Genomic DNA, 57,671 nt, shown 5'->3' on the forward strand with positions numbered 1-57,671 from the left:
AGAACTCGGCGCCACGTTCGTGCGGGTACACCGCAATACCCTGGTGGCGCGCAAGGCGATCATTGGCGTGGAGCGCGGCGCGCCGGTTGCGGACAGCGACGTGGAGAGTGACAAGGCGCCGGATTCATGGCAGGTGATTCTTCGCGATGTGGAAGAGCGCTTGCCAATCTCCCGCAGGCAGTGGCCAGTGGTGAAGGCGCTGGTGCGTTAGAAGCCTGACGAACGCACCCAGTATGTCCGATGGAAGGCACGGAAAGTTTTCATCGGTGTAGCTGCTGCAGGGCGTCACCAATGACCAACTTCCGTGTCTCTTGCATGTTCCGTGGACCGATAACAATCAGCCGGTATTCCGCAACCCGGCAGCAATGCCGTTGATGGACAGGTGGATGCCGCGCCGCACGCGCTCATCGCTCTTGCGTCCTTCACCAGAAGCGGCGCGGTGGCGCTTGATCAGTTCAACCTGCAGGTGGTTCAGCGGGTCAAGGTAGGCGAAGCGGTTCTTGATCGAGCGAGCCAGCAGCGGATTGCCGGCCAGCCGTTCCTTCATGCCGGTGATGCTGGTCAGGCACGCGGTCGTGCGCTCATGCTCTTCGACGATGCGCTTGAAGATGCTGTTGCGTAGACGCTTGTCGGGCACCAGTTCGGCGTAACGCGACGCGACGGCCAGGTCTGTCTTGGACAGCACCATGTCCATGTTCGAAAGCAGCGTGGCGAAGAACGGCCACTCCTTGAACATGGTCCGCAGCAGCGCGATACGCTTCTTCTGCTCCTTGCTGTCGCTGTCTTCGTGCAGCCAGGAAGACACGGCACTGCCGAATCCATACCAGCCGGGGAACAGCAGGCGGCATTGGCCCCAGGAGAAGCCCCAGGGAATCGCGCGCAGATCTTCGATGCGGCGTGTCGATTTGCGCGAAGCGGGGCGCGAGCCGATGTTGAGCTCCGCGATTTCCGCGATTGGCGTCGCCGAGAAGAAGTAATCGGTGAAGCCCGGTGTTTCGTACACGAGGTTGCGATACGCGCGGTAGGCGCGGCCCGACAGCTCTTCCATCACGCTCTCGAATTCGGCCAGTCTCTTGGCGCGACGACCGTGCGTGGTGCCAGGCATCAGGCTTGCTTCCAGTGTCGCGGAAACCAGCAGTTCAAGGTTGCGGCGGCCGATTTCCGGGTTGGAAAATTTTGATGCGATGATCTCGCCCTGCTCGGTCAGACGGATCTGGCCGTTCACGGTGCCCGCAGGTTGCGCCAGGATGGCTTCGTAGCTCGGGCCGCCGCCGCGTCCTACCGTGCCGCCGCGGCCATGGAACAGCCGCAGCTTCACGCCGGCGCGGTCGAACAGTCCCACCAATTGCGTCTCTGCCTTGTACAGCTCCCAGTTGGAGGTGAGGAAGCCGCCGTCCTTGTTGGAGTCGGAATAGCCAAGCATGACTTCTTGCAGGTCGCCCTGTTTCGTGATCAGTTGGCGCACATGCGGCAGCGCCATGAAGCTTTCCATGATGCTGGCGGCGCAGCGCAGATCGGGAATGGTTTCGAACAGCGGGATGACCATCAGGTCCATCCGTGCATCAAGCATCTGCCCCGAGGCATGGTCCCATTCCACGTGCAGCAGGCCGGTTTCCTTCTGCAATAGCAGGACTTCCAGCAGGTCGGACACGGTTTCCGTGTGGGAGATGATGTAGTTGCGGATTGCGCGATCGCCATAGTGCTGACGGATCTCGCGCGCGGCGCGCAGGATAGCCAGTTCGGATGTGGTTTCTGCCGAGTAGTCTAGGTAGGGCGAGTACAGCAGGCGCGGCTTGCCAAGTTCCTCCAGCAACAGTTCAACCTTCGCTTCCTCGGACAGGCCGCTGTAGTTCGGATGTGTTTTTGCCCGTGCGAACAGTTCACCGAGCACGCGCTCGTGCACATCGGAGCTCTGCCGCATGTCGAGCGTGGCCAGGTGAAAGCCGAAAATTTCTGATGCGCGTTTCAGGCTGGCAAGGCGTGGCTTGATCAGTACGGAACCATGGTGCGCCCTGAGCGAATCGACCAGGACATGCAGGTCGCGCGTGAATTCGGCGGCGGAGGCATAAGGCGCCGCAGTGCCGACTTCCTGGCGCAGCACATGCGCGGCGCCGAGCTGGCGGGCGGTGGCTGCGAGGCGTGCGTAGAGGCCGATCAGTGCGCGGCGGTAAGGTTCATCTGCACGATGGTCGGATTGGTCGGGCGAAGCATCGGCCAGGGCCTGCAACTCAGGGCTGACGCCGACCAGGAGCGTTGAAATCGAGAGTTCGGCGCCCAAGGCATGCACTTCGTCGAGGTAGAAATCGAAGATCGCGGTCGACTGCCGCACCAGTGCATGACGCATGGTGCCGTCATTAACATTCGGATTGCCGTCGCGGTCGCCGCCGATCCAGCTGCCCATCTGCACGAAGGGGGGGAATTCCTTGTCGCCCGCATTTCGTTGCGGGAATTGCGCCGCAATTTCGTTCTCGATGTCTTCGTAGAGGCCGGGCAGCTCACGCAGGAAAGTGATGCGGTAATAGGAAAGCGCGTTCTCGATTTCATCGGCAACCGTGAGCTTGGTATAGCGCAGCATACGCGTCTGCCAGAGCGTAGCGATACAGGCATGCAGCAATTGCGTGTTGCTCGCCAATTCCTTCGGCGTGAGCGGGCGGTCGCGTTCGGCCAGCAGGCGAGCGATTTCGCGTTCCGCGTCAAGCGTGCTCTTGCGCTGTACTTCCGTCGGGTGCGCGGTCAGCACAGGCGAGATGAGTGCTTCCTTGAAGAAGCTGCGGACTGCCGAACCGGGCACGCCGGCATCGTCCAGTTTCGACAGGGCATAAGCGATGCTGCCCTGCTGCGGTGCCGATCCTGCGAGCAGGTGCGCGCGGCGGCGGCGGTTGTGATGCTGGTCTTCGGCAATATTCGCCAGGTGCGAGAAATAGGAAAAGGCGCGCACCACCGAGATGGTCTGATCGCGCGTCAGTTTTTTCAGCAGCTTGTTGAGTTCCGCGCCCGACTGCACGTCGGACTCGCGGCGGAAACGCACCGCGGTCTGGCGGATCGTCTCCACCACCTGGAACACCGACTCGCCTTCCTGTTCGCGCAGTACGTTGCCGAGCAGACGACCCAGCAGCCGGATGTCTTCCTTCAGCGGAGCGTCCTTCTCCGCCGCGTTCTTTGCGGAGGACGCCTGGTTGTTCTGTTGTCTTGTCATGTTGGTTGATTGCAATCAGCTTTACGCTAGAAAGTGATTTGTGGCCACCGGGGCACACAGGTGTGCATGATAAAATCGACGCGGTCAGCATCATTGAGATTCGAAAGAGCCCGTCGTGAAAGTATCCCCTCCAACAAAATTAGTGATTGCATCCCGCGAAAGCCGATTGGCGATGTGGCAAGCGGAACACGTTCGCACAAGGTTGTCGGCATTATATCCGCAGTGCAGCATCGAAATTCTCGGCATGACCACCCAAGGCGACCAGATCCTCGATCGCGCGCTGTCCAAGGTGGGCGGCAAGGGCTTGTTCGTCAAGGAACTGGAAGTCGCCATGGCCGAGCGGCGCGCCGACCTGGCAGTGCACTCGCTCAAGGACGTGCCGATGGAGCTGCCGGAAGGTTTTGCGCTGGCTGCTGTGCTGGAGCGCGAAGATCCGCGCGACGCGTTTGTGTCGAATCAGCATGCTTCGCTCGACGATCTGCCGGACGGCGCTGTGGTCGGCACCAGCAGCCTGCGCCGCCAGGCACTGATCGCTGCGCGCTATCCGAAGCTCGTGATTCGTCCGCTGCGCGGCAACCTTGATACCCGTCTCGGCAAACTCGATCGCGGCGAATATGCAGCGATCATTCTCGCTGCGGCGGGACTGAAGCGCCTCGGCCTTTCGCAGCGCATTCGTGGATGGATCGAGCCGGAGCAAAGCCTGCCGGCGCCGGGGCAGGGTGCCATGGCAATTGAAATCCTCGATGGCCGCGACGAACTGCTGCAACTGCTGGCACCGCTAAACCATGAGCCGACCGCGCAGGCAGTGAGCGCCGAGCGCACGGTGTCTCGCATATTCGGCGGCAGCTGCCAGATTCCGCTGGCGGCATTCGGCACGGTCAATGGCCAGGAGATGCGCCTGCGCGCGATGGTCGCGACACCGGACGGCAAGCGCATTGCGACCGGCGATGCGTCCGGCCCCACCAATGCGCCTGAAGCGCTCGGCAAGCAGATTGCGCAGGCCTTGCAGGCGCAGGGCGCGGACGACATCCTGGCTGCGTGCCGCGCGATGGAGGCGGGCTGATCCGCATCGGTGTCCACCAGATTGCATGATGTATGCATGATGTTTCCGCGGCGTGCCCCTCGGGCATGTCGCAATCCGGCTCGATGCCACCATTCCTGCTGCAGATGACAAACTCACCACACCGACCCGTTGTCGTCACACGCCCTCTGGCGCAGGCCAGACCGCTTGCCGAGCGCATCGCGGCGACAGGGCGCGATGTTGTCGTGTTTCCCCTGCTGGAGATCCAGCCCTTGCCCGACCAGACGCACCTGCAAGCCGCGCTGGCCAGCCTCGAAAATTATGCAATGGTCGCTTTCGTCAGTCCGAACGCTATCGATGCGGCATTCAGGCTGCGTGCGGAATGGCCGAGGAGTGTCGCGATTGCGGTCATGGGCGCAGGCAGCAAGGCCGCGCTGGCGCAGCATGGATTGACATCGGCCAATGCGAAGATCATCAGTCCTGTTGACCCGCAGCGCACTGATTCGCAGACCCTGCTTGAAGTGCTCGAAATCGACGCGCTGCGCGACAAGCGCGTGCTGATCGTACGTGGCGAGACGGGCCGCGAGCTGCTGGCCGATGCTTTGCGGGACCGTGGCGTACTGGTTGAGCAGGTGGCCGCTTATCGCCGTTGCGCTCCTGTCCTTGACGAGACAGGGCGCGCGAAGCTGGCACGCCTGCTTGAAGCCGAGAGCGAATGGATCATCACCAGTTCCGAAGCGCTCCGCACCCTGATCGGCATGGTGCGCGACCTGGCCGGTGAACAAGCTGTTGTTAAACTGCAACGACAGCGATTCGTTGTGCCGCATGTCCGCATAGCCGAAAACGCGAAAGCGTTGGGCTTCACCAATCTTGTCCAGACAGGATCCGGCGACGAACAGGTGTTAGCCGCGTTACAATTTCGAGCATGAACGAATTGCCATCTTCTAACGACACCGGTCAATCCACGCAGTCCGGCCAGGCGCCGCAGCCGACAGAGCCGACAGCGTCGCGCCCGTATTTGCAGAGTGATAACGCATCCGGCCTGAGGCAGGCGCTTGTGCCGGTCTACGCGGGCCTGGGCCTCGTTGCGATCCTGCTGGCCGCGCAGTGGTGGTCGTCGCAGCATGAAATCAAGGGCCTGCGCGAGGAGGTTGCGCAGCGCCTGAAGGCCGACGAATCGCTCTCGACCGAAACCAAGCTGATCGCAAAATCGGTCCAGGATGGCATGAAGGAGCTGCAAGCCAAGGTCAATGTCCTGGAAAGCAAGCAGGTCGAAGCGCAGAGCCAGCAGCTGGCACTGGAACAGTTGTACCAGGAACTGTCGAAGAATCGCGACGACTGGGCGTTGGCCGAGATCGAACAGGTGTTGTCGACTGCGAGCCAGCAGCTGCAGCTCGCCGGGAACGTGCAGGGCGCGATCATTGCCCTGCAAAATGCAGACAGCCGGCTGTCGCGTTCCGACAAACCGCAGTTCATCCTTATCCGGCGCGCCATTGCCAGGGACCTGGAGCGGCTCAAGTCACTGCCCACGGTTGACCTGACCGGCATCGCCCTGCGTCTCGACAGCGTCATCAGCCAGATCGACAGCATGCCGCTGTTGTCTGACGAAAAGCCGGTAGTGCCCGCGACGCAGCCGAAGTTATCACGCCGCGCAGCGAAAGCCGCCGGGTCCAAGGCGGCAGCCGCCAAGCCGTCGCGCGCTTCCGACTGGCTGGCCGACATCGAAGAAAAGTGGAACAGCTGGTCGAGCGAGATGTGGACGGAAATCCGACAGTTGATCCGCGTGCGCAATGTCGATGTCCCCGACGCGCTGCTGTTGTCGCCGTCGCAGGCTTACTATGCGCGCGAGAATCTGAAGCTGCGCTTGCTGAATGCGCGCATGGCGCTGCTGACGCGCAACGAAGCGACGTTCCGCAATGACATGCTCGCGGCACAGGATGCGATCAGCAGGTATTTTGACACCCGCGCCAGGCAGACGCAGGCGACGCAGACACTCCTGCGCCAGATCCAGGCAAGCAATGTGTCGATCGAAATGCCGACCCTGGCCGACAGCCTGAACGCGGTGCGCAATTACAAGGCGAAGCCGTAAAGGGCAGGGACAATGCGCATCTTTCTTTCGCTCGTCATCCTGTTCGCAGCCGCCATCGGTCTGGCAGTAGGGGCGCGCTTCAACCTCGGCAACGTTGTCTTCTTTTACCCGCCTTATCGCATTGACCTTTCCCTGAATTTCTTCATCGTGCTGGTGGCGTTGCTGTTCATCGTGCTTTTCGCGATCTTCAACGCACTGCGCACCGCGCAGCAGATGCCGCAGCGGGTGGCGGCGTATCGCAGGGAAAAGCGTGAGCGTGAAGGCAACCGGGCGCTGCGCGATGCGCTCAAGGCCTTGTTCGAAGGACGGTTCGGGCACGCGGAAAAAGCCGCGGCACGTGCGGCCGAATGCGAAGAGAACGCCGGCCTGTCGGCATTGATCGCCGCTCGCGCCGCACACCGCATGGGGCAGCCCGACCGGCGCGGCATGTGGCTTGCCAAGGCACAGGACGACCAGTCGCTCAAGACGGCCCGCCTCATGACGGCGATGGAGCTGTCGATCGATGGCTATGAGCCGGAGCCGGCGCTCGAGGCGATCAAGGAATTGAATTCAAGCGGCACAAGACATATCCACGCGCTGCGCCTGGCGCTGAAAGCCAACCAGCGTGCGAAAAACTGGCCGGAAGTGTTGCGTCTCGTGCGGCTTCTCGACAAGCGCAACGCACTGCACCCCGCCTTGTCGCGACGCCTGCGCGAGATGGCCTATGAAGCATTGCTCTCGAGCGAGGCGCATGACACGGAATCGATCCGCAACGTCTGGGCGAGCATTCCAACCGAAGACCGGGTGCAGCCCTTCGTTGCCATCCGCGCCGCCAGGGCCTTCAATGCCAGGGGCTTGCACGACGATGCGCGTGGCGTCGTGGAGAAGGCGCTGGCGATGGAATGGGACGAGCGCCTGGTGCGGGCCTATGGCAACTCGGCCGCAGCGGAAGGCTCTCCGGCCCTGCTGGCGCAAATCGAACGTTGCGAGGAGTGGCTCGAGTCGCGGCCGAACGATCCTGAACTGGCGCTGACGCTCGGCACGCTCTGCCTGCGCCAGAAGCTGTGGGGCAAGGCGCAACGTCACCTGGAGCATGCGTTGTCCGAGGCAAGCGAACCGGAGACCGTACGCCAGGCACATCTGAAGCTTGCACAACTGCACGAAGCCTTGAACCAGCCAGAAGAGGCGGCCACGCATTATCGCCAGTGCGCGCTGGCGACGATCCTGTAGAAACCGCTTTCTTATCACGTCTTTCTGACGCTCTCCTGACGCGACTTCAAATCGTCCGTTTGCGCTTGCAGAGGTCTGCTGCGACGCACAAGCCGGGGATGAAAGCCGTTATAATCCCCGGATTCCAGAATTTTTTCATTTCGAGAGAGCATCATGAGTTTGAGTAATGTTCCCGCCGGGCGCAACTTGCCTGAAGACTTCAACGTTATCATCGAAATCCCGATGAATGCCGACCCGATCAAGTACGAGGTCGACAAGGAGACCGGCGCAATCTTTGTGGACCGTTTCATGGGTACTGCCATGCACTATCCGTGCAACTACGGCTACATCCCGCAAACCATTTCTGACGACGGCGACCCGGTCGACGTGCTGGTGGTAACGCCATTCCCGCTCATCCCCGGTGTGGTCGTGCGCTGCCGTCCGATCGGCGTGCTGAAGATGAAGGATGAAGCAGGCGGCGACGCCAAGCTGCTGGCGGTGCCGGTGGACAAGGTACTGCCGATTTACACCCACTGGCAAAAGCCGGAAGACATGAACGAACTGCGCCTGCAGCAGATCCAGCACTTCTTTGAGCATTACAAGGACCTCGAAAAGGGCAAGTGGGTAAAAGTCGAAGGCTGGCACGGTCCGGATGAGGCGAAGAAGGAAATCATGAATGGCGTAGCTGCCTACAATCGGGAACACAGCAAGTAAGCAGTCTCTTGCGACTGAAAGTTGAAAGCGCACTTTGCAGTGCGCTTTTTTTTCGACTGCGCGACGGGCAAATCGCTGAAGCAACCCTTAATTCCGCAACACACGCGCCGATAAAAATTGAGTGCAGCGCACATACACTACTGCATCGACAAGCCGGAATGAATCCGTCATGATAGATTGGATGGCGCCGCAGATATTCAGGAGTCTTTAGAAGTGGTCTTTGAAAACACCAGGCCGCCCAGGGCCGATACCGGGACCATGGATGCCGGCAACGATTCCACTGTGGCCGCACGCGACCGCCTTCTGCGGAAAATCAGCAGCGAAGCGGACCTTCCGACGCTCGGCAGCTCGGTTTCACGGGTGGTGCAAATGACATCATCCGACGACGAGGCGGTGCGCAATCTTGCCCATTTCATCCTGTCGGATGTCGCTCTCACGCAGAAGATCCTGCGCATCGCCAACACGGTCACCTACCGCACCGCGTCCGGCACACCGGTCACCACCGTGTCGAAGGCCATCTTCCTGCTCGGGTTCGAAGCGGTCAAGACGACGGCTCTTGCGATGCTGCTGGTCGACCGTATGTCGGGTAACCATGCGCGCGCGGTGCGCAACGAACTGGGCCATGCCCTATGCGCAAGCATTATCGGCCGCGAAATGGCCCGGCGAAGCAATTACAAGGACGCGGAAGAAGCCGCGATCGCTGCACTGTTCAAGAACATCGGCCGGCTACTGGTCGCGGCCCACGATCACGACCTGTACGCTCGCATCAACAAGCTGGTGGAAAGTGGTAGCCATTCGCCGGGCCAGGCATCGATGCAGGTCCTCGGCTGCAGCTACGAGCTGCTGGCGGATGCTGTCCTGCGTGAATGGAACATGCCGGACACAATCGTCGCATCGCTTGCTCCGCTGCCGGGCGGCGTTCTGAAACCGGCGACGACCAGGCAGGGATGGGTGCAGCAGGTAGCGGCATTCAGCTCGGCTGCGGCAAGGCTCATTCCCGCCATGAACAACCCGAGCCAGGAAGCAGCGTCCAAGGCCGTATTGGCGCGCTTCGGTGCTGCGCTCCAGCTGGACCAGACCAAGCTGAACCAGCTCTTCGGCAATGTCGCGCAGGAAGTACGCGCGCTCGCAGCCAATATCGAGCTGGCGTTGCATACCGATGAGAGCGCGGAACAAGCGGAAGGCGGCGAGGATTCGGCCGCGGAATCGGCTGCAGGTCGCGGTGAAAAGACGCGGGCGCAAGGCAAAAAGGACGAGGCCGATTTACTCAGTGACCTCACGCTCAATATTGCTGAAGATACGGAGCCACTGCAGGTCACCGAACGCCACGCCAGTGGCAAGCCCATGAACGCGCGCGATCTCCTGTTGGCAGGGGTGCAGGACGTAACCCAGATGATGGCCTCGGGCCGCTGCAAGGTCAACGACCTGATGCTGCTCGTACTGGAGACCCTGTACAACAGCATGGGGTTCCGTTTTGCGACGGTCTGCCTGAAGGACCTGCAGGCCAATCAGTTCAAGGCGCGCATTTCCATTGGCGAAAACAATGTGGAACGGCAGGCAGCCTTTGTGTTTCCGGCGCCGTTCTCGCGCGACCTGTTCCATCTGGCGCTCGAAAATGACGCCGATCTCATGATTTCCGACGCTACTGCGCAGAAGATCCGCGAGCTGCTGCCGCCCTGGTACAGGACGCAGTTCCCGGATGCGCGCAGCTTCATACTTCTCCCGCTCGTGGTCCAGAAGAAGCAGATCGGCTTGTTCTATGCCGACCGGATGCAGGCGGCACCAGAGGGCGTTCCGCCGGACGAGACTGCGCTGATCAAGACGCTCAAGGGGCAGATCCTCGGTGCGCTCAACGCGCGTTGATCCTTATCGCCATAGCGCAAAGCCTGCGAGTACTGCCGCTGCGGCGAGGGACATGTAGCCGAACCATGCCACCTTGCTGATACCTGCCATGAGGCCGTCCGGCTTGTCTTGCACCGCCGGTGGCAGTGCCAGATTCATGCGGCGCGCCCGCCTTTCCCGCAGCAGATAGCGCTTGATGTCGAGAGCCATCTGTTCCGCCGTCTGGTAACGCTTTTCCGGGCGTTTGCTCATTGCCTTCATGACGATCTGCGACAGCGCGGCGGGAACCCTGCGGTCCAGCTCGTCCGGTGCAGGCGGTGCCTTGGTGATGATCTGCTGCAGCAGCTTGTCCGCACTCTCCGCGTGAAAGGGCTTGCGGCCAACCAGCATTTCATACATGACCGCGCCGAGCGAATAGATGTCGGTGCGCTCGTCGATCGGCTTTCCCGATGCCTGCTCGGGGGACATGTAGTTGGGCGTCCCGACGAGGTTGGTGCCATGGAGTAGTGTCGCTGGGTCATCCGCATCGGTGAACTTGTCCGCAAGCCGGTTTGGTGCCCGCGCGATGCCGAAGTCGATCAGCTTCGGCTGGTCGTCCTTGATCATGAAGATGTTCGCCGGCTTGATGTCGCGATGAATCACCTGGTTCTGGTGCGCGTGGTTCAGGGCGTCGGCGATCCGCCAGACGATCGATGCCACTTCGTCCGGCTTGAAGCGGTGCCCGGTGTCGAGCGCCTTGTTCAGTCCACGACCCTGCAGATATTCCATCGCAATATAAGCGGTCCCGTTCTCCACCGAAGCGTCGTAAATGGTGATGATATGCGGGTGCGACAGGCGACCCGCAGCCCGTGCTTCATTGATGAACTGGGGTTCGAACCTGTTCCGGTCGGATGGCGTCAGGCGCGGATTGAAGGTCTTGATGGCGACGTCGCGCCCGATGACCGGATCGTGGCCGAGGTAGACGCAGCCGACGGTACCGCGGCCCAGTTCACGTGTGATGTAGAAACGGCCCGCCCGGCTGATCGCCGGACTGGCGGGGCTGGTTGGACTGGCCGGATCTGTGGACAGGGCTGACATGATGCCAAGAGCATGCCGGGAAGTGTTGAATTTGGCAAGGCATTAGGGTAGGGCTTCAGCAATTCTTCAGGTGCCAGTCACGCGGAAATCCCTTTCAGTTCTGTTGTCCGCGCTGACTGTCGTTGATTGCGCCCGGCCTGAACGGATTGCGTTCGCCCAGCTCGTCGATATAGACATCGATGCCGCCGCTTTCCTGTTCGAGGAACCGTTCGATCGCCTGCGCAAACGCAGGATGGGCGAGCCAGTGCGCGGACCATGTTTTCTGGGGCAGGAACCCGCGTGCCATCTTGTGCTCGCCTTGCGCGCCGCCTTCAAAGGTCTGGATCTTCCGCTCGATGCAATACTCCAGCGGCTGGTAATAGGATGTCTCGAAGTGCAGGCATGGCACCTCTTCGATCGCGCCCCAGTAGCGGCCGTACAGGCTGTGTTCGTCATGGATGACCAGCGAACTGGCAATCGGCTTGCCGTCGCGTTCGGCCACGATGATCAGGATATTCTGCGGCATGCTGTGGCCGATGCGGTGGAAGAAATCGAGATTCAGGTAAGGGGTCGAATAGTGGGCTGCGTAGGTGCGGTCGTAGCAACGCTTGAAGAAGCGCCAGTCTTTCTCGGTTGCCTGCGCGCCAGTCACGAAGCGAAAGCGCACTCCAGCCTCCTGCACCTTGCGGCGTTCGGCCCGGATATTCTTGCGCTTCTTGCGGTCGAGCGACGACAGGAATTCTTCGAAATTCCGATAGCCCTGGTTGAGCCAGTGGAACTGCACGCCGGTGCGCAGCATGAAGCCGGCCGCCTCAAGCGTCCGGGCCTGCTCCTCCGGCGGGAAGAGAATATGGGTCGAGGAAAGGCCATTGCTTTCCTGGAGTGCGCACAGCGCATCAACCAGCCTTGCCCGGGCCGCTGCGTCACGCGCCAGCAACCGGCTGCCGGTCACGGGCGTGAAGGGGATTGCCGACAGCAGCTTCGGGTAATAGTCGAGGCCATTGCGGCGATAGGCATCGGCCCAGGCCCAGTCGAAGACATACTCGCCGTACGAATGGGATTTCACGTACAGCGGAAGCGCGGCATCGAGCCGGGTTCCGTTCCACAGCGTCAGGAATTGCGGTTGCCAGCCGCTGTCCGGTGAGGCGCATCCGGCCTCATGCAAGGCGTCGAGGAAGGCGAAGGACAGGAAAGGGTTGGCGTCGGCTTGTGTTGCGACAAGTTCATCCCAGCCGGCTTGCCCGATGTCGGAAAGAGAAGAGATGATTCGCGTGCGATAATTCACGTTTGTTAATACATGTTTCGGATTCGGCCGTTGCAATTTTCACCATGACAGGTTTCCCATTGCACAAATCAGCGGCGCGGTTGAGGGGGCCCGCAAGTGGCTACGGGAAAGATGGTCGCCATGCCCGGCATGTGGTGATGCAGGCTGCGGTTGCGTGCCGCTACCCGGCGATGCGCCGGAAGGCGCGACGCCGTGCTGTCCATTCTACGCAAAATGGGACGGAAGGTTTGAGGCACCGGAATGTGGTGCCCTGGGCGGAGTTGCAGCATTGCCGAGATCATCACGGCAAGGTATCGTAGCGAAGATGTGGGGCGTGCCGCATGATTGATGAAGATCAAAGAGCAGGCTCCGCCTGTCGCGCAGCGACGCATATGGCGCCATCCGGACATATCAGGATTTCGTGAGTGACATTCAATCTAAGGAGTAGTTATGAAGCTGGTTACAGCAATCATCAAACCGTTCAAACTCGATGAAGTGCGTGAAGCGCTTGGCGAAATTGGCGTGACCGGCCTGACGGTGACGGAAGTGAAGGGTTTCGGCCGTCAGAAGGGACACACCGAACTGTACCGCGGCGCCGAGTATGTGGTCGACTTCCTGCCCAAGGTCAAGATCGAAGCAGTCATCGATGACAAGGTGGTCGACCAGGCAGTCGATGCCATCATCAAGGCCGCGCGCACCGGCAAGATCGGCGACGGCAAGATCTTCGTTCGCAACGTGGAGCAGGTCATCCGCATCCGCACCGGCGAGACCGGCCCGGACGCAGTCTGACCGCGAGCGGCCCGCGCAGCAGCCGGTTCCTCGCGCTGCCGGGCCAGTCTTCCTTTTCAGCCCAGCCTGATATCTTTTACCCACGTCGCCAGACGCAAGCCGCAGATCGCCAGCGCGCTTGACCACAACGAAAAATCTGCCGGCACCCCGGCCTTTTGCATCAGCAGGTACATCCAGCAGCCCACGAAGGAACAGATCGCGTAGGGCCGGCCATCACGCAGCACCATCGGGATTTCATTGCAGATGACATCGCGCAGGATGCCGCCGAATATGCCGGTGATCACGCCCATCATGGAAGCGATGAATAGCGGCATTCCCGCGATCAGGGCTTCCGATACGCCGGCAATCGAAAACAGTCCCAGTCCGAGTGCGTCGGCAATCACGATCAGCCGCTCCGAGGCGATGTAGCGCAATGTGCGAATTAGCGGCGCGGCGACCAGCGCCAGCAGGAAAATCAGGATCGCGTATTCTTGGTGGGTGACCCAGAACAGGGGACGCTTGTCGAGCAGGATATCGCGCAGCGTTCCGCCGCCGAAGGCCGTGATGAATGCCACGGTGAACACGCCGACCACATCCATCTTTTTCCTGCGCGCCTCGACAAAGCCGGAAAACGCACTGACCAGGATGGCGAGAACTTCGATGATTTTGATCAGTGACATGCGGACGGAATAAGGATGGTTCTGCCCTGCATGATACTTGTGCGGGAGGCGAAAGCAAGCAGCGGCATTCGCCAGCAGGCTGGCGACAGGGCTTTGTCAGGCTAATGCGTCGGCCTGCCCGGCCAGGCTATGCCCGCAGCAGCACGACCAGCGCGCCGGATCCGCCGTCGGCGGCCTTTGCTTGACAAAAGGCGATGACCTCTTCCTTCTGCACCAGCCAGCTGCGCACTTTGCTCTTCAGGACCGGTTCCTTGTTGACGGAACCCAGTCCCTTGCCATGGATGATCCGCACGCAGCGCCATCCGCGCTTGACTGCATTGCGGAGGAATTCGGCAAGCGCCTCGCGCGCTTCCTCGCGCCGCATGCCATGCAGGTCGAGCTGGCCCTGGATCACCCAGTGGCCGCGGCGCAGCTTGCGCAGGATGTCGCCGCTGATGCCAGTACGCGCGTAGCTCAGCTCATGGTCGGTGTCGAGCAGGGTGTCGACATTGAATTCGTCGGACAACGACTCCTCGAGCGCAGCCTGTTCATCGGCCAGGTGCTGGCGTGCGATGGGGGGCGGGCGGGGTGTGCTGGATTCGACTTTGCCGGAAGGTCTCAGCGGGGCGACATTACCGACGGCGCGCAGGAACATGTCGCTGTCGCGCCTGTTTTCCTTCTCGCGGCGCACTCGCTCGGCTTCTGCTTCCTTGCGTGCTTCTTCCTGCGATTTGATCTTCGCGCGCAACGCTTTCAGCGAGGCGAAGTCCTTGATGGTGCCAGACATGATGAATCGTTCTGAAACTGTTCGCCCCGACGCAGGGCTGGGGCGAACGGGTTACAACCTTGCCGGATCAGCTTTCGAGGCTTTCCAGGTACTTCTGGGCGTCGAGCGCGGCCATGCAGCCGGTGCCGGCGCTGGTGACCGCCTGGCGATACACATGGTCCTGCACGTCGCCGGCGGCGAACACGCCCGGGATGTTGGTGGCCGTGGCCATGCCTTCGGAGCCGCCCTTGGTCTTGATGTAGCCGTTGTGCATCTCGATCTGGCCTTCAAAGATTCCGGTGTTGGGCTTGTGGCCGATGGCGATGAAGACACCGTGCACTGCCACTTTGCTGACCGCGCCATTGTCGGTCGACTTGATGTTGACGCCGGTGACCCCGCTTTCGTCGCCGGTCACTTCGTCCAGCGTGTGGTTCAGCTTCAGCTCGATCTTGCCTTCGGCGACCTTGGCCATCAGACGATCAACCAGGATCGGCTCGGCGCGGAACTTGTCGCGACGGTGAACCAGCGTCACCTTGTTGGCAATGTTGGCGAGGTAGAGCGCTTCCTCCACCGCCGTGTTGCCGCCGCCGATCACGGCCACGTCCTGTCCCTTGTAGAAGAAGCCATCGCAGGTGGCGCAGGCGGACACACCCTTGCCCATGAAGGCTTCTTCGGACGGCAGGCCGAGATATTGCGCGGAAGCGCCGGTGGCGATGATCAGCGCGTTGCAGGTGTATTCGCCGTTGTCGCCGACCAGGCGCAGCGGCTTTTCGTTCAGCTTCACCGTGTGGATGTAGTCGAACACGATTTCGGTGTTGAAGCGTTCCGCATGCTGCAGCAGGCGCTGCATCAGCTCCGGTCCCTGCACGCCCATCGGGTCGCCAGGCCAGTTTTCGACATCGGTGGTCGTCATCAGTTGACCGCCTTGTTCGACACCGGTGATCAGCACAGGTTTCAGGTTGGCACGCGCAGCGTAGACGGCTGCGCTATAACCGGCCGGGCCGGAACCGATAATCAGGACGTTGGCGTGTTTGGTGGTTGCCATAGCTGTATGTTGGGGAATGGTTGGAATTGGTCGGAGAGGACGCGAAAACGGGCAAATTCCTGTCTCGAGAAGTTGCATATGTCGCCAAACGGCAAAATTTCAACCGTGTCCCGAGATATTCCGTATTGCGCCCGAAAAACTGGTTAAGATTATAGACGAACAAGCCACGCAGGATCGAATGGCGAGCCAGATTAGCCTCCCTGGACGGCCCGTCCGGGCGCATCGCCGTGTTTTCAGCCAGTTATGACCCGAACAACCCAAGCCTATACCCGCAACAACAAACCGCCGGAAGCGCCGCCGCTGCCGAACCGGCTGGTACGCCTGCTGTCCGAAGCGCGCTGGTTCGCGCTGGCAGTCGCGACTGTCTACCTGATCATTGTCTTTCTGTCCTATTCCAAGGCCGATCCCGGCTGGTCGCATGCAAGTGCGGTGCCGCACCTGAACAACTGGGGCGGCCGCATCGGCGCCTGGGTCGCGGACCTGATGCTCTTCATTTTCGGCTTCTCCGCATGGTGGTGCTGCGTCTTCATGCTGCGGTCGGTCCTGGTCGGCTATCGCCGCCTGTCGCAGCGCTTCCTGCTGCAAAAGGAACCCGAGCCGGAACACCACACTGAAGTCTGGATCCGTTCGACCGGATTCGTGCTGATGTTGTTGGGAAGCGTGGCGATCGAGTACCTGCGCATGTACTCGCTGAAGGCGCAGCTTCCGCGCGCGCCGGGCGGAGTGCTGGGCGAGCTGATCGGCCGCGCGGCGCAGAACGCGCTCGGATTCACCGGGGCGACGCTGTTTCTGCTGCTGCTGTTCGGCGTTGGCTTCAGCCTATTTTTCCATGTCTCGTGGCTGGCCGTGGCGGAGCGCGTGGGTGGTGCGATCGAGGACGGCATCAACCGTATCCGCCACCTTCATGCCGCGCGCGAGGACCGAAAGGTTGGGCAGGTGGCTGCCGTCAAGCGTGAGGAAGTGGTGGTGCAGGAGCGTGCGAAAATTGTCGAAGCCAGCCCGATCCGCATCGAGCCGCAGGTGGTTGCTGTGCCGAAGTCCGAACGCGTGGAAAAGGAAAAGCAGGTTTCACTCTTCGCCGACTTGCCCGACACTAACCTGCCACCCCTGTCGCTGCTGGATGAGCCGCCGGCTTCGCAGGAAACCGTCAGCGTCGAGACGATGGAGTTCACCAGCCGCCTGATCGAGAAGAAGCTGTCCGACTTTGGCGTCGAGGTGAAGGTGGTGGCGGCCTATCCGGGTCCCGTGATCACGCGCTATGAAATCGAGCCGGCGACTGGCGTGAAGGGCAGCCAGATCGTGAACCTGGCGCGCGACCTCGCGCGTTCGCTGTCGCTAACGTCGATTCGTGTGGTCGAAACCATTCCGGGCAAGAATTACATGGGGCTGGAACTGCCGAATCCGAAACGGCAGATCGTGCGCCTGACCGAGATCCTCGGCTCCAAGATCTATAACGACAGTCACTCCTCGCTGACGGTCGCGCTGGGCAAGGACATCGCCGGCAACCCGGTCGTGGCGGACCTCGCGAAGATGCCGCACCTGCTGGTCGCGGGCACCACAGGGTCGGGCAAGTCGGTCGGCATCAATGCCACCATCCTGTCGCTGCTATACAAGTCCGATCCGAACCAGGTGCGCATGATCCTGATCGATCCGAAGATGCTGGAAATGTCGGTGTACGAAGGCATTCCGCACCTGCTCGCGCCCGTGGTGACGGACATGCGCCAGGCCGGCCACGCGCTGAACTGGTCGGTGGCGGAAATGGAGCGTCGCTATAAACTGATGTCCAAGCTTGGCGTGCGCAATCTTGCAGGCTACAACGCCAAAATCACCGAAGCCGAAAAAAAGGAAGAAAAGATCCCGAATCCGTTCAGCCTGACACCGGACGCGCCGGAACCGCTGGAGAAGCTGCCCACCATCGTCATCATCATCGATGAGCTGGCCGATCTCATGATGGTGGTCGGCAAGAAGGTGGAAGAGCTGATTGCGCGTATTGCACAGAAGGCGCGCGCCGCCGGCATTCACCTGATCCTCGCCACGCAGCGCCCGTCCGTGGACGTCATCACCGGCCTGATCAAGGCCAATATCCCGACGCGCATTGCATTCCAGGTGAGCAGCAAGATCGACTCGCGGACCATCCTCGACCAGATGGGCGCGGAGACGCTGCTCGGCATGGGCGACATGCTCTACATGCCACCGGGGAGCGGTCTGCCCAATCGTGTGCACGGTGCCTTCGTTTCCGACGATGAAGTGCACCGGGTGGTGCAGCATCTGAAGGCGCAGGGGGAACCCAATTACATTGAGGGAATCCTAGAAGGTGGCGTTGCGGAAGAGGGAGGCGATGCCGCATTTGGTGGCGAAGGCGCAGGCAACGGTGAATCCGATGCCCTGTACGACCAGGCGGTCGCCGTGGTGTTGAAGAACCGTCGGGCCTCGATCTCGCTGGTGCAGCGGCACTTGCGCATCGGCTACAATCGCGCGGCGCGCCTGCTGGAGCAGATGGAGCAGAGCGGACTGGTGTCCAGCATGCAATCCAACGGCAACCGTGAAATCCTGGTGCCGGCGAGCAATACCACTGAATAGGAAAAACATTTTGAGTCAGGCAACATTACAATCCCTGTTTCCCCTGCGATTGCGCCGTGCCGCGAACATGCTGGCAGCATGCGCGCTGGCCGTGCCGATGATAGCCAGCGCTTCCGCGCTGGACCAGTTCAAGGCGTTCGTCAGCTCGACAAAAACCGCGAAAGGTGAATTTACCCAACGCCAGGTAAAGACGGCGGACGGAACAGCCAAGGTATCCAGCCAGGCCAGCGGCATTTTCGTGTTCGCCCGGCCCGGCCGCTTCATCTGGAAATACCAGAAGCCCTACGAGCAGCTGCTGCAGGCGGACGGCGACAAGCTCTACATTTATGACAAGGACCTCAACCAGGTGACGGTCAAGCCGCTGGGCGATGCGCTCGGCTCCTCGCCCGCGGCGATCCTATTCGGCAGCAATGACCTCGAAAAGAATTTCAGGCTGAAAGAGGGCGGCACCAAGGATGGCCTCGAGTGGCTGGAAGCGACGCCGAAGACCAAGGACACTACCTTCGAGCGCATCGGCATCGGCCTGAAGGACGGCGTGCCGCAAGCGATGGAATTGCGTGATTCCTTCGGCCAGATATCGCTGCTGAGCTTCCCGAAGTTCGAGAAGAACCCGCCTTTGGGCGCGGAGCAGTTCAGGTTCGTGGTGCCCAAGGGTGCCGACGTGTTCCGGCAATGAAGCGAGGCGGGCGCAGACCCGCCCCAGCCAACAATAAGCGGGCGTGACCCGCGCTATGCAATGACCTCGATTCCCTTAGCCGAAAGGCTGCGTCCGCATTCGTTGGATGATGTCATCGGCCAGAAGCACCTGCTTGGGCCGGGAAAACCCTTGCGCGTCGCATTCGAATCCGGCGAACCGCATTCGATGATCCTGTGGGGTCCCCCAGGGGTCGGCAAGACGACGCTTGCGCGACTCATGGCCGACAGCTTCAATGCCGAGTTCATCGCCTTGTCGGCAGTCCTGTCCGGCGTAAAGGATATCCGCGAAGCGGTTGAACATGCGCAGGTGATCCGCGCCAACAGCGGCCGTCGCACCATTCTTTTCGTCGATGAAGTGCATCGCTTCAACAAGAGCCAGCAGGATGCCTTCCTACCGCACGTCGAGAGCGGATTGTTCACCTTCATCGGCGCAACCACGGAAAACCCCTCCTTCGAAGTCAATAGTGCCTTGCTGTCAAGAGCCGCGGTGTATGTGCTCAAGTCGTTGTCGGACGAGGACCTGGATGAACTGGTCGACCGTGCCTGCATCCAGGAGCTGGATGGGCTCGATTTCACGCCTGACGCCAAGGCGACGCTGATCGCCAGCGCCGACGGTGATGGGCGCAAGCTGCTGAACAATCTGGAGATCGTGGCGCGCGCGGCGGCGGCAAAGGGCATGCATGAAGTCGATGAAGCCCTGCTGTCCACCGCGCTCGCTGAAAACCTGCGCCGCTTCGACAAGGGCGGCGACGCGTTCTACGACCAGATCTCCGCATTGCACAAGTCGGTGCGCGGCTCCAATCCGGACGCGGCGCTGTACTGGTTCGTGCGCATGCTGGATGGCGGCGCCGACCCGCGCTATCTCGCACGCCGCATCGTCCGCATGGCCACCGAAGACATCGGCCTGGCCGACCCGCGCGCCCTGCGCATCGCGCTGGACGCCGCCGAAGTCTACGAGCGCCTCGGATCTCCCGAGGGCGAACTCGCGCTGGCGGAGGCCATCGTCTTCCTGTCCTGTGCCGCCAAGTCGAATGCCGTCTACAACGCCTACAATGCCGCGCGTGCCTTCGTCGCCAAGGACAAGTCGCGTCCCGTGCCGGAACACCTGCGCAATGCGCCGACCAAGCTGATGAAGGAGCTGGGTTACGGCAAGCTCTACCGTTATGCGCATGACGAACCGGATGCCTACGCTGCTGGGGAAACCTACCTGCCGGAAGGCATGAAGGAGCCAGGCTGGTACCAGCCGACGCCGCGCGGGCTGGAGGGCAAGATCGGCGAGAAACTGGCTTACCTGCGCTCGCTCGACCGTGAAGCCAGCAAGAGCGAGAAAAAGTAACATTGCGCAAAGTGGGGAAGAACCGAATCCCCCTTGATACAATGACGGTTTCGCATCCAACATTGCACCAATTTCCATGATCGATATTCAACTTCTCCGCAAAGACATCGACAGCATCGCGGCACGTCTCGCCACGCGCAAATTCCAGCTCGATGTTGCCGCCTTCAACGCACTGGAGGCAGAGCGCAAGCAGATCCAGACGCGCACCGAAGAACTGCAGGGCAAGCGCAACACGCTCTCCAAGCAGATCGGCATGCTGAAAGGCAAGGGCGAGGACACCTCGGCGGTGATGGCGGAAGTGGCCGGCATTGGCGACGAGCTGAAGGCTTCGGCCGAGCGTCTCGATGCCGTGCAGGCGAAGATGAGCGAATTCATGCTTTCCGTGCCCAACCTGCCGAACGAGTCCGTGCCGGTCGGGCAAGATGAAACGGGCAACGTCGAAGTGCGCAAGGTGGGTACGCCGCGCAACTTCGACTTCGAGATCAAGGACCATGTCGATATCGGCGAGAAGCTCGGGCTGGATTTCGACGTGGCCGCCAAGCTGACTGGCTCGCGTTTCGCCGCAATGAAGGGCGGAATGGCTCGCCTGCATCGCGCCATCGCGCAGTTCATGCTCGACACGCATACCGGCGAGCACGGCTATACCGAGTGCTACACGCCGTACATTGTCAACGCCGATTCTCTGCGTGGCACCGGTCAGCTGCCGAAATTCGAAGCCGACCTGTTCGCTGCGAAGAAGGGAGGCCAGGAAGGCGAGGGCGAGACGCTGTACCTGATTCCGACCTCCGAAGTACCGCTGACGAACATGGTGCGCGAGGAAATCGTTCCCGGCGATGCGTTGCCGATGAAGCTGACGGCCCATACGCCTTGCTTCCGATCTGAAGCGGGCAGCTATGGGCGTGACACGCGCGGCATGATCCGCCAGCACCAGTTCGACAAGGTCGAAATGGTGCAGATCGTGCATCCGGAGAAGTCGTACGAGGCGCTCGAAGAAATGGTCGGCCACGCCGAGAACATCCTGAAGAAGCTCGGCCTGCCGTATCGAGTGATCACGCTTTGCACCGGCGACATGGGCTTCGGCGCAGCCAAGACCTATGATCTGGAAGTCTGGCTGCCGGCACAAAACACCTATCGCGAGATCTCCTCGGTGTCCAATTGCGAAGCCTTCCAGGGGCGCCGCATGCAGGCGCGTTTCCGCAATGCGCAAGGCAAGCCGGAACTGGTGCACACCCTGAACGGCTCCGGCCTGGCGGTCGGCCGTACCCTGGTTGCCATTCTGGAGAATTACCAGCAGGCCGACGGCAGTGTGGATATTCCAGAGGCCTTGCAGCCGTACATGGGTGGCCTGAAGCGCCTCGTGCCGGCAACCTGAAGGACTGGCGTCCGGTTGCTTCACGGAATGCGATGTCGATGACAGGCTATTCCGTCCGCGGGCAACCTCTGATATACTTGCATGCTTTGCGGCGTGACCCGCCGCATAACGACCAGAAACGGAAAGGTGGCAGAGTGGTCGAATGCGCTGGACTCGAAATCCAGTATACGGTTATACCGTATCGAGGGTTCGAATCCCTCCCTTTCCGCCAGTGATCCTGGATGCCGAAGCCGCCTTGTGCGGCTTTTTTTCGGCTTCTTAGTCTCCCAAAAGACGCTTGGCGTTGCCTGTTACGCGTGTGTGGATCGGCTTCAGCCCGTGATGCGCCAGGCGCGCCAGCGCACTCGAAAGCTGAGACGCCATCGCCGACGACCCATCGATCGCGCCGCGCAGGAGATCCGCCTGGCCGCTGGCCGACAGCAGCGCGGCCGGACTTGCGATGAAGTTCATCAGGCCGGTGGTACTGTTCAGTAGCTGCCTAAATCCCAGCGTGCCGATCTGCGTGTAAATGATGATCGTGCGCGTGGCGACAGCCTGCGCCGATTCGACCACGGCTTCGAGCTTTTCCTGTCCCATCAACGTGAATTCGCGCCGGTCCCGCTCACTCGGAAGGGCACCTGCCGTCACAATGCGGCCGGCACGGTGATGGATGACCTGCGCCGAAGTGATCATCATCTCGCTGGTTTTCACCGCTAGCTGGGTCCAGACAATAAATGGATTGGGCGTTGCCCGGTGCGTTCTTTGTCGTTTCATAGGGATTCCCGGTGTTCTGAATGGGTGGTGGGGGTGTGAGCGTTGCGTCGGGACCGGCGGGCGTACGAAGGCGGTTCGCTCTCCTTAGCGGACGTGAGCCAGTTGGCAGAGCGGTGCAAACTTGACCCCCTTGCTGGTCGGTTGGAGTGCTTGACGCTATGTTAAGTTCGACGGGAAAGCGTGATGCCTGATGTGCCCGTCCCTGGAGGGCTGGGACGGCGGGCGCAACTTTCAGGTTTGCGCATCTTGCTTCCGATACGCCTCCAGAAACAGTGCGCCGCCAATGAAGTCGACGACGGAGATGGTGAAACTGTGCTTCGCGGACGTCAGTTGCGCTGCTTCCGTGTCTTTCCGCTCTGCCAGCGCGACGATACGCGCTGCGCCGCGCAGTCTCATGGCACGTTCCCTGAAGTGCGAGACGAAATGCCGGATCTCCTGCTTGAGACCGGTTGCCAGAACATGTCGCTGATCATGTCATCGCTGCCGCCACTTACTCCGTCTGCGTTCACCATGTCGAAACAAGTCTTGATATCGTCCCTGGCCAGCAAAGGAAAACAAGGAAGGAAACGAAGCCGCTGAGGCAGGAACTTCGTGTTCGCATGGGGCAATGACCAAGGCATGATTTTCCCCCCAACGATTCTGCCTACGGAACATGACGGGATGACGAAATGACATCTTTTCCGAGATGCCTGTTGTCATACGTGAACCAATTCCATGACAAAATGCTCGAACTGGATATCAGATCATCAGTGGAATCAGCCAATCAATGCACGAAAAAGAGCAGGCTGCTCAATTAAAGAAAACCCGTGGATTGGCCACCGGCTTGTTGGTGGCGATGGCGGTGCTTTTCGTTGTCGCGCGCTTGTTCCAGCCGCGGTTCCCTCATCTTTCATTTGTCTCGGCCTTTGCGGAGGCAGCGATGGTCGGTGGCCTGGCCGACTGGTTCGCGGTCACGGCCCTGTTCCGTTCGCCGCTCGGCTTGCCCATACCGCATACCGCGATCATTCCCAGGAACAAGGACCGGATTGGCGACAGCCTGTCCGATTTCCTCGAACATAATTTCATCACGCAGGAAATCATCCGCGAAGAATTGCGCAGGATTGATTTCGCCGGTGCTGCCGCGTCCTGGCTCGCACAACCGGAAAACAGCCGCGCGGTGTCACGGCAGATTGCCCGCAGCGTGCCGGCGATCCTGCGCGTGATCGAAGACGATGACGTGCGCCAGTTCATGCAGAATCGCCTTGCCGCGGCGCTGGAGAATACGAAGTTTGCACCCGTGGTCGCTGAAGTGTTGTCGGTACTGGTTGCCGGCCAGCACCACCAGGCTGTGTTCGATCGATTGGTGGCGATGGCTGCACGTGCGCTGGAGCAGAACAAGGATTACATCCGCTGGAAGATCCATGAAAACAGTCCGCGCTGGCTGCCCAAGGTGATCGATGACAAGTTTTATCACCGCCTGATCGAGGCCTTGCAAAGCACGCTGGACGAAATGCGCGATGAGGACAGTGAATGGCGTCTGCGCTTCCAGAACCTGACCGACGAGTTCATCGAGCAATTGCGCACTTCGCCCGAATACGAGGAAAAACTCGACGCAATACTGGGCGAAGTACTGGGGCATCCCCTCACGCGCAATTACATCGTGGAGGTGTGGCATGACATCAAGTCCCGCCTGGAAGCCGATATCGCCTCGCCCGACTCGCAGCTGATCACCAGGCTTGAGCGCGGGCTCCATTCCTTCGGGAACGAACTCCTGAATGACGCCGCGGTGCAAAAGAAGCTGAATCAGTGGATACGGATTTTTGCGACCGAAACGATTGTCGGACGCCGCGAAGTGATCGCCGACCTGGTCGCTCGCGTGATCCGGAAATGGGATGCCGACACCATGTCACGCAAGCTGGAGTTGCATGTCGGCAAAGACCTGCAGTACATCCGCATCAACGGCACCCTCGTTGGCGGCCTCGTCGGGCTCATCCTGCACGCAATTTCCCTTGCGCTATGACGCTCGTCGCCTAGACTGTTTCCATTGTAATAACAAGACAGGTGCCTTCGCTTGTCATGAGGCGTATGACATTTATGACGTTCCCGCCTGCGCATGTCATAAAGCCGTCACATTCCGCCGTTAAAGTTCGCACTGTCTAACTTTGACAACATTTCACGGAGCAGATATGCGACTGAACAAATTCTTCACGGCAGCGGCTGCTGCTGCCGGACTTGCCATCACGTTTTCTACCGCTTCGTCCGCTTTTGCCGCCGACATCACCGGCGCAGGCGCGACCTTTCCGTATCCGATCTATGCGAAATGGGCTGAAGAGTACAAGAAAGCCAGCGGCATCGGCCTGAATTACCAGTCCATCGGTTCCGGCGGCGGCATCAAGCAGATCAAGGCCAAGACCGTTGACTTCGGCGCTTCCGACATGCCGCTCAAGGCAGAAGACCTGCAGGCAGACAACCTGATGCAATTCCCCGCCATCATGGGTGGCGTGGTGCCGGTTGTGAACCTGGAGGGCATCGTACCCGGCCAGCTGAAACTGACCGGCCAGGTGCTGGCGGATATTTACCTCGGCAAAATCACCAAGTGGAACGCTCCGGAAATCGCTTCGCTCAATGCAGGCGTGAAGCTGCCGGCGCAGGACATCACCGTCGTGCATCGCGCAGATGGCTCGGGCACTTCGTTCCTGTTCACCGATTACCTGTCGAAGGCCAATCCCGACTTCAAGGCGAAGGTCGGCTCCGGCACCGCGGTGAAATGGCCGGCCGGTGTGGGTGGCAAGGGTAATGAAGGCGTAGCGGCCAACGTGCAGCGCATCAAAAATTCGATCGGTTATGTCGAATACGCCTACGCGAAGAAGAACAAGATGAGCCACACCCAGCTGAAGAACCATGACGGCCAGTTCGTGCAACCCGACGACGCTACCTTCAAGGCAGCGGCAGCGAACGCCGACTGGGCCAAGACTCCGGGCTTCGCCGTGATCCTGACCGACCAGTCGGGCAAGACCAGCTGGCCGATCACCGGCGCGTCCTTCATTCTGATGCACAAGACGCAGCCCGACGCGAACAAGGCCAAGGAAGTGCTGAAATTCTTTGATTGGGCCTATAAGAACGGCGGCACGATGGCGAACGAGCTTGATTACGTTGCCATGCCTGCACCCGTTGTGAAGCTGGTTGAAGATGCGTGGAAAGCCCAGTTGAAGGACAGCGCCGGCAAGGCGGTCTGGTAAGCGCGGAGCTTTCCTGAACAACCTTTCATGCATCGCGCATCGCGACCGCTCTCTACGGATGGCGGTCGCATGCTGTTGCAAGTGCCCGCAAGGGCAATTGAGTTTATGACTGCACATCTATCATCCACCGCGGCATCCAGGCCGGACGCAGCGCCCAAACGTATCGAGGGCAGCGAACATGGGGGCATGACCAGCAACATGGCGCGAACCATGCGCAAGCTGCGTTTTCAGGATTTCGTGTTCCACAAGCTCACGCTGTTCTTTGCGTTGAGCGTTCTGCTGGTGCTGGTCGGGATCATTGTGTCGCTCGTAATCGGTGCCTGGCCGGCGTTCAAAGAGTTCGGTCCGGGTTTTATCACGCGGATTGAATGGGATCCTCCCAATGATCAATTCGGTGCACTGATCGCCATCGTCGGTACGCTGGCCACATCCATTGTCGCGCTGCTGATCGCCTTTCCCATCAGTTTCGGCATCGCCCTCTTCCTCACCGAAATCTGCCCGTCGTCCCTGCGTCGTCCACTCGGCACGGCAGTGGAGCTGCTGGCCGGCGTGCCAAGCATTATTTACGGCATGTGGGGCCTGTTCGTTTTTGCGCCGCTGTTCGGCGACCATGTGCAGCCCCTGTTGAACGAAACGCTGGGGCAGCTGCCAGTAGTGGGCAAGCTGTTCAGCGGGCCGATGATGGGCATCGGCATCCTTACTGCCGGGCTGATCCTGTCGGTCATGATTATTCCATTCATCGCTTCCGTCATGCGCGACGTGTTCGAGGTAGTGCCGGCGGTGTTGAAGGAATCGGCCTACGGCCTCGGCTGCACCAGATGGGAAGTCGTGCGCAAGATTGTTCTGCCCTACACGCGCAACGGCGTGGTGGGCGGCGTCATGCTTGGCCTCGGACGCGCGCTGGGCGAGACGATGGCGGTCACCTTCGTGATCGGCAATGCGAACGCGCTGTCATGGTCGCTGTTCGCACCGGGCAACAGCATTGCATCCACGCTCGCCAATGAATTCGCCGAGGCTGAATCGACGCTGCACGTCTCGTCGCTGTTCGCGCTCGGCCTGATCCTGTTTGTCATTACCTTCATCGTGCTGTCCGCGGCAAAACTGATGTTGATGGGCATGTCCCGCAAGGAAGGAACCAAGACATGAATTCGGTTTACCGCAGGCGCCTGTGGGCGCACCGCATCGGCATTGCGCTCTCCGTGGCGGCGATGGCTGTCGGCCTGTTCTTCCTGATGTGGATCCTGGTGACGCTGCTGCTGAAGGGAATCGATGGGCTGAGCCTGTCCATGCTTACTGAGACCACGCCGGCACCGGGCAGCGAGGGCGGCGGGCTGATGAATGCCATCGTCGGCAGTCTGATGATGGTCGGCGCGGCAACGCTGGTCAGTACGCCGATCGGTATCCTGGCCGGCATTTATCTGGCCGAGTACGGCGAGGAAAGCTGGCTCGCACAGGTGACGCGCTTCGTTACCGACATCATGCTGTCGGCGCCTTCCATCGTGATCGGCCTGTTCGTGTATGCGATCTATGTCGCGAACGTCAAGCATTTCTCCGGCTGGGCCGGCACCTTCGCGATCTCGCTGATTGCAGTCCCCGTCGTGGTGCGCACCACCGACAACATGCTCAAGCTGGTGCCGAACAGCCTGCGCGAAGCAGCATTCTCGCTCGGCGCGCCACGCTGGAAAGTGGCGATGATGGTGCGGTTGCGCGCCGTCAAGGCCGGCGTCGTGACCGGCGTGCTGCTGGCGGTGGCGCGCATTTCCGGTGAAACCGCGCCGCTCCTGTTCACTGCGTTGAACAACCAGTTCTTCAGCGCCAACATGAATGCGCCCATGGCGAACCTGCCTGTCGTGATTTATCAGTTCGCCATGAGCCCCTACGACAACTGGCGCGCCCTCGCATGGGGCGGCGCCTTGTTGATTACTTTCAGCGTGCTCGGCCTCAATATCCTGTCGCGCACCCTGTTCAGCCAGAAAGCACCGCACTGACATGACGATGACATCGACAGCAATCGCAACGGAAAAGGCCACCCTTGAAATCGCCGACCTGAATTTCTTTTACGGAAATTTCCAGGGACTGAAGAACATCAACATGAAGATCTTTGAGCGCAAGGTCACGGCGTTCATCGGACCATCAGGCTGCGGAAAATCGACCTTGCTGCGGACCTTCAACCGCATGTTCGACCTGTATCCCGGCCAACGTGCCGACGGGAAGATCATGTACAGCGGCCGCAACATCCTCGAAGCAGGGCAGGACGTCAACCTGCTACGCGCCAAGATCGGCATGGTGTTCCAGAAGCCGACGCCGTTTCCAATGTCCGTCTACGACAACATCGCGTTCGGCATTCGCCTTTATGAAAATCTTTCCAGGGGCGAAATGGATGAACGTGTCGAAGCCGCGCTGCGCAAGGCGGCCCTGTGGGATGAGGTCAAGGACAAACTGAACAAGAGCGGCCTCAGCCTGTCGGGCGGCCAGCAGCAGCGCCTGTGCATCGCGCGCGGCATTGCGGTCAAGCCGGACGTGCTCCTGCTGGACGAACCGACCTCGGCGCTCGATCCGATCTCGACCGTCAAGATCGAGGAACTGATCCACGAACTGAAGCATGACTACACCATCGCCATTGTCACGCACAACATGCAGCAGGCGGCGCGCTGCTCCGATTACACGGCCTATATGTACCTGGGCGAACTGGTCGAATTTGGCGACACCGACCAGGTCTTCATGAACCCGGCGAAGAAGGCGACACAGGACTACATCACCGGTCGCTTCGGCTAGCCGGCACACGATAACTGATTCATCAAGGAGAACCTGATGCCAGGTGACCATTCTTCAAAACAGTACGATCTGGACCTCGAAGCGATCCGCTCGAAAGTGCTGCTCATGGGCGGGCTGGTCGAGAACCAGTTCAACGATGCCGTCGCCAGCTTCCGCACCGGGAACCTGGAGCAGGCGGAGCAGGTGATCAAGGCCGATGAAAACGTCAATCGGCTTGAAGTCACTCTCGACGACACCTGCAGCCACCTGATCGTGAAGCGCCAGCCCGCGGCAAACGACCTGCGCACCGTGATTGCCACGCTCAAGGTCATTACCGACCTGGAACGCATTGGCGACGAGGCGACCAAGATCGCACGCAGCGCGAAGAACCTGCACGAACGCGGCACCGTCGGCGTGCTCAACCATTACGAGTCGATCCGCGTGATGGCGGCCGGCACCGCAACCTTGCTGCATGACGCGCTCGACACCTTCGCCCGCCTCGACGACAAACAGGCAGCGCGCATCATCGCGCAGGACCAGGTGATCGATCATGAGTTCAGGTCCATCATCCGCACCATGATCACCTTCATGATGGAAGATCCGCGCACCATCTCCGCCGCGCTCGACGTACTTTGGGTGGCGAAGGCGATCGAGCGGATCGGCGACCACGCGAAAAACATCGCGGAATATGTGATATATGTCGTGGAGGGCAGGGACATTCGCCACACAGACTTTTTGCGTACAAAAAAGGATGACTCCACCTGAACATGGCTGTCGATAAAACAACAATTCTGATTGTCGAGGATGAGCCGGCGATTATCGAGCTGGTTACATTCACGCTGAGGGAGGCCGGCTGGAACACTTATGCCGTGCACAGCGCTTCGGAGGCCTGGGAGTTCATCCAGCGCCGCACGCCGCAACTGGTGCTGCTGGACTGGATGCTGCCGGACCAGAGCGGTCTGCGTCTGCTGTCACGTATTCGCGCCGAACGTCAGCACCAGCAACTGCCGGTGATCATGCTTACCGCCAAGAGCATGGAAGAAGACAAGATTGCCGGCCTTGACCAGGGGGCCGATGATTACATCACCAAGCCGTTCTCGCCGCGCGAGCTGACGTCGCGCATCAAGGCGCTCCTGCGGCGAAAGAGTCCCGAGCATGCGCAGAGCCTGATGACGGCGGGGCCGGTCACACTTGATCCCGTGAGTTGTACCGTCCAGCTGCACGGGCAGAAGATCGATATCGGGCATGCCGAATACAAGCTGCTGAAATTCTTCCTCGCGCATCCGGAACGCGTCTTCTCGCGCAGCCAGCTGCTCGACAAAGTGTGGGGCGATCATGTGCTGATCGAGGAACGCACGGTCGACGTGCATGTGCTGCGCCTGCGCAAGGCGCTCAAGGATGCGGAATCGCTGATCCGGACCGTGCGTAGTGTAGGCTACATGCTGTCTGAAAAATAAAATTGCCTGTTCATGAATCGACGCCTGTTATTCTGGATCCCGGTTGCCTTGCGGCTTCTGCTCGTCGTGGCCGGGGCCGGAATCGTCTGGTACTTCTTCGGTCCGGTTGTCGCTCTCGCGGCCATGCTGGGAGCGATGGTCGTGATGCTGGTGACCCAGCTACATTATCTCTATCAGCTCTCGGACTGGCTCGACAACCCGGGCAGCGCCAGGCTGCCGGACGGCTGGGGCGCGTGGACCGACATCTTCTCCCGCCTCTACAAGCTTCGCCGCGACGACGAAAAGAACCAGGCAGAACTGGCTGAATGGCTGGCCCGCTTCCGCCAGGCGATGAGTCTGCTACCTGACGGCGTCGTTATCATGGACGATGTCCTGTTCCTCGAATGGTGCAATCCTGCCGCCGAACGGCATCTCGGCCTGGAGCTGGCGCGCGACAAGGGCATGCGCGTGACAAACCTGATCCGCACGCCGTCCTTTATCGACTACGTAGTGCTCGGCCGCTATGAGCAGCCGCTGACCCTGAACCTGCGCGAGCGCAAGCTGATCGTGCAGATCATCCCCTTCGAAAGCCGACGGCAGATTCTCGTGACGCATGACGTTACGGATGCCGAGCGCGTCGACATGATGCGGCGCGACTTTATTGCCAACGCATCGCATGAATTACGCACGCCGCTCACCGTCATCAACGGCTTTCTGGAAATCGCCTATGCCCAGCCGAATCTCGAACTGCAGACACGCATGTCGCACCTGAAGCTGATGATCGAGCAGGGTCAGCGCATGCAAAACCTGGTCGAGGACATGTTGACCCTGACCCGGCTGGAATCGGTCGAACACCCGCTACGTCCGGAACGGGTCGATATCCGGACGCTGCTGGAGCAGATCCGGCAGGAAGCGCTGGCCTTGTCCGCCGGTCGGCACCAGGTCTCGCTTGAGATTGACGGACCGGATATCCGGGGCAGTGCAGACGAGTTGCGCAGCGCCTTCGGCAACCTGGCATCGAATGCAGTTCGGTACACGCCGGAACATGGCAGCATCGCGCTGACATGGAAGATGACCGAGGAAGGACCGCGCTTTACCGTCAAGGATACCGGCATCGGCATTCGCCTCGAGCACATTGCACGCCTGACGGAGCGCTTTTATCGTGTCGACAAGAGCCGCTCGCGCGAAACGCAAGGGACCGGACTCGGCCTCGCGATCGTCAAACATGTGCTGCTGCGCCATGATGCAGCGCTGGAAATCGAATCCGAGCCGGGTAAAGGAAGCACTTTTACCGTGAAGTTCCCAAAAAAGGCAGTCTTTGCGGAATGACATGGCTGAATGGATTTCTTGGGATAAACTGTGAGTATGGTAATCAGCTGCCGGAGCCCGATTCTCCGGCGGCGCACCAGGTTCATCACCATGACCTCAAACCCGGTATTGTCCCTCCGTACGATTCTGAAAACTCTCGTGGCCGGAATCATGTTTTCCCTCATCGCTGGTTGCTCAAGCCTCCTTCCGACAGCAAAACAGGAAACCCAGACGCCATGGCGCAGTTACGCGGACGCCCAGGCGGCATTCGACAAGGTTGTCATCGGAAAGACGACCGTCGTCGACCTCAAGGCGATGTCGATTGATCCGGATGTGACGCCGAACGTCGCCTACCTCAGCCACACCGATCTGCTGCGCCGGCTGTTCCCGATCTTTTCTTATGACCTCAATCTGCTCGACCCCGGCCTGAAGACGTGTGTGTCCTCGAAGGAGACATGCTATGCCTATGAGGTTGACCAGCTCACCCTCGACCGCAAGCGTTACGGCAATTTCTGGCTCGATTTCTTCAATTTCAAGCGCCAGATCGACATATCCGGCTGGCGCTTCAACGCGGTATTCGTCATCAAGGGTGATACGGTCGTATACAAGTTGTGGAACGGCAAGCCCAACGTACACCAGCGGGAGGAGGAAAGAAGCCCGCTCGGACCCTTCCAGGGATTTGGCCCGACCTTGCTGACAAGGTGAGGCAGGGAAGGTCGCCTGGAGCATTGCCCGGGAACATCAGTTAAAATACGATGTCTTCAGGCAATGTCCCGTCTTCCATTTTCCATTTTGGGGCACCCATTCACCGCCCCGTTCAATGTCTTCCCGCGCCAACGCGCGTTCCTGCCTATCCATGAAACGTTCATCCCTGCTTGTCCTGTTCTCCGCCATTCTGCTGTCCGCCTGTTCTACCGTCAGCACGCCGCCCGCAACACAAACTACGGCGCAACATGCCGCCCAGGCCAAAGCGTCACGCCAGATCAAGATCGGCCTGGCGCTGGGCGGCGGCGCGGCGCGTGGGTTTGCCCATATCGGCGTCATCAAGGAACTCGAAGCACAGGGGATCGTGCCGGACATTGTTGTCGGTACCAGCGCCGGCAGTCTGGTCGGTGCCCTGTATGCAGCGGGCAATAACGGATTTGCCTTGAACAAGATGGCGCTGGAGATGGACGAGGCAACCATTTCGGATTGGTCCGTGCCTTTCTTCAGCAAGGCGACCGGTGTGCTGAAGGGCGAGGCCTTGCAGAATTACGTCAACCGGGCAGTGAAGAATGTGCCGCTCGAAAAGCTCAAGATCCAGTTCGGTGCAGTTGCTACCGACCTGCATAACGGCCAGCCGATCCTGTTCCAGCGTGGCAATACCGGATTGGCAGTGCGGGCTTCATCGGCCGTTCCGAGCGTGTTCCAGCCGGTGACGATTGGCGGGCACTCCTATGTCGACGGTGGGCTGGTTTCGCCGGTTCCGGTGCGCTTTGCCCGGCAAATGGGCGCGGATTTCGTGATCGCAGTGAATATTTCCTCGCAACCGGATGCTCAGCCGTCGTCCAGTAATCTCGATGTCCTGCTGCAGACCTTTGCCATCATGGGGCAGAGCATCAACAGCTATGAATTGAAGGACGCGGATATCGTGATCCAGCCGCGGCTCGGCACGATGAAAGGAAATGATTTCCCCGCACGAAATACCGCAATCCTGGCAGGAGAGCAGGCCACAGCGGCGATGCTGCCGGAAATCAAGCGCAAGCTGAACGCCATGCGCGAACAATAAAAGAAGGGGAATTTTCCGGGCCGGAAAAGCTTATTCCGGCTCGTTGATGCGTCGTGCGCCGTTGAACCGCTTTTTCCAGTAGCTCAGGTCCATGCTTTCAATGCGAACCTGGCCGCCGGGAGAAGGCGAATGGATGAATTTGTTGTCACCCAGATAAATGCCGACATGGGAAAAAGCATGTCGCAGGGTGTTGTAGAAGACGAGGTCGCCCGGCTGCAGGTTCCTGGTATCGACCTTCTCGCCCACCCGGCTCATTTCTTCCGACGTCCGCGGCAGATCTGCTCCCCACGCATCCTTAAACACATAGCGGACCAGTCCGCTGCAATCCAGGCCGTTTTCCGGTGCGGTTCCACCGTACTTGTAACGAATGCCGATCATGCCCATTGCGCGGATGACCAGCTCCGATGCATGCGAGGTGGCGCGCGCGGTCAAGTCATGCAACCTGCTGAATGCCGTCACCTGCTCCGGGGCCGCAGGCTGCTCATCGGCGAACGCTACCCCCGCGAGGCAAAGGCTGATCCCGACGACGCAAACGCGGGCGCGGAGGCGGAGCCATCGACCTTGGAAAAATGTTGCCATCGAGAAAAGTTGCATGGTCAAGACACCAGCAATGTAAGTGAATTGGGCGGTACTGTCAAAATTTCCGGCTCAAGGTTATGCTTTCCGGGATGTACTGATAACCGTTCCGCATAACCACAAACACCTCGATGGACCTGCCAATCAAACCAAGGGTACTGATCGCTGACGATTCGCGCATCGTGCGAGCAACCCTGATCAAACATATCGAAGGCATGTTCGATTTCCGCGAGGCGCTTGACGGCGAGGAGGCGTGGGAGACACTGCTCCTCGATCCGGCGATACGGGTTGTCATTACCGATTTGACAATGCCAAGACTGGACGGTTATGGCCTGCTGCGGCGCATCCGTAACTCCCGTGTCAGCCGCATACGTGACATCCCCGTCGTCGTGGTTTCCGGCAGCGACGAGCGCGAGGAGCGGGACCGCGCCAAGGCGGCAGGAGCGACGGACCTGATCACCAAGGGGATCGGCACCGCGCAACTGCTGTCGCGCCTGGACATCCTGACCAGACTTGTCACCACGCAAAACGAGTTCCAGCGCGGCCTGGAAGCACTCGTCCAGCAGCATGCCGAGGCGCCCGCACCGGGTTTGCCCACGGTGGACGCGGCTCGCTCCGGCATTGAAAGCCTGCTGCTGAATTCCGTGAAGGCGAAGAAAAATTTTGTCCTGCTCAATGTCTGCATCGGCCTGAAGCACATCGGCATGGAAGAGCTTGCGACGGATCCATCGCCCAATGTGGTCAATGCGGTCGGGGACCTGTTGCGGCGAACCGTGCGCCAGAGCGACCATGTGGCCAGGAGCGGCAGGGCCGGATTCGTGCTGGCAACTGGCAGCATCAATTTCGATTCCGCGCGCTGTTTTGCGCAGCGGATATGCAGGGCGATCGCCAATGCGCAACTGGTGAAAACCGAGGGCATGGCATTCATCGCAAGCTGCGGACTGGTATCTCTCAGCGACGAGGTCATGCCATCCGGCGCGCCTGGCTTGCAAGTGATGCTCGACTTGGCGCACGCGCGCGCGATGCTGGGATTGAACCGCGGCATCACAGGAATCGTCGGCAAGGAAGAGGAAACGGCATTCCAGCGCGGCGATATTCCTGTGCTGGAGATGGTCGAGGCGGACGGGAGCCCGATGCGCAATGGGAACGATGGCGGGATTCCGGACCTGGCAACCTTGCTGCAATGGATCAAGGAAGGGCGGCAGGATGAAGTCTTGCCCCATATCGGCAAGCTTTCCGCAGACCTGCAGCCGCTGGTCCACCTGCTTCTGAAGCAAAGCAAGCATTAGCCGGTTCCCGACGTCGGGTATTTGTCAGTGCGTCTACGTACAACTGCTGACTGCGCATGCCTTATCCCCCGGCGTAGAATCCAACCTTCCATAATGACAAGGAGGGACAATGCAATCCAAGCAAATTCTTACGCTCGACGACGCAAGGAAGATTGCCACGGCAGCTGAAGCCGAAGCCAGGGCAAACAACTGGGCGGTGACCATTTCGATCGTCGATGACGGCGGCCACCTTCTGTGGTTGCACCGCCTGGACGGCGCGGCGCCGATCTCCGCGCACATCGCGCCCGCCAAGGCGAAGACCGCCGCGCTCGGCCGTCGCGAAACCAAGGTGTACGAAGACATGATCAACAACGGCCGGGTATCCTTTGTGACCGTGCCGGAAGTCGAAGGCCTGCTTGAAGGCGGCGTTCCGGTCATGGTAAATGGGCAATGCGTCGGCGCCGTCGGCGTTTCCGGCGTCAAGTCATCGGAAGATGTGCAGATTGCACGGGCGGGCATCGCCGCACTCGGTCTCTGAATCCGCACATTGCGGCGCCGTTTGCGGGCTCGCGGGCACCTTATCCCGCCGCCGCATTCGGGCTGCCGGCAAGCCTTACCGCAAGCTTACAAGTTTGCGGGGAGGGGCGTTTTCGGCTATAATCTCGGGGTTTAACTAAATCCAGTCCGCCGTAGCGCATACCCCTTCCATCTCGTCCCGAATAGACCCTCGACACCCAGCGCAAGCCGTTCGGTTGGCGGTCGTTCCGGCGCGGCGCAGCGGCGGTAACAATCTCAGGAGTTACCCTTGCTGCCATTTTTTTCTGGCCAATCAGTTCCGGCCATCCTAGCGCTTGCAGACGGGTCGATTTTCCAGGGTTTTTCCATCGGTGCCGCCGGTCATACGATCGGTGAGGTCGTGTTCAACACGGCCATTACCGGCTATCAGGAAATCCTGACCGACCCCAGCTACAGCCGTCAGATCGTGACGCTCACCTATCCGCACATCGGCAATGTCGGCGTGAATGAGGAAGACGTCGAGGCGAACAAAATCCACGCCGCCGGCCTGATCATCAAGGACCTGCCGCTGCTGACATCGAACTTCCGTTCAAAGCAAAGCCTGTCCGACTATCTCAAGGCGGAGAACGTGGTCGGCATTGCCGGCATCGATACCCGCAAGCTGACGCGCATCCTGCGCGAGAAGGGCGCACAGAACGGCGCCATCATGGCAGGCGAGGCCGCGAACACGGAGGAGGCGTTGGCGCTGGCGCGGTCCTTCCCTGGCTTGGCAGGCATGGACCTGGCAAAGGTGGTGTCCACCGCGAAGCCCTATGTCTGGGACCAGACCGAGTGGCGGCTTGGCGAGGGTTACGGCAAGCAGACCAATCCCAAATTCCACGTTGTCGCCTATGATTACGGCGTCAAGTACAACATCCTGCGCATGCTGGCCGAGCGCGGCTGCAAAGTGACCGTGCTGCCGGCGCAAGCATCCGCAGCGGAGGCTCTCGCGCTGAACCCGGACGGCATCTTCCTGTCCAACGGGCCCGGCGATCCGGAGCCTTGCGATTACGCAATCGCGGCGACTCGCGAGTTGATCGAACGCGGCATTCCGACCTTCGGCATCTGCCTCGGCCACCAGATCATGGCGCTGGCCTCTGGCGCGAAGACTCTGAAGATGAAATTCGGCCATCACGGCGCCAATCATCCCGTGCAGGACCTCGATACGAAGCAGGTGATGATCACCTCGCAGAATCACGGCTTTGCTGTGGACGTGGATACCCTGCCGTCCAACTGCCGCATTACCCACGTCTCGCTGTTTGACGGTTCGCTGCAAGGCTTTGCACGCACCGACAAGCCAGCGTTCTGCTTCCAGGGCCACCCGGAAGCGTCGCCCGGCCCGCACGACATCGCCCCCTTGTTCGATCGCTTCATTGGGCTCATGACCCGGGCGATGATGGAGAAACACACAAATGCCTAAGCGCACAGACATCAAAAGCATCCTGATCATTGGCGCCGGCCCGATCATCATCGGCCAGGCGTGCGAATTCGACTACTCCGGCGCGCAGGCCTGCAAGGCATTGCGCGAGGAAGGTTATCGCGTCATCCTCGTCAACAGCAATCCGGCGACCATCATGACTGACCCGGAGATGGCCGACGTTACCTACATTGAGCCGATCACCTGGCAGGTGGTCGAACGCATCATCGACAAGGAGCGCCCCAACGCGATCCTGCCGACGATGGGCGGCCAGACCGCGCTCAACTGCGCACTAGACCTGCATCGCCACGGTGTGCTGGACAAGTACGGTTGCGAACTGATCGGCGCCACGCCGGAAGCGATCGACAAGGCGGAAGACCGCCTGAAGTTCAAGGATGCGATGACCAAGATCGGCCTCGGTTCCGCGCGTTCGGGCATCGCTCATTCGATGGACGAGGCATGGGCGGTGCAAAAGGAGATCGGCTTCCCGGTCATCATCCGTCCGTCCTTCACCATGGGCGGTACCGGTGGCGGCATCGCCTACAACCCGGAAGAGTTCGAAACCATCTGCAAGCGCGGCCTGGAAGCATCGCCGACCAACGAACTGCTGATCGAAGAATCGCTGATCGGCTGGAAAGAGTTCGAGATGGAAGTGGTGCGCGACAAGAAGGACAACTGCATCATCGTCTGCTCGATCGAAAACCTCGATCCGATGGGCGTGCATACTGGCGATTCGATCACCGTCGCCCCGGCACAGACGCTGACCGACAAGGAATACCAGATCATGCGCAACGCCTCGCTGGCAGTGCTGCGCGAGATCGGCGTCGACACCGGCGGTTCCAATGTGCAGTTCTCCGTCAATCCGAAAGACGGTCGCATGATCGTGATCGAGATGAACCCGCGCGTGTCGCGCTCCTCGGCACTCGCATCCAAGGCAACCGGCTTCCCGATCGCGAAAGTCGCGGCCAAGCTGGCAGTCGGCTTCACGCTGGATGAGTTGCGCAACGAGATCACCGGCGGCGCGACCCCGGCATCATTCGAGCCGACCATCGACTATGTCGTGACCAAGGTGCCGCGTTTCGCGTTCGAAAAATTCCCGGCTGCCGACAGCCACCTCACCACGCAAATGAAATCGGTGGGCGAGGTGATGGCCATCGGCCGTACCTTCCAGGAATCGTTCCAGAAAGCCTTGCGCGGCCTTGAGGTCGGCGTCGACGGCATGAACGAAAAGACCACCGACCGCGAGACCATCGAGGAAGAACTCGGCGAGCCGGGCCCGGAGCGCATCTGGTATGTGGGCGACGCATTCGCGCAAGGCTTCTCGCTGGAAGAAGTGCATCAACTGACGCACATCGACCCATGGTTCCTCGTACAGATCAAGGAAATTGTCGACATCGAACTCTGGCTCGAAACCCAGACGCTCGACGCGCTCGACAAGGCCACGCTGTTCAAGCTCAAGCAGAAGGGTTTTGCTGACCGTCGCCTGGCGAAGCTGCTGAAGACCACCGACAAGGCCGTGCGCGACAAGCGCCGCGAACTTGGCGTGCGTCCGGTCTACAAGCGCGTCGATACCTGCGCTGCGGAGTTCGCGACGAAGACGGCGTACATGTACTCGACCTACGAGGAAGAGTGCGAAGCGCAGCCGACCAACAAGAAGAAGATCATGGTGCTGGGCGGCGGTCCGAACCGCATCGGCCAGGGCATCGAATTCGACTATTGCTGTGTGCACGCAGCGCTGGCAATGCGCGAAGACGGTTACGAAACCATCATGGTCAACTGCAACCCGGAAACGGTTTCCACCGACTATGACACCTCCGACCGCCTGTACTTCGAGCCGCTGACCCTGGAAGACGTGCTGGAAATCGTCGACAAGGAAAAGCCCTACGGCGTGATCGTGCAGTACGGCGGCCAGACACCGCTCAAGCTGGCACTCGACCTGGAAGCCAACGGCGTGCCGATTGTCGGCACTTCGCCGGACATGATCGATGCCGCGGAAGATCGCGAGCGTTTTCAGAAGCTGTTGCACGACCTCGACCTGCGCCAACCGCCGAACCGTACCGCGCGTACTGAGGAAGACGCACTGCGCCTTGCGCAGGAAATCGGGTATCCGCTGGTGGTGCGCCCCTCTTATGTGCTGGGCGGCCGCGCCATGGAAATCGTGCACGAACAGCGCGACCTCGAACGCTACATGCGCGAAGCGGTGAAGGTGTCCAACGATTCACCGGTGTTGCTCGACCGCTTCCTCAATGATGCGATCGAAGTCGACGTCGACTGCCTGTCGGATGGGCAGCGCACTTTCATCGGCGGCGTGATGGAACACATCGAACAGGCCGGCGTGCACTCGGGCGACTCTGCCTGCTCGCTGCCGCCGTATTCGCTGTCCAGGGAAACCGTCGATGAACTGAAGCGCCAGACTGCTCTGATGGCCAAGGGCTTGAATGTGGTCGGTCTGATGAACGTGCAGTTCGCCATTCAGCAGCAAGAGGTGGACGGCAAGTTGCAGGATATCGTCTTCGTGCTTGAAGTCAACCCGCGCGCATCGCGTACGGTACCGTTTGTATCGAAGGCTACCGGTCTGCAACTGGCGAAGATCGCTGCGCGCTGCATGGTCGGCCAATCGCTGGAGAGCCAAGGCATCAAGAACGAAGTGGTGCCGCAGTACTTCAGCGTGAAGGAAGCCGTCTTCCCATTCAACAAGTTCCCGGGCGTCGATACCATCCTCGGACCGGAAATGAAGTCGACCGGTGAAGTCATGGGCGTGGGCAAGACCTTCGGTGAAGCCTTCGTCAAATCGCAACTTGGCGCGGGTGTGAAGCTGCCGAAGTCGGGCAAAGTCTTCCTCAGCGTGAAGAACAGCGACAAGCCGCGTGCAGTGCAGGTAGCGAAAGACCTGGCAGAGCTCGGCTTCACACTGGTGGCAACCAAAGGCACCGCTTCTGCAATCAGCGCGGCTGGCATTCCGGTAACGCCAGTCAACAAGGTCGTGGAAGGCCGTCCGCACGTTGTCGACATGATTAAGAACAACGAAATTGTCATGGTGATCAACACGGTCGAGGAAAAGCGCACGGCAATTACTGACTCGCGCACCATCCGTACCTCGGCGCTGCTGGCCCGGGCGACGACCTACACCACCATCGCCGGTGCGGAAGCCGCGGTCGAAGGCATGCGTCATCTCGATGAGTTGCATGTCTACGATTTACAAGGCTTGCATAAATCTTTACACTAAGCTTTTACAGTTAAGACTTAGCCACAGAGGTCACAGACGATTCCGGGTTTCCCGGAGTTATTTGTGACCTCTGTGGTTTTCATTTCGCCTCAAGAAAATCATGAGCACAGTACCTATTACCAAGCGTGGCGCGGAACTTCTGAAAGAAGAGTTGCACCGCCTGAAAACCAAGGATCGCCCGTCCGTCATCAGCGCCATCGCGGAAGCGCGCGCGCAAGGCGACCTGTCCGAAAACGCCGAATACGATGCAGCCAAGGAACGCCAGGCGTTCATCGAAGGCCGCATCGCGGAACTGGAAGGCAAGCTGGGCGCAGCCCAGATCATCGACCCGACCGTGCTGGATGCGGAAGGCCGCATCGTGTTTGCATCGACGGTCGATCTCGAAGACCTCGAATCCGGACAAAAGGTCACCTACCAGATCGTCGGCGAGGATGAAGCCGACCTGAAAGAGAAGAAAGTGTCGATTACCTCGCCCATCGCCCGCGCCCTGATCGGCAAGTATGCCGGCGACGTGGTCGAGGTAAATGCACCTTCCGGCATTCGCGAATACGAAGTCCTCGAAGTTCGTTACATCTGACCAGCCATGCGTGCCGCGCGCATCCGCCTGCTGATTGCATCATTCTGGGTGGGAAGCATGTGGACCATCGGTTACCTGGTTGCTCCCACCCTGTTTGCGAGCCTCGCTGACAAAGGGCTGGCTGGGACGATCGCAGGAAAGCTGTTCCGGATTGAGGCGTGGCTGTCCGTCGGTGCTGTCATTGCGCTATGGGTCTTGCTGAAGACGGGCTCGGGCGAGAGCGAAGGAAGAGCTGGCAAACAGCTTCGCTGGCTCACGTTGGGAATGCTGGCCTGTACCTTGGTCGGGTATTTTGCGTTGCAGCCCTTTATGGCCGAGCTGCGTGCGGCGGCCGGGCCGGGCGGGGTGATGGACGCAGCGACGAAAGCCCGGTTTGGCCTATTGCATGGTGTGTCGAGCGTGTTCTATCTGATCCAGAGCCTGCTCGGCGCGCTGCTCATCTGGAAGCTGCGCTGAGCCGAGCGGCAGTTGTTTTCACCCTTCGGGGTGAATTCGGGCAGCAGCTTCAAGCCCTGCCTAATGCGGATTTTTTCGAACTGGATTGACGCTTCTTGGCGCGCTTGACATTACCGCCGGCGGTCACGCGTTCGTTCCCTTTCAGGACGACTTTCGTGACTGACGGGCGTTTGGTGCCGCTCGGGCTTGCCTTGACGATGGTCACTTCGCGCAGTCCCTTGCCGCGCTTTTCGCTACGCTCCCGGGACGTTTCCTTTTTTGGGCGGTACAACACCAGAAGCTTGCCGATATGCTGGACCGGCGCGGCACCCAGCTTGTCGCAGATCGTTTCATACGTTTCAATCCGCGCGTCGCGGTCGTCGCCGAAAACGCGGACCTTGATCAGGCCGTGGGCGTCCAGGCTGGTATCGATCTCTTTCAGGACGGAAGGCGTGACGCCGGCCTCGCCGATGATGACCACGGGATTCAGTGCATGGGCCTCGGAACGAAGCGCGCTGCGCTCCGCGGGTGTCAGTTTCAACATGATTAATATTCCTTAAAAGCGGTATTCTACGCGAATGGCCAAGAACAAATTCAACAAAAACTGGTTGCACGACCATATCAATGATCCTTATGTGAAGCAGGCGCAGAAGGAGGGCTACCGCGCGCGCGCCGTCTACAAGCTCAAGGAAATCGACGAGAGCGAAAAGCTGATCAGGCCGGGTCAGATCGTCGTTGACCTTGGCTGCACACCAGGAAGCTGGTCGCAATACGTGCGCAACAAGCTGGCCGGAAAGGAAGGCGGCGGCATCAACGGCACCATCATCGGGCTCGATATCCTGCCCATGGAACCGATCGCGGACGTGCATTTCATACAAGGTGACTTTCGCGAGCAGGAAGTGCTGGACCAGTTGGAAGAAGTCGTGGGCGGAAGGAAGGTCGATCTGGTCCTTTCCGATATGGCGCCCAACCTGTCGGGGGTGTCGGTCACAGATGCAGCCCGCGTCGAACACATCATTGACCTGGCGCTTGAATTTGCCAGAGCCCACCTGAAACCTTCGGGAGCCCTGCTCGTCAAATGTTTCAACGGGCCGGGCTATACCCAGCTCGTTGAAAAGTTCCGCCAGGAATTCAAAACAGTCATCCCCAAGAAGCCCAAGGCGAGCAGGGACAAGTCCTCGGAAGTCTTTTTGCTCGGCAAGGTCCTGAAAAACCCTCAATAGTTGCAAGTTGATTACTTGATAAGCCTTGATTTCCAGGATCTTAGCCACACATCTTGTAAAAGTCCGGTTTCCGCCGCAATCGTTCAGGCGTGGAGACCGAAGTTGCAGTCATTTTCCACGCGATTTGAAGCAATATTCGGGCTGGCAAGCACGGATTATTGCGGGTAGAATCAATTACAAGCTTTGTAAATAGGCGCGCCCGCGTCTAAGGAGTTCTAGTGAACAACATGTTTTCCAAGGCCGCCATCTGGGTGGTCATCGCCTTGGTGCTCTTCACCGTCTTCAAGCAGTTCGACGGACGCACTCTGGCCGGCGGCGCAACGCCGATTCCGTACTCGGACTTCCTGGACGAGGTCAAGGCCAAGCAGATCCGCGAAGCAGTCATTGAAGACCGCAGCATCGTGGCGACGACCAATGATGGCAAGCGCGTCAAGACGGCAGTGACCTATCTCGACCGCGGCCTGATCGGAGACCTCATCAACAACGGCGTCAAGTTCGACGTCAAGCAGCCGGAAGAGCAATCCTTCCTCTCCCAAGTATTCATTTCCTGGTTCCCGATGCTGTTGCTGATCGGCGTCTGGGTATTCTTCATGCGGCAGATGCAGGGCGGCGGCAAGGGTGGGGCGTTCTCGTTCGGTCGCTCCAAGGCGCGCATGCTGGATGAGGCAAGCAATACCGTGACCTTCGCCGACGTTGCCGGTTGCGACGAGGCGAAGGAAGAAGTTCAGGAGCTGGTTGACTTCCTGCGCGATCCGACCAAGTTCCAGAAACTCGGCGGACGCATTCCGCGCGGCGTGCTGATGGTCGGCCCTCCGGGTACCGGTAAGACCCTGCTGGCACGTGCTATCGCAGGCGAAGCGAAGGTGCCGTTCTTCACCATTTCCGGTTCCGACTTCGTTGAAATGTTCGTTGGCGTCGGCGCATCGCGTGTACGCGACATGTTCGAGAATGCGAAGAAGCATTCGCCCTGCATCATCTTCATCGACGAAATCGATGCCGTGGGCCGTCATCGCGGCGCAGGCATGGGCGGCGGCAACGACGAGCGTGAACAGACGCTGAACCAGTTGCTGGTCGAGATGGACGGCTTCGAAGCCAACTCCGGTGTGATCGTGATCGCTGCAACCAACCGTGCCGACGTGCTCGACAAGGCGTTGCTGCGTCCGGGCCGTTTCGACCGCCAGGTGATGGTCGGCCTGCCGGACATCCGCGGCCGCGAACAGATCCTGTATGTCCACATGCGCAAGGTGCCGATTGCGCCCGACGTCAAGGCAGACATCCTGGCGCGTGGCACACCTGGTTTCTCCGGCGCCGATCTCGCCAACCTGGTCAATGAAGCTGCATTGTTCGCCGCGCGCCGCAACAAGCGCCTGGTCGAGATGCAGGACTTCGAAGACGCCAAGGACAAGATCGTGATGGGCCCGGAACGCAAGTCGGCCGTCATGCGCGAAGAAGAGCGCCGCAACACGGCATTCCACGAGTCCGGCCACGCAGTGGTTGCCAAGCTGATGCCGAAAGCCGACCCGGTACACAAGGTCACCATCATGCCGCGCGGCTACGCACTCGGTCTGACATGGCAATTGCCCGAGCATGACCGCGTGAACATGTACAAGGATAAGATGCTCGAAGAGATCTCGATCCTGTTCGGCGGACGCATCGCTGAAGAGATCTTCATGCACCAGATGTCGACGGGTGCATCGAACGACTTCGAGCGCGCCACCAAGCTGGCCCGCGCGATGGTCACGCGTTACGGCATGTCCGAGACGCTGGGCACCATGGTGTATGAGGACAGCGAGCAGGACGCTTATTTCGGCCGCATGACATCCAAGACTGTGTCGGAAGCGACTCAGCAGAAGGTGGACGCCGAGATTCGCACCATCCTGGATGCGCAATACGCCTTGTCGCGCAGGCTGCTGGAAGAAAACAAGGAGAAGGTCGAAATCATGGCGAAGGCCTTGCTTGAGTGGGAAACCCTCGACGCCGACCAGGTCAACGACATCATGGAAGGCCGCGAGCCGCGCCCGCCGAAGGCTGGCCTGCCGGTCAAGCGCTCGCCGACTGACAGCGCATCCGGCGGCGTGTCTCCCAACGCAACCGCGCCCGCATAAGCATCACTGCCGGGGCAACGTGAACCCAAGGGTGAGGAGCGATCCTCGCCCTTTTTCTTTGTCTTCGCATCACACCAATGTCCACTCAATACTTGCAATTCGGCCGTTATCGCTTTACGGCCGGGCCAGAGGCGCATCCTCTCGTGATGGGTATCCTGAACGTCACGCCGGATTCCTTTTCCGATGGCGGAAAATTCAAATCGCTTGATCTCGCCCTGTCACACGCAGAGCAAATGATTGCAGACGGCGTCGACATCATCGATATCGGCGGGGAATCCAGCCGACCCGGCGCGGCGCCGCTGCCGCTCGACGAGGAATTGCGACGCGTCATGCCTATCCTGTACGCATTGCGCGACTGTGGAAAGCCATTGTCGCTCGATACCTACAAGCCCGAAGTGATGCGCGAGGCGATTGCCGCGGGTGTCGACATGATCAATGACATCAACGGATTTCGTGCGGAGGGGGCGTTGAGTGTCATCAAGGAAAGCGACTGCGCCTTGTGTATCATGCACATGCTCAGAGATCCGACCACGATGCAGGCCGCTCCGCACTACGAGGATGTGACTGCGGAAGTGACTGCTTTCCTCCGCGCGCGCGTGGAAGCGATGGAGCAGGAGGGCGTAGAACGCAACCGCATGTGGATCGATCCGGGCTTTGGTTTTGGCAAGACCCTCGAGCATAATCTCGCCTTGTTGAGGGATCTCGACAAGATCGCCGGTGAGCTCGGGTTGCCGGTATTGGCGGGCATGTCGCGCAAGTCGATGATCGGCGCGATCACCGGCAGGCCGGTCGAGCAGCGGATCGCGGGAAGCGTTGCCGCAGCGATTGCGGCCGTCGCGCATGGCGCACGCATTGTGCGCGTGCACGATGTCGCAGAGACTGTCGATGCGCTCAAGGTCTGGCAAGCGGTTGCGACAAATAGTTGAGGAAGAAAATGAAACGCAAATATTTCGGTACGGACGGCGTGCGCGGACGGGTTGGCTCCCTGCCGATTACGCCCGACCTGGTGATGAAGCTCGGCTATGCCGCCGGCAAGGTGTTGGCGCAAGGAGAGTCGAGCAGCAGCAAACCGGTCGTCCTCATCGGCAAGGACACGCGTATCTCGGGTTACATGCTCGAAGCTGCTCTAGAGGCTGGCTTTGCGGCCGCGGGTGTTGACGTGACGCTCGCCGGGCCGATGCCTACGCCTGCAATCGCTTATCTGACGCGCGCGCTGCGCCTGGCGGCCGGTGTCGTGATCTCGGCATCACACAATCCTTACGATGACAACGGCATCAAGTTTTTCTCTGCCTCTGGCAACAAGCTCCCCGATGCGGTTGAATCGGACATCGAAGCGATGCTGGAAGCGCCGATCGAATGCGTGCCCTCCGAAAAGCTTGGCAAGGCCAAGCGCCTGTTCGACGCGCAAGGGCGCTACATTGAATTCTGCAAGAGCACATTCCCGAGCGAGCTGGACCTGCGCGGATTGAAGATCGTGGTGGACTGCGCGCATGGCGCGGCCTACGACATTGCACCGCATGTGTTCCATGAGCTCGGCGCTGAAGTTGTCGCCATCGGCAACCAGCCGAACGGACTGAACATCAATGACGGCGTTGGGGCAACTGCCCCGGCTGCACTGTCCGCGGCAGTGAAAGAGCACAAGGCCGACATCGGCATCGCGCTCGACGGCGACGCCGATCGCCTGCTCATGGTCGATTCGACGGGGCGTGCCTACAACGGCGACGAGCTCCTGTACATCATGATCAAGGATCGGCTTTCCATTGGGCCGGTGGCGGGCGCGGTGGGCACACTGATGACGAACATGGCGCTCGAGGTCGCCTGCAAGGAGATGGGCGTCGGCTTTGCACGCGCCAAGGTGGGTGACCGCTATGTGCTGGAAGTCCTGCACGAACGCGGCTGGCTGATCGGCGGCGAAGGCTCGGGCCATTTGCTTTTCCTCGACAAGCACACCACCGGAGACGGCATCGTGTCCGCGCTGCAGGTACTGTCTGCGCTCAAGCGCAGCGGCAAGACACTGGCCGAAGCGACATTCGAACTCGTGCTCTTCCCGCAAAGTCTGATCAATGTGAGAGTCGCGCCAGGCTTCGACTGGCAGCAGAGCAGTGCGGCAGTCGAGGAAAAGAAACTCGTCGAAACCGAACTGGGCGACAGCGGTCGCGTGCTGATCCGCGCATCGGGCACCGAGCCTCTGGTGCGTGTGATGGTTGAGGCAAGGAACGAGGTCACCGCCAACAACATGGCGCGCCGTATTGCGGACAAGCTTGCGGCCTGATGGTCTCAGACGGGCGAGCGAGGATTGCTCGCTCGCAAGGGCATTTAAATTGACCGAAGCGCACAAGCCCGGTATGATGCCTGTCTCTCGGGGCGTAGCGCAGCCTGGTAGCGCACCTGATTTGGGATCAGGTGGTCGGACGTTCGAATCGTCTCGCCCCGACCAGGAAAACGTAATAAGCATGCGGGTTAGCGGCGTAATCGCCACTAACCCGTTTTTGTTTTCTGGGTTTTTCGTAAGAATTTTGGTAAGAAAAAGTTGAGATTTGGACCATGTGGTGGGGCGTTCAAATCGTCTCGACCCGACCAGAAGTCCTCCCTTCACCCGGTTTTTCAATTCAGGAAACTCCCGCGAACCCGTCGTTGGCGTCCACAATCGTCATTTTTTGGCTACTTGCGCGCTGTAGCCAATATCAACATTGCCCATTCGAAGGCGCTTTTCCTTTTTATAACTTCCTACCAGAACGACGAAGTGTCATCTGTTGCGCTCAGTTGCAGTCCATTTGCCTATCCTTGACAGTAGTGAATTTCCAACTTACTTTTAGGAAATTTTACGAAGAGAAAGTTTCGTGCATCAAAGCTGAGAAATGGCATCAGTTCACGCAACGAGACACGCCTACAAGGAGAGGTTTCCCTATGGTTTCCCGCATAAAGAGAAGGCTGTTGCCCGTACTGATCACGTCGGTGCTCGCCGCTGGCAATGCATGGGCTGCTGACGCGCAGATGGAGAAAGCCCGCGTGATGCTGCGCGATGGCAAGCCGGCCGATGCGTACACGCTGCTCGAGAAACAGGAATTCGAGCGCGCCGGCGATGTGGAGTTCGATACGCTGATCGGCGTTGCCGCGCTCGATGCGGGCAAGGCGGATAACGCAACGCTCGCATTCGAACGCGTGCTGGCCGTTGATCCCAATGCCGCCGGTGTCCGCCTCGACATGGCGCGCGCTTATTTCGCCCTCGGTGATTATCCGCGCGCAAAACAGGAGCTGGACCTGGTGGCGCAGTTCAGCCCGCCGCCGGCGGCGCGCCTGATGATCGAGAAATATCGCCGTGCCATCGAAAAGCGCGAACAGGCGAAGCGGACCATTGTGACGGGATACGTGGAGGGCTTCGGCGGTTACGATACGAACATCACTTCGGTCGTGGGCGATTTCACCAATGCGGTGCTGTCCACCTACAACCTGCCGGGCTTCCTGCCGACCGGGAATGCGGTGAAGCGCAGCTCGGGCATTCTCGGCGCGGCGGGTGGCGTGGAGGTGACCCACCAGGCGACCGATACGATTTCGCTCTCGGCGGGCGCGGATGTGCGGCATCGCGAAGTGCTGAGGGCGCACAACTATGCGAGCGATCAGATCGACCTGCGTGCGGGCATCAGCTATGCGCAGGGCGCGAACCTGTATCGCGGCGGATTGACGCTGCAGGAATATCAGCAGCGCACCGATGTGCCGAGCGCGGACCGGCATTCCATCGGTCTTAACGCCGAATGGCGCCGCACGTTCAGCCCTTCCGACCAGGGCAGCCTGTTCGGCCTGGTGACGCAGCAGCGCTATCCGGACATTGCCGTCAATGACGTAAACACGTTTGCCGCCGGTGCGGCGTGGCTGCATCAGTTCAACGGTGCGCGCAAGCCATTGCTGTATGCAAGCCTGCTGACGGGGCAGGACAATGCGCAGAATCCGCTGTCGAACGGATCGAACTACGACAAGCGTTTCGTGAATGGCCGTCTTTATGCGCAGGTATCGATGAGCGAAAGCGCGGATCTGTTCGCCAGCATCGGTCTGCTCTATCGCGGCGACCGCTCGCCGTTCGCGCGTTCGACCAATGTTTCCTACGGCGGCGACCACACCAGCGATGTCACGCTCGGCTGGAACTGGCGGCCTGCGCCGAACTGGACGGTGCGACCGCAGGTGACTTACACCGAGAATCGCTCCAATATCGCCCTCAACGAATACCGCCGCACCGAGACGCTGGTGACGGTTCGCTACGACTTGCATTGAACGACGGGAAGCATCATGACAACAACCCGATATGAATCCATTCGACTGAAGGCTTTGTGCGTCGCGCTGGTGGCAGTGTACCCCGCGCTGGCGCTGGCAGGCGTGGCTGGCCATGTGCAGTTCGTCGCCGGCGACGTGCGCGTGACTGACGAGAAGGGCAAGGAACATGCGCTGCGCAAGGGCGAGGAGGTGAGCGAAGGCGATACGCTGCGCAGCGGCGCGAACGGCTCCGCGCAGCTGAAGATGATTGACGGCGCCATGGTCGCGCTGCGGCCGGGCACGGAGCTGAAGGTGATTGATTATGTCTTCAGCGACGAAGACGGCGGCAAGGAAAAGGCTTCCTTCTCGCTGGTGAAGGGCGGCCTGCGCGCCGTGACGGGCCTGATCGGCCGCGTCAACAAGGACCGCTACAAGATCGAGACACCGACGGCGGTCATCGGCATTCGCGGCACCGACCATGAGCCGGTCGTCGTGCTGCCTTCTGCAGCAGGAGCAGGAACGCCCGCCGGCACCTATGACAAGGTGAACGTCGGCGCGACCACGCTGACGAACCAGGCGGGCATGGCGGTGGTTGCAGCTAATCAGGTGGGCTTCGCGGCATCGCCCATGAACCAGCCGGTCATCCTGCCAAAGATTCCGGATTTTTATCGCGCAACCCCTGCGCCGAAACAAGAGCAAAAACAAGAGCGCGAGGAGAAGAAGGAGCAGACAGCGGCGAAGCAGGAGAGCGGCACTGGCGGCGACAGCGCGAGCAGCGACACGAAGGCTGCATCGACATCGGCTGCGACATCTGCCACGGCTACGACGTCCACGGCATCCGCTGCAACCCTCACGGGTGCCGATGCAAACGGCAACACGCTGAATCTGTCCAGCCAGGTCCTGACAACGTCGAGCGGCCAGTCGCTGAACCTGAATGGCGACGCGCTGAACATTCCTACGCAGCCTGCCATTCCGCATACTCAGGTGATCGCAACTTTCCCGGTCGTCGTGCAGGGCAGCGGCACGCAGCCGGGGCAGAGCTTTTCCTATCCGGGGGTGTATTACTTCGGCGGGCCTGCCTCGTCTGTGCAGCGCGATGCGGCAGGCAACATCACCGGCGTGAACGACAACGGTGCAGATGTAATCGATTACCGTTCGTCGCTGTCGCAGAGCGGCAGCACCATGGCCGATCTCGGCAAGGCTGCGACGGGTGGCGTGTCATGGGGGCGCTGGCAGGGCGGGCAGGTGACGCAGACGAGTCAGTACCTTGGCATGGACGCCAGCGGCAAATTCGGGCTGGGCGCCTACGATGCCTCGGGGAACTTCGTCGTCGGCGGCACGTCCACGACGGTCTCTGCACTTGGCAGCGGCAGCCTGCACTGGATCGCGGGCGATGTGGCTGCGCCGGTTCACCTGACGCAGGTGTTGACCGGCACGGCGAACTACAGCCTCGCGGGCGGCACCCGGCCGACGGATCAGCAGGGGAATGTCGGTACGCTCAACAGCGCAAGCCTGCACGTGAACTTCGGCACGCAGCTTGCGCGCGCCAATGTGAATTTGTCCATTGCGGGTGATAGCTGGGGCATGCAAAGCGGCGACATGCTGTTGAACGGCCCGCACTTCAATGACTACAGCGTGTGCAGTAGCACCTCTTGCACTTCCGGCGTCAGTGTCACGAAGAATGGCGTGGCGATGAGCACCACCGGCACGCCGACGACTGGTTTCGCCTTCGGCCACATCGATGGCTCGCTGCTCGGCTCGGGGCTGGCGAGCGCCGCCTTGCAATATTCGATACAGACGGCGACACCGACCACGCAAGTGGACAGTGCGAGTGGGCAGAGTTACACGACCTTCACCAACAACCTGATCCAGGGCGTGGCGGGATTCACCGGTCCGGCACAGGACGTCAACACGCCGTTCCGCGCGGTCGGCCTGACGGATGGTTGGAGCAACAGCTACGGTATCAAGAGTGATTCTCTGATAATGAATGACCCGACGGTCTACCGTGGCAGCATTGAAGCCAGCGAAGCGCCCGCGTCGCGCGTGGTCATCGGCGCGGACGGGCTGAACGAATTCCTTGGCGTGGCAAGCGGCCTTACGCCGGTGGGTGGAGGCAGCGCTGCGCAAGATACGGCGGCAACCATCAAGATCGGCTCCGCCATGAATCGCGATACCGGGTCCGCGACGATTGGCGGCGCGACCGTGTCGTGGGGACGCTGGGAGGGCGGCAGCATCGACATCTACAGCCGCGATGGCGCAGTCAGGCTGGGGACGATCGATAACAGCGGGCGCAGCGTGCACTGGATTGCCTCGCCTGTGCTGACCAGCATGGACACCTTCACCAGCCTGCCGCTGACCGGCACCGCCACGTACACGCTGGCCGGTGCGACCAGCCCCACTGACTTCAAGGGCAATACCGGCACGCTGAATTCGGTCACGCTGAGCGCGGATTTCACGAATGCCAGGGTCAATGCGGGTGTGAACGTCAGCTTCAACGCGCCGACCAACTCCAGCAACTGGACCATGAACGCAACCAACGTGCCGCTCAAGCCGGGCGACGGATTCAACTCCAGCACGATGCTCAATGGCGTGAACGGCATCACGCACACTGCAAGCTGCAGCGGACCGTCATGCGGCGCCCAGACTATCGGCAGCATCGATGGCGTGCTCGTCGGCGGCGCGCAGGGTGCGGTGGTCATGTACAACATGGCAACCGGCTCGACCACGACGTCTACTACCAGTCCGGGCAGTTCTACGTTCACGCCGGTCAATGCGGTGACAGGGTTGGCGGTGATGAAGCGGTAGTGTTGGTGCGTATGGCGAATGCAGTTCAGTTGAGCAGGCATCTGAAAGGATGCCGTCCCCGCGAAGGCGTACCGGTGTCAGGCATGATTTTGTTGACAACGCTCGCATGCGGGGGGAACGGCCATGACCCGTCCACCATTCCACCCGTCGTCCCCGCGAAGGCGGGGACCCATGGGGAAGTTGCGATCCTGCGCACAGTATTCAGATAGTCGTAGTTTGAAGCGGGTTATGGATCCCCGCCTTCGCGCACTGCTGTCCGGAATAATTTTGTTGACATGTTCATGAAAACAAGCTGGGTTGGATACGTGCCATGAGCTCGGCATATTGTCGTCGCTTGCGGTATTGCGAAGCATCGATTTCCGGACGTTGAAACAACGTGGCGCGTATCAAACACAAGCACACCCACAGGCTTTGTTTGAGCCCAGGTGCCTGCCTGTACAGCGCTACCAGAAGGTAACTGATGAGCGCGGTCAGCAATTGAATCCGCACGGCGTTTTCAGTACGCCCGAAGAATTTCTTGATCTTCAAATGCTGCTTGATCCATTTGAAGAACAATTCGATATCCCACCGTGCCTTGTAACGTTGCGCGATCTCCAAGGCGTCGCTGGTCAAGTCATTGGTCGCCAGCACCAGCGGCGTTGGCTTGCCGGCACGGGCAATCGTGATGCAGCGCAGCGGCTTGTCATAGTGATTGATGCGTTTGCCACCCTGCTGCTTGTACTTGAAGCGCACAATTCGGTCTTGCAGGACGATGCCGGTGGCCTCGGCGGCAATACGCCGTTCCTGTTCGACGCGCAAGCCGGCGTTGCGCTTGAAGCGCGTGACAAACTGCGCCCCCGCCAGATCGATGCGATGCCACCAGTTATAGTCGCAATAGCCCTTATCGAACACATACACCGCATCTTCCCGCAGCGGCACCTCGCCCGCCATTTCCACGTCGTTGACGTTGGCGGCACTGATGCCGTGCCACACCGGTGCGGCGACCGGCCTGGCGTACAGCACATGCAGCTTGATCCCCTGTGTATTGCGGGTTCGATTGGCCAATGTCTAGCGGTCGAATTCGTGCCCCTTCAGGGTGACCGAAGTCGAGTCCAGCAGATACATCAACTGCCGGGTTTCCTGGCGCAGTTGCCGTGAGACTTTTTGAATCAGCCACGCCACCGTGTCAGCAAAGACCACATCCTTTCGCGTTTCGTTGGCATCGGCCAGGGTGGCGCGCTTGATGCAGTCAGTCCCCAGATGATAGTGATGCGCCACCTGGCTGTTGAAGGCCGTTTCCAATGGACGCAGACCGGTTACCCCGCTCAACTGGGCATAGATCATCGCCACGAGATGATCCCAATGACCGAAACGCTTGCAGTATTTATCGCCATTGTGTTTCTTCACCAGGCGCTCGAACGCGTCGCGCGCCAGCCCCTTCATTAATGCGTGAAAAGTGTTTATCCTGAACATGTTGCAGGTTTGGTTTTTAAGTTGGCAAACAGGGGTATACACCTCGTAAACCAATACCTGCAACCCTCTCCAGCCTTGTCAACAAAATTATTCCGGACAGCAGTGCGCCTTCGCGGGGACGACAAGAGGAAAAGTCAGCTTTAACTGATTGGCATTGCCATCGTACGGTTTCCGGCCGCCCTTGCAGATGGTAGGGTGGGTTGAGCGAAGCGAAACCCGCCAATGCCTCGACTGCCGATAATGCAGCATCGATGCCCTTGCCGACGCAGTAATGGTGCGCACGGTGCACCCTATGTAATGATTTTGTTGACGACGCTCGCACGCGGAGGAAACAGCCATGCCCCGTCCACCCTTTCCCCCGTCGTCCCCGCGAAGGCGGGGACCCATGGTGGGGTTGCGATTCTGCGCACACTATTCAGATAGCCGAACTTTGAAGTGGGTTATGGATCCCGCGCCTTCGCGGGGACGACGAAAGGGAAAGTCAGTCATAACTGAATGGCGTTGCCATCGTATGGTTGCCTCCCCTGCAGGGGGAAGAAGCTTGACGGCGCTCCGCTCAATTTTTCTATCGCTTTGAAAAAATCCCCGAGCCATTTCCTCCCCCTTAGCGCAAGAACGACACACTCTCGATTTACCGTTTGCCATGCTTTGGCGACGCTGAGATAATCAGCACTCCCCATCATGTTGCGAGCGAGGAGACTTTGGCGTCTGCATGTAATACACGAGTGGCATTCCCGTATTCCGGCGGAGCTTTTGCATGAAAAGTCTCGATGAGCTCGTTGAAGTCATCGCCAGCGAAATCGGTCTCGACGCAAACGGAATAGAGCAGCGCAAGCAGGTCCTCGGCATTTTCGAGGCCGACATCGCGCTCTTGCAAAAGATTCACGTATTGCTGGCGCCGCACCAGCGTGCGCTAGTCGATTCCTTCCATCGCTACATCTACAGGTTCCCCGAGCTTCAGCCGCTTCTCGGCGACAAAGGCAACACCGAGCGCCTGAAGTGTGCGCAGGTGGAGTACTTCGATCGCCTGACCAACGGCGTCTACGACGCGACCTATGTCAAGGATCGCCTGCGCGTCGGCGTGGTACACCAGCGCATCGGGCTGGAACCGAAATGGTACGTGGGCGCTTACCGAAAGTATGTCACCGACGCGGTACCGATTCTTGCGGCGGCGATGCGCGATGAGCCCGGGCAGTTGTTTGCCGCGCTCAACGCGTTGCTGAAGGTCGTGTGCATGGACGTGGTGCTTACGCTCGACACCTATTTCCAGGCAGACCGCAAGGAAATCCTGCGTGCCAAGAATTACACCGAACAGATCGTCGCTTCGATGCCATCCGGCTTGATGGTGATTGGGGCCGACCTGACCATCCGTACCATCAATCGCGCCATGTGCCGCATGTTCGGCGTAGCCGACGAAGCGAAGGTGGCTGGTGCGCCGATTCGCGAGCTCGTCGACAGCCCTGCGCTTGCCGAGGGATTGCAGCAGGTGCTGGCGACTGGCAAGGACCGGCACGACCTGCTGGTGACGCTGGCCGATGGCGAGGCAGTGCGTCATTTCGAATTCGACATCTCCGGCGCTCTCATGGAAGAGGAGGGCGTGTTGCTGCTGATGGCGCAGGACATCACGGAGCGCGTGCGTTCGCAGGAAGAACTGCGCCGCTTCCGGATGGCACTCGACAGCTCCATCGATGCGGTGTACATCGTCGACCGTGAGCAGATGCGCATCATCGACGCCAACGAAACCGCACTGGTCACGCTCGGCTACACCTACGAGGAACTGCTGCGACTCGGCCCGCAGGATCTCAAGCCCGACGAAGGCGAACTCGAGAGAGTCAATCACCGCTTCGATGAAATCATTCGCAGCGTGAGCAAGACCGGCATCCTGCGCAGCGTCCACCAGCGCAAGGACGGGACGCGGCTGCCGGTGGAGGTGTATCTCAGGGCAGTGGAATCGGAGGGCCGGCAATTGCTGGTGGCCGTGGTGCGCGATATTACGGAGCGCCTGAAGGGCGAGGCGGTGCTGCGCGAAAGCGAGAATCGCTTCCGCGTGGCGTTCAACCAGGCTGCGGTCGGCCTTGCGCACGTCGCACCGGACGGGCGCTGGCTGATGGTGAACAGGAAGCTGGCCGAGATCATCGGTTACACCACGCAGGAACTGCTGGAAATGAGCTTCCAGGACATCACCCACCCCGAAGACCTGATCGGGGACTGGGCAGTGGTGCGTCGCATGGTCGACGGCGAACTGGAAGAGAAGACCTGGGAGAAGCGTTACCGCCACCGGAACGGCTATTACATCTGGGTCAACCTGACCACCTCTATCGTGCGTGGCGAGGATGGCAAGCCGAGGTATTTCAGCACGGTGATCGAAGACATTTCACGACGCAAGCAGATCGAAGAGGAACTGCTGCATGTCGCCAATTATGATGCGCTGACCAACCTGCCGAACCGCTCGCTGCTGCTGGACCGCCTGTCGCAGGCGCTGGTCTTCGCGAACCGCGGGGGCAGCCAGGTGGCGGTGATGCTGATTGACCTGGACCGTTTCAAGAACATCAACGACAGCCTTGGGCACGACGTCGGCGACAGGATCATCATCGAGGTAGCGCGACGCCTTGCGTTTGCCGTGCGTGCCGGCGATACCATCGCGCGCCTCGGCGGTGACGAGTTCGTCGTGATCTGGCCCGACATCGCCCATGAGAATGCGGCGGCGATCATGGCGCAGCAGATCCTCGAAGCGCTGGCCAATCCAATGACGATGCAAGGCCATGAGTTCTATCCGACTGGCAGCATCGGCATCAGCATGTTCCCGCGCGACGGGCATGATGCCCAGACCCTCCTGAAGAATGCCGATACGGCGATGTACCGCGCGAAGGACGCTGGCCGCAACAATTTCCAGTTCTATGCGCATGAAATGAATTCCAGGGCGCTCGACCGGCTGAAGCTGGAAAGCGGATTGCGCCGCGCGCTGGAGCGCGGCGAGTTTACGCTGCACTATCAACCGCAGATGGAGCTGTCCAGCGGCCGGTTCATCGGTGTGGAGGCGCTCCTGCGGTGGGCGCCACCTGGGCAGCCTGTGGTCTTCCCGGGCAACTTCATTCCCGTGGCGGAAGATACCGGGCTCATCGTGCCGATGGGGGAATGGGTGCTGCGCACTGCCTGCGCACAGGCTCGCGCATGGCGTGAGCAGGGCGCAATGCCGCCGCTCCAGATGGCGGTCAATCTGTCGGCGCGGCAGTTCAAGCAGCAGGACATTGTCAAGACCGTGTCGCGCGTGCTCGAGGAAACCGGTTGCCGCCCGCAATGGCTGGAGCTGGAAATCACCGAGAGCGTGATCATGGACAATCCGGAAGCTGCCGCCGAAACCTTGCAAAAGTTGAGCGACATGGGAGTGCGCCTGTCGATCGATGATTTCGGCACGGGTTATTCGTCGTTGAGCTACCTGAAGCGCTTTCCGATCGACTCGCTCAAGATCGATCGATCCTTCGTCAGGGACATCACCACCGATGCAGACGATGCCGCGATCGCCAAGGCCGTGATTGCGCTTGCCCACAGCCTGAAGATGAACGTGATTGCCGAAGGCGTCGAAACCGTAGAGCAGCTCGATTTCCTGCGTGCCCAACGATGCGATCAGGTGCAGGGCTACTACCTGAGCCGGCCGGTGCCGGTTGCACAGCTCGAGCAACTGATCGCGGCGGACGGATCACAGCCCCGGCCGGATTCTCATGAATCATCACCGGATCATTGAAAGCATGCGTCATTAGATATAATATCCGCACGTTTCGCGGCACTCGTGCTGCACGCGTGGGACAGGCGTGTTGTTGTTTTGATCAGCCGTCCGCCGTACCTCTTTCAAGCACTGCCCATAGCTCAGTTGGATAGAGCATCAGCCTTCTAAGCTGAGGGTCGCAGGTTCGATTCCTGCTGGGCAGGCCACCCATTTCCCCACCTGTATTACCGAAGCACTTCTCGTCGTTCAGCTCAACGCAGGGTGTGCCCCGCGCATCATTGCGGCTGGTGGACGCACCCCGCAACATCATCTCGACGGTCTACCGCTCGACGGACAGATTCTTGTCATGCGTCACGGATTTTTGAATCCGGAGCATCGTTGCATGCGGCTTTTGCGAACATGAGTTTACGTATTGCAACAGTCAAGGCAAAATGGTCACAGGTTTCTCCCGGTTATCGCCGGATGAGTATGTGGATGCCGATCCGGCACGCCACGCTGCTGCCACGCCCTCACACAGATACACCCGATGCCTGATGACCACCTGATCAACTCGGTAAACAAACACTACCTCGACAAGGTGATGAATCTTGCCGAGGAAGCCGATATCAAGGCGACTGAAGACATCTACGATGCTCGCGGCATGAAGCTGGTGGCCAAGGGCGCGCGGATTTCGCGCAGCCTGCAGGAGCGGCTGATCATGCGCCGCCTGAGCAAACCGTTCGAATCCAGCATTGCGGTCGATTCCGGCGTTGACATCGATGCCGTCGCCACCGAGGCGCAGCGCATCGTCGATACGCTTGCTCCTGTTCGTGCCTTGCTCGGGCTGGTCGAAACCGGCCCGTCGCCATTGCAGATCCTGTCCGAGCTGAAGTTCGGCAGCGCCATGAGCACCATGCTTACCATCATCGAGCGCGGCGGCCAGGCGGCGTTGCAGCATAGCGTGATGGTCAGCCTGGTATCGATTTGCCTGGCGAGGAAATTCGGCCTTGGGAGCCAGGACCAGACGGTTGTTGCACTGGCCGGCCTGCTGCACGACATCGGCGAACTGTATATCGATCCGGAGTACCTGCATTCGAACCGGCGCCTGTTTCCGCATGAATGGCGGCATGTGGTTGTCCACCCGCGCATCGGCCAGATGCTGATCGAAGGCCTGGAGAACTATCCCGCGGCAGTCGCACAGGCCGTGTTCGAACACCATGAACGCTTCGACGGCGGTGGCTATCCGCGCCAGGTG

48 protein-coding genes and 3 tRNA genes (2 of these 51 running past the window's edge) are annotated in these 57,671 nt (G+C 60.2%); 39 read left to right on the top strand and 12 right to left on the bottom strand.

Features of this window, described 5'->3' with window-relative positions; translation table 11 throughout:
* Positions 1 to 211, top strand: the 3' end of a protein-coding gene (locus VJ698_RS08775; protein ID WP_324102362.1) for a LytTR family DNA-binding domain-containing protein. 584 nt of this gene lie to the left of the window's left edge; only the last 211 of its 795 coding nucleotides appear in the window; the start codon falls outside the window, past its left edge; the stop codon is at positions 209 to 211.
* 126 nt (positions 212 to 337) lie between these two features.
* Here VJ698_RS08775 and ppc read toward each other — a convergent pair whose 3' ends face one another.
* The gene (gene ppc, locus VJ698_RS08780; RefSeq protein ID WP_324102363.1) at positions 338 to 3,196 is read right to left on the bottom strand and encodes a phosphoenolpyruvate carboxylase; all 2,859 of its coding nucleotides are present in this window, start codon (positions 3,194 to 3,196) and stop codon (positions 338 to 340) included.
* Between the two features lie 115 nt (positions 3,197 to 3,311).
* On the opposite strand from ppc, the gene hemC reads away from it, so the two are divergent.
* From hemC to VJ698_RS08810, 6 genes are all read left to right on the top strand, one after another.
* Positions 3,312 to 4,259: a hydroxymethylbilane synthase gene (hemC, locus tag VJ698_RS08785; RefSeq protein WP_324102364.1), complete on the top strand. Its 948-nt coding sequence runs from the start codon at positions 3,312 to 3,314 to the stop codon at positions 4,257 to 4,259.
* Between the two features lie 104 nt (positions 4,260 to 4,363).
* A complete protein-coding gene (locus VJ698_RS08790) occupies positions 4,364 to 5,146 on the top strand; it encodes a uroporphyrinogen-III synthase (protein WP_324102607.1) in 783 nt (260 codons plus the stop codon).
* Positions 5,143 to 6,306, top strand: a complete 1,164-nt coding sequence (locus tag VJ698_RS08795) for a uroporphyrinogen-III C-methyltransferase (RefSeq protein WP_324102365.1) — start codon at positions 5,143 to 5,145, stop codon at positions 6,304 to 6,306. The genes VJ698_RS08790 and VJ698_RS08795 overlap by 4 nt, the downstream gene beginning before the upstream one ends.
* A gap of 12 nt (positions 6,307 to 6,318) precedes the next feature.
* Positions 6,319 to 7,515 carry a heme biosynthesis protein HemY gene (locus tag VJ698_RS08800; RefSeq protein ID WP_324102366.1) on the top strand — a complete coding sequence of 399 codons (1,197 nt, stop codon included), beginning with the start codon at positions 6,319 to 6,321 and terminating at the stop codon, positions 7,513 to 7,515.
* A gap of 153 nt (positions 7,516 to 7,668) precedes the next feature.
* Positions 7,669 to 8,208, top strand: coding sequence for an inorganic diphosphatase (gene ppa, locus VJ698_RS08805; protein ID WP_324102367.1), 540 nt, complete (start codon positions 7,669 to 7,671; stop codon positions 8,206 to 8,208).
* 213 nt (positions 8,209 to 8,421) lie between these two features.
* The gene (locus tag VJ698_RS08810; protein WP_324102368.1) at positions 8,422 to 10,071 is read left to right on the top strand and encodes an HDOD domain-containing protein; all 1,650 of its coding nucleotides are present in this window, start codon (positions 8,422 to 8,424) and stop codon (positions 10,069 to 10,071) included.
* A gap of 3 nt (positions 10,072 to 10,074) precedes the next feature.
* Here the strand turns inward: VJ698_RS08810 and VJ698_RS08815 are convergent, their stop codons facing one another.
* The gene (locus VJ698_RS08815; protein WP_324102369.1) at positions 10,075 to 11,127 is read right to left on the bottom strand and encodes a serine/threonine-protein kinase; all 1,053 of its coding nucleotides are present in this window, start codon (positions 11,125 to 11,127) and stop codon (positions 10,075 to 10,077) included.
* A 94-nt stretch (positions 11,128 to 11,221) separates the two neighbouring features.
* On the bottom strand, positions 11,222 to 12,391 hold the full coding sequence (locus VJ698_RS08820; protein WP_324102370.1) for a GNAT family N-acetyltransferase: 1,170 nt from the start codon (positions 12,389 to 12,391) through the stop codon (positions 11,222 to 11,224).
* A gap of 429 nt (positions 12,392 to 12,820) precedes the next feature.
* Between VJ698_RS08820 and VJ698_RS08825 the strand changes: the two genes are divergently transcribed.
* Positions 12,821 to 13,159: a P-II family nitrogen regulator gene (locus VJ698_RS08825; RefSeq protein WP_324102371.1), complete on the top strand. Its 339-nt coding sequence runs from the start codon at positions 12,821 to 12,823 to the stop codon at positions 13,157 to 13,159.
* Positions 13,160 to 13,215: 56 nt separating this feature from the next.
* Here the strand turns inward: VJ698_RS08825 and VJ698_RS08830 are convergent, their stop codons facing one another.
* From VJ698_RS08830 to trxB, 3 genes are all read right to left on the bottom strand, one after another.
* Positions 13,216 to 13,818: a trimeric intracellular cation channel family protein gene (locus tag VJ698_RS08830; RefSeq protein WP_324102372.1), complete on the bottom strand. Its 603-nt coding sequence runs from the start codon at positions 13,816 to 13,818 to the stop codon at positions 13,216 to 13,218.
* Positions 13,819 to 13,945: 127 nt separating this feature from the next.
* The gene (locus VJ698_RS08835; RefSeq protein ID WP_324102373.1) at positions 13,946 to 14,584 is read right to left on the bottom strand and encodes a Smr/MutS family protein; all 639 of its coding nucleotides are present in this window, start codon (positions 14,582 to 14,584) and stop codon (positions 13,946 to 13,948) included.
* A 67-nt stretch (positions 14,585 to 14,651) separates the two neighbouring features.
* The gene (gene trxB / locus VJ698_RS08840) at positions 14,652 to 15,608 is read right to left on the bottom strand and encodes a thioredoxin-disulfide reductase (protein ID WP_324102374.1); all 957 of its coding nucleotides are present in this window, start codon (positions 15,606 to 15,608) and stop codon (positions 14,652 to 14,654) included.
* A 243-nt stretch (positions 15,609 to 15,851) separates the two neighbouring features.
* Here trxB and VJ698_RS08845 point away from each other — a divergent pair, with 243 nt between their 5' ends.
* The 5 genes from VJ698_RS08845 (at position 15,852) to VJ698_RS08865 (ending at position 21,803) form a co-directional block, all read left to right on the top strand.
* Positions 15,852 to 18,188 carry a DNA translocase FtsK gene (locus tag VJ698_RS08845; RefSeq protein WP_324102375.1) on the top strand — a complete coding sequence of 779 codons (2,337 nt, stop codon included), beginning with the start codon at positions 15,852 to 15,854 and terminating at the stop codon, positions 18,186 to 18,188.
* 43 nt (positions 18,189 to 18,231) lie between these two features.
* Entirely contained in the window at positions 18,232 to 18,864 is a 633-nt protein-coding gene (lolA, locus tag VJ698_RS08850; RefSeq protein WP_324102608.1) for an outer membrane lipoprotein chaperone LolA, read from the top strand.
* 60 nt (positions 18,865 to 18,924) lie between these two features.
* Positions 18,925 to 20,220 carry a replication-associated recombination protein A gene (locus tag VJ698_RS08855; RefSeq protein ID WP_324102376.1) on the top strand — a complete coding sequence of 432 codons (1,296 nt, stop codon included), beginning with the start codon at positions 18,925 to 18,927 and terminating at the stop codon, positions 20,218 to 20,220.
* A 76-nt stretch (positions 20,221 to 20,296) separates the two neighbouring features.
* A complete protein-coding gene (gene serS, locus VJ698_RS08860) occupies positions 20,297 to 21,592 on the top strand; it encodes a serine--tRNA ligase (protein WP_324102377.1) in 1,296 nt (431 codons plus the stop codon).
* A 120-nt stretch (positions 21,593 to 21,712) separates the two neighbouring features.
* Positions 21,713 to 21,803 (top strand) — tRNA-Ser (locus tag VJ698_RS08865).
* A 47-nt stretch (positions 21,804 to 21,850) separates the two neighbouring features.
* On the opposite strand, the gene VJ698_RS08870 is transcribed toward VJ698_RS08865, so the two are convergent.
* On the bottom strand, positions 21,851 to 22,345 hold the full coding sequence (locus VJ698_RS08870) for a polyhydroxyalkanoate granule-associated phasin (RefSeq protein WP_324102378.1): 495 nt from the start codon (positions 22,343 to 22,345) through the stop codon (positions 21,851 to 21,853).
* A gap of 231 nt (positions 22,346 to 22,576) precedes the next feature.
* On the bottom strand, positions 22,577 to 22,741 hold the full coding sequence (locus VJ698_RS08875) for a hypothetical protein (protein WP_324102379.1): 165 nt from the start codon (positions 22,739 to 22,741) through the stop codon (positions 22,577 to 22,579).
* Positions 22,742 to 23,111: 370 nt separating this feature from the next.
* On the opposite strand from VJ698_RS08875, the gene VJ698_RS08880 reads away from it, so the two are divergent.
* The 10 genes from VJ698_RS08880 (at position 23,112) to VJ698_RS08925 (ending at position 32,829) form a co-directional block, all read left to right on the top strand.
* Positions 23,112 to 24,344: a DUF445 domain-containing protein gene (locus VJ698_RS08880; RefSeq protein WP_324102380.1), complete on the top strand. Its 1,233-nt coding sequence runs from the start codon at positions 23,112 to 23,114 to the stop codon at positions 24,342 to 24,344.
* A gap of 166 nt (positions 24,345 to 24,510) precedes the next feature.
* Positions 24,511 to 25,563, top strand: coding sequence for a phosphate ABC transporter substrate-binding protein PstS (gene pstS / locus VJ698_RS08885; RefSeq protein WP_324102381.1), 1,053 nt, complete (start codon positions 24,511 to 24,513; stop codon positions 25,561 to 25,563).
* 186 nt (positions 25,564 to 25,749) lie between these two features.
* Positions 25,750 to 26,709 (top strand): phosphate ABC transporter permease subunit PstC, encoded by a 960-nt coding sequence (gene pstC, locus VJ698_RS08890; RefSeq protein WP_324102609.1) that lies wholly within the window; start codon positions 25,750 to 25,752, stop codon positions 26,707 to 26,709.
* Positions 26,706 to 27,551 (top strand): phosphate ABC transporter permease PstA, encoded by an 846-nt coding sequence (pstA, locus tag VJ698_RS08895; protein ID WP_324102382.1) that lies wholly within the window; start codon positions 26,706 to 26,708, stop codon positions 27,549 to 27,551. Before pstC ends, pstA begins: the two co-directional genes overlap by 4 nt.
* A gap of 7 nt (positions 27,552 to 27,558) precedes the next feature.
* Positions 27,559 to 28,338: a phosphate ABC transporter ATP-binding protein PstB gene (gene pstB, locus VJ698_RS08900; RefSeq protein WP_414691136.1), complete on the top strand. Its 780-nt coding sequence runs from the start codon at positions 27,559 to 27,561 to the stop codon at positions 28,336 to 28,338.
* Between the two features lie 36 nt (positions 28,339 to 28,374).
* The gene (gene phoU / locus VJ698_RS08905; RefSeq protein WP_324102384.1) at positions 28,375 to 29,082 is read left to right on the top strand and encodes a phosphate signaling complex protein PhoU; all 708 of its coding nucleotides are present in this window, start codon (positions 28,375 to 28,377) and stop codon (positions 29,080 to 29,082) included.
* A gap of 2 nt (positions 29,083 to 29,084) precedes the next feature.
* Positions 29,085 to 29,774, top strand: coding sequence for a response regulator (locus VJ698_RS08910; RefSeq protein WP_324102385.1), 690 nt, complete (start codon positions 29,085 to 29,087; stop codon positions 29,772 to 29,774).
* A gap of 12 nt (positions 29,775 to 29,786) precedes the next feature.
* Positions 29,787 to 31,082, top strand: coding sequence for a phosphate regulon sensor histidine kinase PhoR (phoR, locus tag VJ698_RS08915; RefSeq protein WP_324102386.1), 1,296 nt, complete (start codon positions 29,787 to 29,789; stop codon positions 31,080 to 31,082).
* Positions 31,083 to 31,232: 150 nt separating this feature from the next.
* A complete protein-coding gene (locus VJ698_RS08920; RefSeq protein ID WP_324102387.1) occupies positions 31,233 to 31,766 on the top strand; it encodes a hypothetical protein in 534 nt (177 codons plus the stop codon).
* 151 nt (positions 31,767 to 31,917) lie between these two features.
* Positions 31,918 to 32,829 (top strand): patatin-like phospholipase family protein, encoded by a 912-nt coding sequence (locus VJ698_RS08925; protein ID WP_324102388.1) that lies wholly within the window; start codon positions 31,918 to 31,920, stop codon positions 32,827 to 32,829.
* Positions 32,830 to 32,859: 30 nt separating this feature from the next.
* Here the strand turns inward: VJ698_RS08925 and VJ698_RS08930 are convergent, their stop codons facing one another.
* Entirely contained in the window at positions 32,860 to 33,408 is a 549-nt protein-coding gene (locus VJ698_RS08930) for a C40 family peptidase (protein ID WP_324102389.1), read from the bottom strand.
* Positions 33,409 to 33,536: 128 nt separating this feature from the next.
* Here VJ698_RS08930 and VJ698_RS08935 point away from each other — a divergent pair, with 128 nt between their 5' ends.
* The 6 genes from VJ698_RS08935 (at position 33,537) to VJ698_RS08960 (ending at position 40,904) form a co-directional block, all read left to right on the top strand.
* Complete coding sequence (locus tag VJ698_RS08935) at positions 33,537 to 34,694, top strand: response regulator (RefSeq protein WP_324102390.1); 1,158 nt, start codon at positions 33,537 to 33,539, stop codon at positions 34,692 to 34,694.
* A 109-nt stretch (positions 34,695 to 34,803) separates the two neighbouring features.
* Complete coding sequence (locus VJ698_RS08940) at positions 34,804 to 35,211, top strand: heme-binding protein (protein WP_324102391.1); 408 nt, start codon at positions 34,804 to 34,806, stop codon at positions 35,209 to 35,211.
* A gap of 267 nt (positions 35,212 to 35,478) precedes the next feature.
* Positions 35,479 to 36,648, top strand: coding sequence for a glutamine-hydrolyzing carbamoyl-phosphate synthase small subunit (gene carA, locus VJ698_RS08945; RefSeq protein ID WP_324102392.1), 1,170 nt, complete (start codon positions 35,479 to 35,481; stop codon positions 36,646 to 36,648).
* Positions 36,641 to 39,871, top strand: a complete 3,231-nt coding sequence (gene carB, locus VJ698_RS08950) for a carbamoyl-phosphate synthase large subunit (RefSeq protein WP_324102393.1) — start codon at positions 36,641 to 36,643, stop codon at positions 39,869 to 39,871. The genes carA and carB overlap by 8 nt, the downstream gene beginning before the upstream one ends.
* A 100-nt stretch (positions 39,872 to 39,971) precedes the next feature.
* Entirely contained in the window at positions 39,972 to 40,448 is a 477-nt protein-coding gene (greA, locus tag VJ698_RS08955) for a transcription elongation factor GreA (RefSeq protein ID WP_324102394.1), read from the top strand.
* 6 nt (positions 40,449 to 40,454) lie between these two features.
* Positions 40,455 to 40,904, top strand: coding sequence for a DUF4149 domain-containing protein (locus tag VJ698_RS08960; RefSeq protein ID WP_324102395.1), 450 nt, complete (start codon positions 40,455 to 40,457; stop codon positions 40,902 to 40,904).
* A 49-nt stretch (positions 40,905 to 40,953) separates the two neighbouring features.
* Here the strand turns inward: VJ698_RS08960 and yhbY are convergent, their stop codons facing one another.
* Positions 40,954 to 41,427 (bottom strand): ribosome assembly RNA-binding protein YhbY, encoded by a 474-nt coding sequence (yhbY, locus tag VJ698_RS08965; RefSeq protein WP_324102396.1) that lies wholly within the window; start codon positions 41,425 to 41,427, stop codon positions 40,954 to 40,956.
* A 34-nt stretch (positions 41,428 to 41,461) separates the two neighbouring features.
* Here yhbY and VJ698_RS08970 point away from each other — a divergent pair, with 34 nt between their 5' ends.
* From VJ698_RS08970 to VJ698_RS09000, 7 genes are all read left to right on the top strand, one after another.
* Positions 41,462 to 42,106, top strand: a complete 645-nt coding sequence (locus VJ698_RS08970; RefSeq protein WP_324102397.1) for an RlmE family RNA methyltransferase — start codon at positions 41,462 to 41,464, stop codon at positions 42,104 to 42,106.
* Between the two features lie 218 nt (positions 42,107 to 42,324).
* Positions 42,325 to 44,211, top strand: a complete 1,887-nt coding sequence (gene ftsH, locus VJ698_RS08975) for an ATP-dependent zinc metalloprotease FtsH (RefSeq protein WP_324102398.1) — start codon at positions 42,325 to 42,327, stop codon at positions 44,209 to 44,211.
* Between the two features lie 77 nt (positions 44,212 to 44,288).
* On the top strand, positions 44,289 to 45,137 hold the full coding sequence (folP, locus tag VJ698_RS08980; RefSeq protein ID WP_324102399.1) for a dihydropteroate synthase: 849 nt from the start codon (positions 44,289 to 44,291) through the stop codon (positions 45,135 to 45,137).
* An 8-nt stretch (positions 45,138 to 45,145) separates the two neighbouring features.
* Complete coding sequence (gene glmM / locus VJ698_RS08985; RefSeq protein ID WP_324102400.1) at positions 45,146 to 46,483, top strand: phosphoglucosamine mutase; 1,338 nt, start codon at positions 45,146 to 45,148, stop codon at positions 46,481 to 46,483.
* Positions 46,484 to 46,571: 88 nt separating this feature from the next.
* Positions 46,572 to 46,648, top strand: a tRNA-Pro gene (locus tag VJ698_RS08990).
* Positions 46,649 to 47,145: 497 nt separating this feature from the next.
* On the top strand, positions 47,146 to 48,477 hold the full coding sequence (locus VJ698_RS08995) for a tetratricopeptide repeat protein (RefSeq protein ID WP_324102401.1): 1,332 nt from the start codon (positions 47,146 to 47,148) through the stop codon (positions 48,475 to 48,477).
* 15 nt (positions 48,478 to 48,492) lie between these two features.
* A complete protein-coding gene (locus VJ698_RS09000; RefSeq protein WP_324102402.1) occupies positions 48,493 to 51,261 on the top strand; it encodes a FecR family protein in 2,769 nt (922 codons plus the stop codon).
* A 279-nt stretch (positions 51,262 to 51,540) separates the two neighbouring features.
* On the opposite strand, the gene VJ698_RS09005 is transcribed toward VJ698_RS09000, so the two are convergent.
* Entirely contained in the window at positions 51,541 to 52,305 is a 765-nt protein-coding gene (locus VJ698_RS09005) for an IS4 family transposase (RefSeq protein ID WP_324102403.1), read from the bottom strand.
* A gap of 3 nt (positions 52,306 to 52,308) precedes the next feature.
* Positions 52,309 to 52,776 carry a DUF4372 domain-containing protein gene (locus VJ698_RS09010; protein ID WP_324102404.1) on the bottom strand — a complete coding sequence of 156 codons (468 nt, stop codon included), beginning with the start codon at positions 52,774 to 52,776 and terminating at the stop codon, positions 52,309 to 52,311.
* Between the two features lie 694 nt (positions 52,777 to 53,470).
* Between VJ698_RS09010 and VJ698_RS09015 the strand changes: the two genes are divergently transcribed.
* The 3 genes from VJ698_RS09015 to VJ698_RS09025 form a co-directional block, all read left to right on the top strand.
* Positions 53,471 to 56,455 (top strand): EAL domain-containing protein, encoded by a 2,985-nt coding sequence (locus VJ698_RS09015; protein WP_324102405.1) that lies wholly within the window; start codon positions 53,471 to 53,473, stop codon positions 56,453 to 56,455.
* Positions 56,456 to 56,566: 111 nt separating this feature from the next.
* Positions 56,567 to 56,643 (top strand) — tRNA-Arg (locus VJ698_RS09020).
* Positions 56,644 to 56,963: 320 nt separating this feature from the next.
* Positions 56,964 to 57,671, top strand: partial view of an HD-GYP domain-containing protein gene (locus tag VJ698_RS09025; RefSeq protein WP_324102406.1) — the 5' portion only. The gene runs 594 nt beyond the window's last position; 708 of the gene's 1,302 nt are visible here — the first part of the coding sequence; it begins with the start codon at positions 56,964 to 56,966; the stop codon falls past the right edge of the window.

The organism is Noviherbaspirillum sp., assembly GCF_035254685.1.
GTDB lineage: Bacteria > Pseudomonadota > Gammaproteobacteria > Burkholderiales > Burkholderiaceae_D > Noviherbaspirillum.

Bases quoted from the DNA above. Each gene is read 5' to 3' on its own strand.
- ppc (WP_324102363.1), bottom strand. From the start codon at position 3,196: ATGACAAGACAACAGAACAACCAGGCGTCCTCCGCAAAGAACGCGGCG.
- VJ698_RS08790 (WP_324102607.1), top strand. From the start codon at position 4,364: ATGACAAACTCACCACACCGACCCGTTGTCGTCACACGCCCTCTGGCG.
- VJ698_RS08795 (WP_324102365.1), top strand. From the start codon at position 5,143: ATGAACGAATTGCCATCTTCTAACGACACCGGTCAATCCACGCAGTCC.
- VJ698_RS08800 (WP_324102366.1), top strand. From the start codon at position 6,319: ATGCGCATCTTTCTTTCGCTCGTCATCCTGTTCGCAGCCGCCATCGGT.
- ppa (WP_324102367.1), top strand. From the start codon at position 7,669: ATGAGTTTGAGTAATGTTCCCGCCGGGCGCAACTTGCCTGAAGACTTC.
- VJ698_RS08815 (WP_324102369.1), bottom strand. From the start codon at position 11,127: ATGTCAGCCCTGTCCACAGATCCGGCCAGTCCAACCAGCCCCGCCAGT.
- VJ698_RS08825 (WP_324102371.1), top strand. From the start codon at position 12,821: ATGAAGCTGGTTACAGCAATCATCAAACCGTTCAAACTCGATGAAGTG.
- VJ698_RS08830 (WP_324102372.1), bottom strand. From the start codon at position 13,818: ATGTCACTGATCAAAATCATCGAAGTTCTCGCCATCCTGGTCAGTGCG.
- VJ698_RS08835 (WP_324102373.1), bottom strand. From the start codon at position 14,584: ATGTCTGGCACCATCAAGGACTTCGCCTCGCTGAAAGCGTTGCGCGCG.
- trxB (WP_324102374.1), bottom strand. From the start codon at position 15,608: ATGGCAACCACCAAACACGCCAACGTCCTGATTATCGGTTCCGGCCCG.
- VJ698_RS08845 (WP_324102375.1), top strand. From the start codon at position 15,852: ATGACCCGAACAACCCAAGCCTATACCCGCAACAACAAACCGCCGGAA.
- VJ698_RS08855 (WP_324102376.1), top strand. From the start codon at position 18,925: ATGACCTCGATTCCCTTAGCCGAAAGGCTGCGTCCGCATTCGTTGGAT.
- serS (WP_324102377.1), top strand. From the start codon at position 20,297: ATGATCGATATTCAACTTCTCCGCAAAGACATCGACAGCATCGCGGCA.
- VJ698_RS08870 (WP_324102378.1), bottom strand. From the start codon at position 22,345: ATGAAACGACAAAGAACGCACCGGGCAACGCCCAATCCATTTATTGTC.
- VJ698_RS08875 (WP_324102379.1), bottom strand. From the start codon at position 22,741: ATGAGACTGCGCGGCGCAGCGCGTATCGTCGCGCTGGCAGAGCGGAAA.
- VJ698_RS08880 (WP_324102380.1), top strand. From the start codon at position 23,112: ATGCACGAAAAAGAGCAGGCTGCTCAATTAAAGAAAACCCGTGGATTG.
- pstS (WP_324102381.1), top strand. From the start codon at position 24,511: ATGCGACTGAACAAATTCTTCACGGCAGCGGCTGCTGCTGCCGGACTT.
- pstC (WP_324102609.1), top strand. From the start codon at position 25,750: ATGACCAGCAACATGGCGCGAACCATGCGCAAGCTGCGTTTTCAGGAT.
- pstA (WP_324102382.1), top strand. From the start codon at position 26,706: ATGAATTCGGTTTACCGCAGGCGCCTGTGGGCGCACCGCATCGGCATT.
- pstB (WP_414691136.1), top strand. From the start codon at position 27,559: ATGACATCGACAGCAATCGCAACGGAAAAGGCCACCCTTGAAATCGCC.
- phoU (WP_324102384.1), top strand. From the start codon at position 28,375: ATGCCAGGTGACCATTCTTCAAAACAGTACGATCTGGACCTCGAAGCG.
- VJ698_RS08910 (WP_324102385.1), top strand. From the start codon at position 29,085: ATGGCTGTCGATAAAACAACAATTCTGATTGTCGAGGATGAGCCGGCG.
- phoR (WP_324102386.1), top strand. From the start codon at position 29,787: ATGAATCGACGCCTGTTATTCTGGATCCCGGTTGCCTTGCGGCTTCTG.
- VJ698_RS08920 (WP_324102387.1), top strand. From the start codon at position 31,233: ATGTTTTCCCTCATCGCTGGTTGCTCAAGCCTCCTTCCGACAGCAAAA.
- VJ698_RS08925 (WP_324102388.1), top strand. From the start codon at position 31,918: ATGAAACGTTCATCCCTGCTTGTCCTGTTCTCCGCCATTCTGCTGTCC.
- VJ698_RS08930 (WP_324102389.1), bottom strand. From the start codon at position 33,408: ATGGCAACATTTTTCCAAGGTCGATGGCTCCGCCTCCGCGCCCGCGTT.
- VJ698_RS08935 (WP_324102390.1), top strand. From the start codon at position 33,537: ATGGACCTGCCAATCAAACCAAGGGTACTGATCGCTGACGATTCGCGC.
- VJ698_RS08940 (WP_324102391.1), top strand. From the start codon at position 34,804: ATGCAATCCAAGCAAATTCTTACGCTCGACGACGCAAGGAAGATTGCC.
- carB (WP_324102393.1), top strand. From the start codon at position 36,641: ATGCCTAAGCGCACAGACATCAAAAGCATCCTGATCATTGGCGCCGGC.
- greA (WP_324102394.1), top strand. From the start codon at position 39,972: ATGAGCACAGTACCTATTACCAAGCGTGGCGCGGAACTTCTGAAAGAA.
- VJ698_RS08960 (WP_324102395.1), top strand. From the start codon at position 40,455: ATGCGTGCCGCGCGCATCCGCCTGCTGATTGCATCATTCTGGGTGGGA.
- yhbY (WP_324102396.1), bottom strand. From the start codon at position 41,427: ATGTTGAAACTGACACCCGCGGAGCGCAGCGCGCTTCGTTCCGAGGCC.
- VJ698_RS08970 (WP_324102397.1), top strand. From the start codon at position 41,462: ATGGCCAAGAACAAATTCAACAAAAACTGGTTGCACGACCATATCAAT.
- folP (WP_324102399.1), top strand. From the start codon at position 44,289: ATGTCCACTCAATACTTGCAATTCGGCCGTTATCGCTTTACGGCCGGG.
- glmM (WP_324102400.1), top strand. From the start codon at position 45,146: ATGAAACGCAAATATTTCGGTACGGACGGCGTGCGCGGACGGGTTGGC.
- VJ698_RS09000 (WP_324102402.1), top strand. From the start codon at position 48,493: ATGACAACAACCCGATATGAATCCATTCGACTGAAGGCTTTGTGCGTC.
- VJ698_RS09015 (WP_324102405.1), top strand. From the start codon at position 53,471: ATGAAAAGTCTCGATGAGCTCGTTGAAGTCATCGCCAGCGAAATCGGT.